Source organism: Actinomadura hibisca NBRC 15177 (genome assembly GCF_001552635.1).
Lineage (GTDB): Bacteria > Actinomycetota > Actinomycetes > Streptosporangiales > Streptosporangiaceae > Spirillospora > Spirillospora hibisca.
In genome coordinates, this window is sequence record NZ_BCRO01000087.1 from 1 (window position 1) to 55,276 (window position 55,276).

Annotated in this window: 54 protein-coding genes; 35 read left to right on the forward strand and 19 right to left on the reverse strand. The window is 72.8% G+C overall.

The annotated features are described in order from the left end of the window. A partial coding sequence (locus AH6_RS45520; protein WP_373861841.1) for a hypothetical protein occupies positions 1-191 on the reverse strand: 191 nt, incomplete at its 3' end. Positions 192-288: 97 nt separating this feature from the next. On the opposite strand from AH6_RS45520, the gene AH6_RS33345 reads away from it, so the two are divergent. Next, positions 289-813 (forward strand): RBBP9/YdeN family alpha/beta hydrolase, encoded by a 525-nt coding sequence (locus tag AH6_RS33345; protein ID WP_067488187.1) that lies wholly within the window; start codon positions 289-291, stop codon positions 811-813. Here AH6_RS33345 and AH6_RS33350 read toward each other — a convergent pair. Beyond that, positions 749-1,360 carry a hypothetical protein gene (locus AH6_RS33350; protein WP_067488189.1) on the reverse strand — a complete coding sequence of 204 codons (612 nt, stop codon included), beginning with the start codon at positions 1,358-1,360 and terminating at the stop codon, positions 749-751. The two genes, AH6_RS33345 and AH6_RS33350, sit on opposite strands and share 65 nt — an antisense overlap. 158 nt (positions 1,361-1,518) lie before the next feature. Between AH6_RS33350 and AH6_RS33355 the strand changes: the two genes are divergently transcribed. Both AH6_RS33355 and AH6_RS33360 read left to right on the forward strand, forming a co-directional pair. Further along, positions 1,519-2,706, forward strand: coding sequence for a sensor histidine kinase (locus AH6_RS33355; RefSeq protein WP_067488191.1), 1,188 nt, complete (start codon positions 1,519-1,521; stop codon positions 2,704-2,706). After that, the gene (locus tag AH6_RS33360) at positions 2,703-3,353 is read left to right on the forward strand and encodes a response regulator (RefSeq protein ID WP_067488194.1); all 651 of its coding nucleotides are present in this window, start codon (positions 2,703-2,705) and stop codon (positions 3,351-3,353) included. Before AH6_RS33355 ends, AH6_RS33360 begins: the two co-directional genes overlap by 4 nt. A gap of 84 nt (positions 3,354-3,437) precedes the next feature. On the opposite strand, the gene AH6_RS33365 is transcribed toward AH6_RS33360, so the two are convergent. Then, a complete protein-coding gene (locus tag AH6_RS33365) occupies positions 3,438-3,830 on the reverse strand; it encodes an ABC transporter permease (RefSeq protein WP_067488273.1) in 393 nt (130 codons plus the stop codon). Between the two features lie 112 nt (positions 3,831-3,942). On the opposite strand from AH6_RS33365, the gene AH6_RS33370 reads away from it, so the two are divergent. The 3 genes from AH6_RS33370 to AH6_RS33380 are packed head-to-tail and all read left to right on the forward strand — an operon-like array spanning position 3,943 to position 5,986. Next, a complete protein-coding gene (locus AH6_RS33370) occupies positions 3,943-4,581 on the forward strand; it encodes an AIM24 family protein (RefSeq protein WP_245679576.1) in 639 nt (212 codons plus the stop codon). After that, entirely contained in the window at positions 4,581-5,231 is a 651-nt protein-coding gene (locus tag AH6_RS33375; protein WP_067488196.1) for an AIM24 family protein, read from the forward strand. Before AH6_RS33370 ends, AH6_RS33375 begins: the two co-directional genes overlap by 1 nt. 2 nt (positions 5,232-5,233) lie before the next feature. Continuing rightward, positions 5,234-5,986: an AIM24 family protein gene (locus tag AH6_RS33380; RefSeq protein ID WP_067488198.1), complete on the forward strand. Its 753-nt coding sequence runs from the start codon at positions 5,234-5,236 to the stop codon at positions 5,984-5,986. A gap of 96 nt (positions 5,987-6,082) precedes the next feature. Here the strand turns inward: AH6_RS33380 and AH6_RS33385 are convergent, their stop codons facing one another. Then, positions 6,083-6,856 carry a VOC family protein gene (locus tag AH6_RS33385; RefSeq protein ID WP_067488200.1) on the reverse strand — a complete coding sequence of 258 codons (774 nt, stop codon included), beginning with the start codon at positions 6,854-6,856 and terminating at the stop codon, positions 6,083-6,085. Between the two features lie 319 nt (positions 6,857-7,175). Here AH6_RS33385 and AH6_RS33390 point away from each other — a divergent pair, with 319 nt between their 5' ends. The 3 genes from AH6_RS33390 to AH6_RS33400 all read left to right on the forward strand — a co-directional run bounded on the left by AH6_RS33390 (position 7,176) and on the right by AH6_RS33400 (position 10,097). Beyond that, complete coding sequence (locus AH6_RS33390; RefSeq protein WP_067488202.1) at positions 7,176-8,774, forward strand: ABC-F family ATP-binding cassette domain-containing protein; 1,599 nt, start codon at positions 7,176-7,178, stop codon at positions 8,772-8,774. Between the two features lie 116 nt (positions 8,775-8,890). Then, positions 8,891-9,103, forward strand: coding sequence for a helix-turn-helix domain-containing protein (locus AH6_RS33395; protein WP_012852589.1), 213 nt, complete (start codon positions 8,891-8,893; stop codon positions 9,101-9,103). Positions 9,104-9,275: 172 nt separating this feature from the next. Then, positions 9,276-10,097, forward strand: coding sequence for an enoyl-CoA hydratase/isomerase family protein (locus AH6_RS33400; RefSeq protein WP_067488204.1), 822 nt, complete (start codon positions 9,276-9,278; stop codon positions 10,095-10,097). Positions 10,098-10,179: 82 nt separating this feature from the next. On the opposite strand, the gene AH6_RS33405 is transcribed toward AH6_RS33400, so the two are convergent. Beyond that, positions 10,180-12,105, reverse strand: coding sequence for a Xaa-Pro dipeptidyl-peptidase (locus tag AH6_RS33405; protein ID WP_067488206.1), 1,926 nt, complete (start codon positions 12,103-12,105; stop codon positions 10,180-10,182). Between the two features lie 240 nt (positions 12,106-12,345). On the opposite strand from AH6_RS33405, the gene AH6_RS33410 reads away from it, so the two are divergent. Continuing rightward, positions 12,346-14,301, forward strand: a complete 1,956-nt coding sequence (locus AH6_RS33410) for an ABC transporter ATP-binding protein (protein WP_067488277.1) — start codon at positions 12,346-12,348, stop codon at positions 14,299-14,301. Positions 14,302-14,514: 213 nt separating this feature from the next. After that, complete coding sequence (locus tag AH6_RS33415) at positions 14,515-14,703, forward strand: hypothetical protein (protein WP_067488208.1); 189 nt, start codon at positions 14,515-14,517, stop codon at positions 14,701-14,703. Here the strand turns inward: AH6_RS33415 and AH6_RS33420 are convergent. Continuing rightward, on the reverse strand, positions 14,678-15,646 hold the full coding sequence (locus AH6_RS33420) for a sulfotransferase family protein (RefSeq protein WP_067488210.1): 969 nt from the start codon (positions 15,644-15,646) through the stop codon (positions 14,678-14,680). The two genes, AH6_RS33415 and AH6_RS33420, sit on opposite strands and share 26 nt — an antisense overlap. 109 nt (positions 15,647-15,755) lie before the next feature. Between AH6_RS33420 and AH6_RS33425 the strand changes: the two genes are divergently transcribed. The 3 genes from AH6_RS33425 (at position 15,756) to AH6_RS33435 (ending at position 18,593) form a co-directional block, all read left to right on the forward strand. Then, positions 15,756-16,517 carry an SIR2 family NAD-dependent protein deacylase gene (locus tag AH6_RS33425; protein WP_067488212.1) on the forward strand — a complete coding sequence of 254 codons (762 nt, stop codon included), beginning with the start codon at positions 15,756-15,758 and terminating at the stop codon, positions 16,515-16,517. 127 nt (positions 16,518-16,644) lie between these two features. Next, positions 16,645-17,706: a S66 peptidase family protein gene (locus tag AH6_RS33430; protein WP_067488214.1), complete on the forward strand. Its 1,062-nt coding sequence runs from the start codon at positions 16,645-16,647 to the stop codon at positions 17,704-17,706. Continuing rightward, positions 17,703-18,593, forward strand: coding sequence for a hypothetical protein (locus tag AH6_RS33435; RefSeq protein ID WP_067488216.1), 891 nt, complete (start codon positions 17,703-17,705; stop codon positions 18,591-18,593). The genes AH6_RS33430 and AH6_RS33435 overlap by 4 nt, the downstream gene beginning before the upstream one ends. A gap of 105 nt (positions 18,594-18,698) precedes the next feature. Here AH6_RS33435 and yczE read toward each other — a convergent pair whose 3' ends face one another. Next, a complete protein-coding gene (gene yczE / locus AH6_RS33440; RefSeq protein ID WP_067488217.1) occupies positions 18,699-19,352 on the reverse strand; it encodes a membrane protein YczE in 654 nt (217 codons plus the stop codon). 111 nt (positions 19,353-19,463) lie between these two features. On the opposite strand from yczE, the gene yczR reads away from it, so the two are divergent. Then, positions 19,464-20,942, forward strand: a complete 1,479-nt coding sequence (gene yczR, locus AH6_RS33445) for a MocR-like transcription factor YczR (protein WP_067488219.1) — start codon at positions 19,464-19,466, stop codon at positions 20,940-20,942. 41 nt (positions 20,943-20,983) lie between these two features. Here yczR and AH6_RS33450 read toward each other — a convergent pair whose 3' ends face one another. Beyond that, positions 20,984-21,418 (reverse strand): CBS domain-containing protein, encoded by a 435-nt coding sequence (locus AH6_RS33450; RefSeq protein ID WP_067488221.1) that lies wholly within the window; start codon positions 21,416-21,418, stop codon positions 20,984-20,986. 185 nt (positions 21,419-21,603) lie between these two features. Here AH6_RS33450 and AH6_RS33455 point away from each other — a divergent pair, with 185 nt between their 5' ends. The 6 genes from AH6_RS33455 to AH6_RS33480 all read left to right on the forward strand — a co-directional run bounded on the left by AH6_RS33455 (position 21,604) and on the right by AH6_RS33480 (position 28,871). Continuing rightward, positions 21,604-23,061 carry an MFS transporter gene (locus AH6_RS33455; RefSeq protein WP_083983738.1) on the forward strand — a complete coding sequence of 486 codons (1,458 nt, stop codon included), beginning with the start codon at positions 21,604-21,606 and terminating at the stop codon, positions 23,059-23,061. A 137-nt stretch (positions 23,062-23,198) separates the two neighbouring features. Further along, positions 23,199-24,608 (forward strand): NAD(P)/FAD-dependent oxidoreductase, encoded by a 1,410-nt coding sequence (locus tag AH6_RS33460; protein WP_157431886.1) that lies wholly within the window; start codon positions 23,199-23,201, stop codon positions 24,606-24,608. Positions 24,609-24,637: 29 nt separating this feature from the next. Further along, on the forward strand, positions 24,638-25,912 hold the full coding sequence (locus AH6_RS33465; protein ID WP_067488223.1) for an ABC transporter substrate-binding protein: 1,275 nt from the start codon (positions 24,638-24,640) through the stop codon (positions 25,910-25,912). Continuing rightward, entirely contained in the window at positions 25,909-26,811 is a 903-nt protein-coding gene (locus tag AH6_RS33470; protein WP_067488226.1) for a carbohydrate ABC transporter permease, read from the forward strand. Before AH6_RS33465 ends, AH6_RS33470 begins: the two co-directional genes overlap by 4 nt. After that, complete coding sequence (locus AH6_RS33475) at positions 26,811-27,641, forward strand: carbohydrate ABC transporter permease (protein WP_067488228.1); 831 nt, start codon at positions 26,811-26,813, stop codon at positions 27,639-27,641. The genes AH6_RS33470 and AH6_RS33475 overlap by 1 nt, the downstream gene beginning before the upstream one ends. 33 nt (positions 27,642-27,674) lie before the next feature. After that, positions 27,675-28,871 carry an ABC transporter ATP-binding protein gene (locus AH6_RS33480; RefSeq protein WP_067488230.1) on the forward strand — a complete coding sequence of 399 codons (1,197 nt, stop codon included), beginning with the start codon at positions 27,675-27,677 and terminating at the stop codon, positions 28,869-28,871. A 61-nt stretch (positions 28,872-28,932) separates the two neighbouring features. Here the strand turns inward: AH6_RS33480 and AH6_RS33485 are convergent, their stop codons facing one another. The 4 genes from AH6_RS33485 to fdhD form a co-directional block, all read right to left on the reverse strand. Continuing rightward, positions 28,933-30,708, reverse strand: coding sequence for an SDR family oxidoreductase (locus tag AH6_RS33485; protein ID WP_067488231.1), 1,776 nt, complete (start codon positions 30,706-30,708; stop codon positions 28,933-28,935). Beyond that, positions 30,705-31,550, reverse strand: a complete 846-nt coding sequence (locus AH6_RS33490) for a M24 family metallopeptidase (protein ID WP_373861844.1) — start codon at positions 31,548-31,550, stop codon at positions 30,705-30,707. Before AH6_RS33490 ends, AH6_RS33485 begins: the two co-directional genes overlap by 4 nt. A gap of 243 nt (positions 31,551-31,793) precedes the next feature. Further along, positions 31,794-32,729 carry a metal-dependent hydrolase gene (locus AH6_RS33495; protein ID WP_083983740.1) on the reverse strand — a complete coding sequence of 312 codons (936 nt, stop codon included), beginning with the start codon at positions 32,727-32,729 and terminating at the stop codon, positions 31,794-31,796. A gap of 159 nt (positions 32,730-32,888) precedes the next feature. Then, entirely contained in the window at positions 32,889-33,701 is an 813-nt protein-coding gene (gene fdhD / locus AH6_RS33500; RefSeq protein ID WP_067488236.1) for a formate dehydrogenase accessory sulfurtransferase FdhD, read from the reverse strand. Between the two features lie 206 nt (positions 33,702-33,907). On the opposite strand from fdhD, the gene AH6_RS33505 reads away from it, so the two are divergent. Then, a complete protein-coding gene (locus AH6_RS33505) occupies positions 33,908-34,183 on the forward strand; it encodes a DUF4333 domain-containing protein (RefSeq protein WP_067488238.1) in 276 nt (91 codons plus the stop codon). Positions 34,184-34,214: 31 nt separating this feature from the next. Here AH6_RS33505 and AH6_RS33510 read toward each other — a convergent pair whose 3' ends face one another. Next, a complete protein-coding gene (locus tag AH6_RS33510) occupies positions 34,215-34,841 on the reverse strand; it encodes a trimeric intracellular cation channel family protein (protein ID WP_067488240.1) in 627 nt (208 codons plus the stop codon). A 43-nt stretch (positions 34,842-34,884) separates the two neighbouring features. Further along, positions 34,885-35,079, reverse strand: coding sequence for a DUF3099 domain-containing protein (locus AH6_RS33515; RefSeq protein ID WP_245679577.1), 195 nt, complete (start codon positions 35,077-35,079; stop codon positions 34,885-34,887). Between the two features lie 83 nt (positions 35,080-35,162). Here AH6_RS33515 and AH6_RS33520 point away from each other — a divergent pair, with 83 nt between their 5' ends. Next, positions 35,163-35,921 (forward strand): SDR family oxidoreductase, encoded by a 759-nt coding sequence (locus tag AH6_RS33520; protein ID WP_067488242.1) that lies wholly within the window; start codon positions 35,163-35,165, stop codon positions 35,919-35,921. Between the two features lie 44 nt (positions 35,922-35,965). Here the strand turns inward: AH6_RS33520 and AH6_RS33525 are convergent, their stop codons facing one another. Further along, entirely contained in the window at positions 35,966-37,822 is a 1,857-nt protein-coding gene (locus tag AH6_RS33525; protein WP_067488244.1) for an AMP-dependent synthetase/ligase, read from the reverse strand. Between the two features lie 113 nt (positions 37,823-37,935). On the opposite strand from AH6_RS33525, the gene selD reads away from it, so the two are divergent. The 3 genes from selD to AH6_RS33540 all read left to right on the forward strand — a co-directional run bounded on the left by selD (position 37,936) and on the right by AH6_RS33540 (position 41,003). Continuing rightward, on the forward strand, positions 37,936-38,940 hold the full coding sequence (gene selD, locus AH6_RS33530) for a selenide, water dikinase SelD (protein WP_218005995.1): 1,005 nt from the start codon (positions 37,936-37,938) through the stop codon (positions 38,938-38,940). A gap of 157 nt (positions 38,941-39,097) precedes the next feature. Further along, on the forward strand, positions 39,098-40,591 hold the full coding sequence (locus AH6_RS33535; protein WP_067488249.1) for a peptide MFS transporter: 1,494 nt from the start codon (positions 39,098-39,100) through the stop codon (positions 40,589-40,591). Positions 40,592-40,730: 139 nt separating this feature from the next. After that, positions 40,731-41,003 (forward strand): GlsB/YeaQ/YmgE family stress response membrane protein, encoded by a 273-nt coding sequence (locus AH6_RS33540; protein ID WP_067488251.1) that lies wholly within the window; start codon positions 40,731-40,733, stop codon positions 41,001-41,003. A 118-nt stretch (positions 41,004-41,121) separates the two neighbouring features. Here the strand turns inward: AH6_RS33540 and AH6_RS33545 are convergent, their stop codons facing one another. Beyond that, positions 41,122-43,008, reverse strand: a complete 1,887-nt coding sequence (locus AH6_RS33545) for a propionyl-CoA synthetase (protein ID WP_067488253.1) — start codon at positions 43,006-43,008, stop codon at positions 41,122-41,124. Between the two features lie 146 nt (positions 43,009-43,154). Continuing rightward, positions 43,155-44,585: an MFS transporter gene (locus AH6_RS33550; RefSeq protein WP_067488255.1), complete on the reverse strand. Its 1,431-nt coding sequence runs from the start codon at positions 44,583-44,585 to the stop codon at positions 43,155-43,157. A gap of 93 nt (positions 44,586-44,678) precedes the next feature. Between AH6_RS33550 and AH6_RS33555 the strand changes: the two genes are divergently transcribed. The 3 genes from AH6_RS33555 to selB are packed head-to-tail and all read left to right on the forward strand — an operon-like array spanning position 44,679 to position 48,369. Then, on the forward strand, positions 44,679-45,242 hold the full coding sequence (locus AH6_RS33555; protein ID WP_067488257.1) for a MarR family winged helix-turn-helix transcriptional regulator: 564 nt from the start codon (positions 44,679-44,681) through the stop codon (positions 45,240-45,242). A gap of 47 nt (positions 45,243-45,289) precedes the next feature. After that, positions 45,290-46,594 (forward strand): L-seryl-tRNA(Sec) selenium transferase, encoded by a 1,305-nt coding sequence (selA, locus tag AH6_RS33560; RefSeq protein WP_245679578.1) that lies wholly within the window; start codon positions 45,290-45,292, stop codon positions 46,592-46,594. Next, the gene (selB, locus tag AH6_RS33565; protein ID WP_067488259.1) at positions 46,594-48,369 is read left to right on the forward strand and encodes a selenocysteine-specific translation elongation factor; all 1,776 of its coding nucleotides are present in this window, start codon (positions 46,594-46,596) and stop codon (positions 48,367-48,369) included. The genes selA and selB overlap by 1 nt, the downstream gene beginning before the upstream one ends. Here selB and AH6_RS33570 read toward each other — a convergent pair. Continuing rightward, the gene (locus tag AH6_RS33570; protein ID WP_067488261.1) at positions 48,362-49,147 is read right to left on the reverse strand and encodes a hypothetical protein; all 786 of its coding nucleotides are present in this window, start codon (positions 49,145-49,147) and stop codon (positions 48,362-48,364) included. The genes selB and AH6_RS33570 overlap by 8 nt on opposite strands. Before the next feature lie 455 nt (positions 49,148-49,602). On the opposite strand from AH6_RS33570, the gene AH6_RS33575 reads away from it, so the two are divergent. From AH6_RS33575 to AH6_RS33585, 3 genes are all read left to right on the forward strand, one after another. Further along, positions 49,603-50,796, forward strand: coding sequence for an RtcB family protein (locus AH6_RS33575; RefSeq protein WP_067488287.1), 1,194 nt, complete (start codon positions 49,603-49,605; stop codon positions 50,794-50,796). Between the two features lie 7 nt (positions 50,797-50,803). After that, positions 50,804-51,808: a TfoX/Sxy family DNA transformation protein gene (locus AH6_RS33580; protein ID WP_157431887.1), complete on the forward strand. Its 1,005-nt coding sequence runs from the start codon at positions 50,804-50,806 to the stop codon at positions 51,806-51,808. A 134-nt stretch (positions 51,809-51,942) separates the two neighbouring features. After that, a complete protein-coding gene (locus tag AH6_RS33585; RefSeq protein WP_067488265.1) occupies positions 51,943-52,863 on the forward strand; it encodes a hypothetical protein in 921 nt (306 codons plus the stop codon). Here AH6_RS33585 and AH6_RS33590 read toward each other — a convergent pair. After that, positions 52,841-53,647 (reverse strand): alpha/beta hydrolase, encoded by an 807-nt coding sequence (locus tag AH6_RS33590; protein WP_067488267.1) that lies wholly within the window; start codon positions 53,645-53,647, stop codon positions 52,841-52,843. The two genes, AH6_RS33585 and AH6_RS33590, sit on opposite strands and share 23 nt — an antisense overlap. 162 nt (positions 53,648-53,809) lie before the next feature. Between AH6_RS33590 and moaA the strand changes: the two genes are divergently transcribed. From moaA to AH6_RS43040, 3 genes are all read left to right on the forward strand, one after another. Continuing rightward, positions 53,810-54,814, forward strand: coding sequence for a GTP 3',8-cyclase MoaA (gene moaA, locus AH6_RS33595; RefSeq protein WP_067488269.1), 1,005 nt, complete (start codon positions 53,810-53,812; stop codon positions 54,812-54,814). A 30-nt stretch (positions 54,815-54,844) separates the two neighbouring features. Then, positions 54,845-55,156 (forward strand): DUF3467 domain-containing protein, encoded by a 312-nt coding sequence (locus AH6_RS33600; protein WP_067488271.1) that lies wholly within the window; start codon positions 54,845-54,847, stop codon positions 55,154-55,156. Beyond that, positions 55,146-55,276 (forward strand): NTP transferase domain-containing protein (locus tag AH6_RS43040; RefSeq protein WP_157431888.1); only part of this gene is annotated, 131 nt, incomplete at its 3' end. The genes AH6_RS33600 and AH6_RS43040, both read left to right, overlap by 11 nt.

The following is a 55,276-nucleotide window of genomic DNA, read 5'->3' on the forward strand; positions in this document are numbered from 1 at the left end:
CTGTGATGGTTCGGGCGCGGGGCTGGGGTTGTTGGGCGCGCGCAGCGCGGGGCTGGGGTTGTTGGGCGCGTGAAGGGCGTGGAGCTGGGGTCGCTGGTCATGTGCGGGGCGCGGGCTGAGGTCAGCGGTCGCGTGTAGGGCGCGGGGTTGATGTTCTTGATCAGGAGCAGGAGCAGGAGCAGGGACTCCACTCTTCACTCTTCACTCTTCGCGCCCCCGCACGTATGAGTCCCTGAGTGAGCTTCCCCCTATAGTCCTGCGGGTTTGTGGCGTTTTAGGATCATGGGCGTGACGCATGTGCTGACAATCCCCGGTTACCAGAGTTCCGGCCCCGCCCACTGGCAGACCCTCTGGGAGCAGTCCGATTCCGCTCGCTTCACCCGTGTCGAGCAGCGCGACTGGGACTTCCCTGAAGTAGGGGAGTGGGTCGCTGCTCTGGACGACGCCATCGCCGATCAGGCGGAGCCCGTCGTGCTCGTCGCGCACAGCTTGGGGTGCATCACCGTCGTTCGCTGGGCCGTCGAGCGTGGTGTCGGCGTTCGTGCTGCTCTTCTCGTCGCTCCTGCTGATGTCGAGCGGTTGCCTGATCTGCCGCTTGGGTCGTTCGCGCCGATTCCCCGTGTTCGGCTGCCCTTTCCCTCCGCCGTCGTCGCCAGCCAGGACGACCCCTACATGGGCTTCGATCGTGCCAAGGAGTTCGCTGCTGCCTGGGGCTCCGATCTTGTCGACGCGGGGGCGGCAGGGCACGTCAACTCCGATAGCGGCCTTGGGGAGTGGGCCGAAGGGCGTCGTCTGCTCCAGGGGCTTGGCTAGGCACGGCCTCGCCTTCCTTCGGCTTGTTCGGCCACAACGTGTGGGTGATCGGCCACAACGACCAGATCGCCAGGACCACCGACAGGCGGACGATCCAGCCCAGTAGTTGTTGCGTGCGGTCCGCGTCGTCCACCATCATGATCATCCCGTACAGCACGCCGCAGCCGATCGCCCACGCGATCAGGGCCTTGCCGAACTCATGCCACTCGTAGCGGGTGCGCGCCCGGCCGTACTTGGGCTTCGGGGTCGGCGGCGGTCCGCCCGCGTAGCGGTGTGCGAATCTCTGGTCGGCCCACTTCACCCACGAGTGCCCGAACGCCACCGAGTAGCCCAGGTAGGCCGCCGCCAGGCCGTGCGTGAAGTCGGCCGTCGCGCCGTTGCGCAGGTCGATGACCGTGACGGTGATCAGCAGGACGTCCAGCAGCGGCACGCACAGCAGCAGCGCCCCGCCCAGCCGCTTCCTGCGCAGCGGGTACCGCACGGCCAGGCCGCCGAACAGCAGCACCCAGAAGCCGATCTCGCAGGCGGCGATGACCGCTAGCAGCATGGCGTCCCCTCCTCGGAATCCCTCTCCCACCAGCGTCTCGACGGGGTGGGGCCGGCGCATCGCCCGTCCTGTCGAGATCCCGGGTCCTCCGAACGATGTACGCGGTCCTGGCTGGCCGGTGGAAGCGGGCACCCGGCCCGAGATGCTGAGATGGTCGGGTGCGCCTCACCCTTCGCCGGTTCACCACCCGCCGGGACGTCCTGTACACCGCGGCCGCCTTCGTCGGCGGCCTGCTCATGCTGGCGGTGCACGGCTACACCACCTGGGACCGGTCCTTCGCCCCGCCGGTCGCCTGGCGGGTGCTGCCGCTGGCGGGACTGTGCGTGGGCATGTTGTTCCGCCGGACCGCCCCGGTCACCGGGCTGGTGATCTCCAGCGTCGCCAACCTCGCCGACGTGCTGATGGGGCCCAGCCTCGGCAGCGCGGTGGTCTACACCGACGCCCTGTACGCCGCCTCGGTCTACGGGCCGCGCCGGCTGACGCCCTGGCTGCTGCGGCTGGCCGTCGGCGCGAGCCTGCTGGCGGCGGTCGTGCTGGGGGTGCTCAGCGGCGACGTCCGGCTGGCGGTCGTGATCGGCGCGGTCGCCGGGACCACCTGGGTGTCGCCGGTGCTGACCGGCATGATCGTGGTGGAGCACGGCGACAAGGCCCGCGCCGAGCACCAGCGCGCCGAGCAGATGGCGCGGCTCGCCGAGCTGGACCGGCGCACCGCCGTCAACGCCGAGCGCGCCCGCATGGCCCGCGAGCTGCACGACGTCATCGCCAACCACCTCAGCGCCGTCGCGCTGCACTCCTCGGCGGTGCTCAAGGTCCCCGACCTGGACCGGGCCGGGATCGAGCGGGCGATGGAGGTGATCCGGGAGAACAGCGTGCAGGGCCTCGCCGAGATGCGCCGCATGATCGGCCTGCTGCGCGAGGGCGACGACGCCGCGCCCGACGCCGCCGCCTCGCCCCGGCTCGCGGGACTGGACCGGCTGGTCGCGCACACCGCCCGCTCCGACCTCAGCGCCGCGCTGCGGGTGGAGGGCAGCGCGCCCGAACTGCCGGCCGCCGTGGAGCTGGCGGCGTTCCGGATCGTGCAGGAGTCGCTGACCAACGCGCTCAAGCACGCCGGGCCCGGCCGCGCCGAGGTGCTGCTGGAGTATCGTCCCGACCGCGTCGTGGTCACCGTGGACAGCCCGCTCGGCCGCGACGGCCCCCGGCTGCCCGGCTCGGGCGCCGGGCTGATCGGGATGCGCGAGCGCGCCTCGGTGCTGGCCGGGGACTTCGCGGCGGGGCCGGCCGGCGACCGCTGGCGGGTGCACGCCGAGCTGCCGGTCGAACCGGACGGGAGGGGACGGACGTGATCAGGGTCCTGGTGGCCGACGACCAGGCCGCGGTGCGGGCGGGGCTGGTGCTCATCCTGGGCGCCGCGCCGGGCGTCGAGGTGGTCGCCGAGGCCGCCGACGGCGAGCGGGCCGTGGCGCTGGCCCGCGAGCTGCGGCCCGACGTGGTGCTGATGGACGTCCGGATGCCCCGGCTGGACGGCGTCTCGGCCACCCGCGAGCTGGCCGGGGTCGCCGACGTGCTGGTGCTGACCACCTTCGACGTGGACGAGTACGTCTTCGGCGCGCTGCGCGCCGGGGCCGCCGGGTTCCTGCTCAAGGACGTGGACGCCGACCGGCTGGTGGAGGCGGTGCGCACCGTGGCGGCCGGCGAGGGCGTCATCGCGCCGCAGGTGACGCGCCGCCTGATCAGCGAGTTCGCCGCCCGGCCCGCCGCCGTGCCCGCCGTCCCGGACGGGCTGGCCGAGCTGACGCCGCGCGAGCGCGAGGTGTTCGCCTGCCTGGGCGAGGGCCTGTCGAACGTGCAGATCGCGCACCGCCTCGACATGGCCGAGACCACCACCAAGACCCACGTCAGCCGCATCCTGGCCAAGCTGGGCCTGCGCAGCCGCGTCCAGGCCGCCATCCTCGCCCAGGAGACGGCGGGAGGGGGATGGGGAGGCCGGTAGGGAGGCAGCCAAGAAGGTGGCCGGGGAGAGGGCGGGGCGGCTGCTAGAAAGCGGCCCTGGAACGGCCCGGAGCGCGCCGCCCCGTCAGAGGCCCCGGCCGCCGAACAGCGCCGACAACGTGTACACCACCCCCGCCAGCGCCGCGGGCCACACGTACGGCGTGATGTCCGCGCCGCGCAGCGCCTGCACGACCACCGCCCCCACCACCGCGACCGTCAGCACGTCCCCGGTCACCGCCGCCGACCGCAGGTGCGCGCGGGCCCGGTAGCCGCCGGAGCCCTCCCCGTAGGGCATCGCGGGCTCGTTGCGCCGGTAGCCGAGCAGGCACGCGTATCCGGCCAGCACCCCCGCCGCGACCAGCCCCGTCGTGGTCCGGCCGTCGGCGACCAGCACCGCCCCGACGGCCGCGGCGGCGGCCAGCACCAGCCCGGGGACGATCCAGCGACGGAGACCTCGGCGTTCGGGAGCGATCCACATGTCCGACATCTTCTCCGATGGGGGGCGGGAGCGGACAAGCAGGCGCGCCGAAGGGCGGCGCGCGCCGCCATCTCCGGGCCATGACCCGAAAGGACCGGTATGTTGTGGCCTCGTGGCACGATTTCGATTGAACGGCTCCAAGATGCTGGCCGTCGATCTGGCCGGCGAGACGATCCGGGCCCTCAACGGGTCCATGGTCGCCTACGACGGCCAGATGGCGTTCAAACGCCAGGGCATGACCGGCGGCGAGGGACTGCGCGGCGCGCTCAAGCGCCGCATCGCCGGCGAGGGCATGACGCTGATGGAGGTCACCGGGCAGGGCACGGTGTTCCTCGCCAGCGAGGCCACCGAGGTCACCCTGGTCCAGCTCAACGGCGACACGTTGTTCGTGGAGTCGGAGAGCCTGCTGGCGCTGGACGGCGACCTGAAGACCGGCGTGCACTTCGTGGGCCTGCGCGGCATGGGCACCGGGCAGGGCCTGGCGACCACCAAGGTCGAGGGGCACGGTGTCGCCGCGATCCTGTCGCACGGCCCGGCCATCGGCCTGGAGGTCACCCCGCAGACGCCGCTGTGCGTCGACCCGCACGCCTACGTCGGGCACCTCGGGCAGCTCCAGCAGGACGTGGTCACCGACGTCAACTGGCGCACGGTGCTCGGCCAGGGGTCGGGGGAGAGCGTGCAGTTCCGGTACCAGGGGCACGGCCTGGTCTACGTCCAGCCGGCCGAGCGCGAGGGGATTCTGGAGATCTGATGCCGGGCTACCAGTCGATCAACTCCAAGATGCTCCAGGTCCCGGTCGCCCCGGGCCAGGAGGTCTACAGCAGGCGCGGCGCGATGCTCGCCTACACCGGGTCGGTGTCGTTCGCGCCGTCCGCGACCGCCGGGCAGGGCATCGGCGGCACGCTGGGGCGCGCCGTGGCGGGCGAGCGCACCGTGATGATGCACGTCACCGGGCACGGCACCGCGATGTTCGGGCACGCCGGGCTGCACGTGGAGGTGGTGCACCTGAGCGGCGACACCCTCTACGTCGAGGCCGACCGGCTGCTGGTGCACGACGCCTCGCTCCAGGTCGGGACCATGTTCATGGGCGAGCAGGGCGGCGTGCGCGGGGTCATCCGCGGCGCGGTCAGCGGCCAGGGCCTGTTCACCACCACCCTCAGCGGGCACGGCTCGTGCGCGTTGTTGTCGCACGGCGGCGTGATGGAGCTGCCGATCAGCCCGCAGCGGCCGGTGCACGTGGACCCGCAGGCCTACGTGGCCCACCGGGGCGAGGTGCAGAACAAGCTCACCACCGCCATGGGGCTGCGCGACATGGTCGGGCGCGGCGCGGGCGAGGGCTTCCAGCTCCAGCTCAGCGGTTCCGGCGTCGTCTACGTCCAGGCCAGCGAGAGGAAGATCTGACCGTGCGCACCCCGACGTTCAACGCGACGACGCTTCCGTCCAACGACAACGTCAACGCCTACTCCTTCAGCGTGGACCTCAACGGCCAGTGGTTCGCGCAGAAGGGCAAGATGATCGCCTACTACGGGCAGATCAGGTTCGAGGCGCTGTCGGCGGGCCCGCTGGACGCGCTGGTGGCGGCCAACTTCCACTCCCCGCTGTACGCCCACGACTGGATCGTCGCGCAGGGGCAGGGCAAGCTGGTGCTGGCCGACCGGGGCTTCGACGTCAACTCCTTCGACCTGGACCAGGGCAACCTGACCATCCGGGCCGGGAACCTGCTGGCGTTCGAGCCGGGCCTGGAGCTCAAGCAGTCGATCATCCCGGGGTTCCTCACCCTGATCGGCACCGGCCGGTTCGTGGCGGCCTCCAACGGCCCGGTGCACTTCGTCGAGCCGCCCATCCGGGTGGACCCGCAGGCCCTGCTGGGCTGGGCCGACTGCCCCTCGCCGTGCCACCACTACGACCACTCCTACATGCGCGGCGCGCTCGGCATGGCCCGCATGATCACCGGGCTGGGCGGCAGTTCGGGCGAGGAGCACCAGTTCGACTTCACCGGCCAGGGCACGGTGCTGATGCAGTCCTCGGAGGCCGTGATGAACGAGGACGTGCTGCTGCGCGACCTGGAGGGCCAGATCGGCATGGTCGGCGTCGGCGGCCTCCAGCGGCTCCAGCAGACCATCACGCAGCGGCTGACGGCCGAGCGGCAGGGCTGAGACGGTAGGGCTGAGGCCAGAGGTCAAGGCGGCTCGGGGCGGCGGGCGGGCGGCGGTCACGGCGCCCGCCGCCCCGAGCCGGGTCCAGGGGCCGGGTCAGGCCTCGTCGGGCTGCGCGCTCCTCATCACCAGGAACGGCACCCCGAACGGGTCGGCCACCTTGGCGAGCCGCCCGTAGGGCGTGTCCTGCGCCTCCTCCAGCACCGTGCCGCCGCCCTCGCGCACCCGCCGCAGGGCCGCGTCGGCGTCCTCGACCTCGAAGTAGGTCAGCCAGGTGGAGCGCTCGACGGAGGCGTCCTGCTGGATACCGCCGATCATGCGCCCGTCGGGCCGGGCGAGCACGTGGAAGGAGGGCAGGTCGGGCACCTCCTGCGCGTCGTGCTCGAAGACCGCCCGGTAGAACCGGCGGGCCGCCTCGCCCTCGGTGGTGAACAGCTCGCTCCACACCAGCGTGCCCGGCTCGTTGACGATCTGCGAGCCGATGTGGACGTTGCCCTGCCACAGGCCGAACTGCGCGCCCACAGAGTCCCTGACGACCGCCATGCGGCCCTGCTCCATGACGTCGAACGGGCCCACCAGGACGGCGCCGCCCGCGTCGGTGGCCCGCTTGGCGGTGCCGTCGCAGTCGCCGGTGGCGAAGTAGACCTGCCACCAGAACTCGCGCGCCCCGGCCTCGGTGTCGGGCACCATCGCCGCGACCGGAACACCGTCGAGCAGGCAGGTGTTGTAGTGCATGGTCTCAGCGCCCTCGTCGCGGAACTCCCAGCCGAACAGCCCGCCGTAGAAGGTCTTGGCGCGGTCGATGTCGGGGACGCCGAGATCGAGCCAGCAGGGCGTCCCGTCGGGGGCGTTGGCCGTCATGCGGGTCATGCGCTCACTCCTTCGTGCTCGCCTGCGTGCGGGGAAGCGGTGGCGCCATCGTCGCGCGCGGGCCGGTGCTCGCACACCTGTTCGGACAGAATGGGCATGGGAACGGGCCTGGCCGGGACCGGCCGAGCCGAGGGCCGCGGTCACGTACACTGATCAGATGGTTTCGTCCAGAGACTGACAGGTCTTCGGGCGCGTCCCGCCGGGGGCCGGACGCCCGTCCCGCCGCCCCCATGGCCTCGCCCCGCCGCCGCTCGGCCGCGCGGGGCCCCTTTGTGTCGCCTGTCCGCCGTCGTGCCGTTCCCCAGGGAGCCCCGTCACTGTGATCATCGCCAACGACATCGAGCTGCGCGCCGGGTCCCGGCTGCTCATCGAGGGCGCCAAGTTCCGGGTCAACCCCGGCGACCGCGTCGGCTTCGTGGGCCGCAACGGCGCCGGCAAGACCACCCTCACCAAGGTGCTGGCGGGGGAGGCGCAGCCCGCGCAGGGCAGCGTCACCAGCTCCGGCACCGTCGGGTACCTGCCGCAGGACCCGCGCGGGGTCGACCTGGAGGAGCTGGCGCGCGACCGCATCCTGTCGGCCCGGGGCCTGGACGAGGTCGTGCGCAAGCTGCGCGCCGCCGAGGAGCGCATGGCCAACGCCACCGGCGCCGAGCGCGACAAGGCGGTGCGCAAGTACGGCCGCCTGGAGGAGCGCCTGCACGTGCTGGGCGGCTACGCGGCCGAGTCCGAGGCCGCCTCGATCGCCTCCAGCCTGGGCCTGCCCGACCGGGTGCTGGGCCAGCCGCTGGGCACCCTGTCGGGCGGCCAGCGGCGGCGCGTGGAGCTGGCCCGCATCCTGTTCTCCGACGCCGACACGCTGCTGCTGGACGAGCCCACCAACCACCTGGACGCCGACTCGATCGTCTGGCTGCGCGACTACCTGAAGTCGCACCAGGGCGGCCTGGTGGTCATCAGCCACGACGTGGAGCTGCTGGACGAGGTCGTCAACCGCGTCTTCCACCTCGACGCCAACCGCGCGGTGATCGACATCTACAACGTCGGCTGGAAGAAGTACCTGGAGCAGCGCGAGACCGACGAGCGCCGCCGCCGCCGCGAGAGCGCCAACGCGCACCGGCAGGCCGCCACCCTGCTGTCGCAGGCCGACAAGATGCGCGCCAAGGCCACCAAGGCCAAGGCCGCCCAGCAGATGGACCGGCGCGCCCGGCAGCTGCTGGCGGGCGTGGAGGGCGAGCGGCAGGCCGACAAGGTGGCCAAGATCCGCTTCCCGGACCCCGCGCCGTGCGGCAAGACGCCCCTCACCGCGGCCGGTTTGTCGAAATCGTACGGATCCTTGGAGATCTTCACCGATGTCGACCTGGCCATCGACCGGGGCAGCCGGGTCGTCATCCTGGGCCTGAACGGCGCGGGCAAGACGACCCTGCTGCGCATCCTGGCGGGCGTCGACAAGCCCGACACCGGCTCGGTGGTGCCCGGCCACGGGCTGCGGATCGGCTACTACGCCCAGGAGCACGAGACCCTGGAGGTCGAGCGCTCGGTGCTGGCGAACATGCAGTCGGCCGCGCCCGACCTGCCGCCGGTCGAGGTCCGCAAGATCCTCGGCTCGTTCCTGTTCTCCGGCGACGACGTGGACAAGCCCGCCGGGGTGCTGTCGGGCGGCGAGAAGACCCGGCTGGCGCTGGCGATGCTGGTGGTCTCCAGCGCCAACGTGCTGCTGCTGGACGAGCCCACCAACAACCTCGACCCGGCCAGCCGCGAGGAGATCCTGGCGGCGCTGCGCACCTTCGCCGGCGCCATCGTCATGGTGACCCACGACGAGGGCGCGGTGGAGGCGCTCCGGCCGGAAAGAGTGATTTTGCTGCCCGATGGTGTGGAAGACGTCTGGAGTGACGAGTTTGCCGATCTGGTGGCACTTGCGTGACCTGCGGATCGGCTTCCACAGATCTTTTCTGGCCGAGTGGGTAGCCGAACGCGCGGGAATGACTGATCATGGCGGGGGATAACGCAGCGGTCACCACATCACTACGGGAGGTACTCGTGGCCGAGACCCTCAAGAAGGGCACCCGCGTGACCGGTGCCGAGCGCGACAAGCTGGCGGCGGAACTCAAGAAGAGGTACGACTCCGGCGAGAGCATCCGCGCCCTGGCAGCCGCCACCGGCCGCTCGTATGGGTTCATCCACCGGATTCTCACCGAATCCGGCGTCAACCTGCGCGGTCGCGGCGGCGCGACGCGCGGCAAGAAGTCCTGACCGGACGCCGACCCCCGGATGAGCACACCGCCTGACCCGCCGTCGCGACCGACCGAGTAGGGTTCGGTCGCGGCGGCGGGCGGGCGGCGGGGAGCGCTCCCGCACCGCCGTGCCGGCCATCGAGAGCGGCGCCGACCACCGGCGCCGAGCACAGCGGAAGTAAGGAGCGTTCATGGCGGACGCGGAAATCACGCAGGCGCGGCCGGAACCGGCCAGCGCGCCCACGGCCGACGAGCTGGCGGCGGCGGGACTGCGGCTGGAGGTCGACGGCGCGGTCGCGACGGTCACGCTGGACCGGCCCGAGCGCCGCAACGCCATGACCTTCACCACCTGGCGCACGCTGGCCCGCGTCGGCGCCACCCTGCCCGAGCAGATCCGCGTCGTGGTGCTGCGCGGCGAGGGTCCGTCGTTCTCCGCCGGGATCGACCTCGGCATGTTCTCGGGCGGCGGCGAGGGCTTCTCCGACGGCGCCGACGCCGAGGCCACCGACGCCTTCATCGCCGACCTCCAGCGGGGCTACACCTGGCTGCGCGACCCGCGCTTCGTCACCGTCGCGGCGGTGCAGGGGCACGTGATCGGCGGCGGCTTCCAGCTCGCGCTGGCCTGTGACATCCGGATCGCCGCCGACGACGCCCGGTTCTGCATGAAGGAGCCCGCGCTCGGCCTGGTCCCGGACCTCACCGGCACCAAGCCGCTGGTGGAGATCGTCGGCGTGAACCGGGCGCTGGAGCTCTGCCTGACCGCCCGCACCGTGGGGGCCGAGGAGGCCGCCCGGCTCGGCATCGCCGAGACCGTGGTGCCGCGCGAGGGCCTGGACGCGGCGGTCGGCGAGCTGGTCGCCGCGCTGCTGGCCGTCAACCCCGGCGCGGCCGTGGCGACCAAGCGGCTGCTGTGGGAGGCCAGCGAGAACACCCTGGAGCAGCAGTGCGCGGCCGAGCGCCGCGAGCAGATCGGGCGGCTGCGCGAGATGTTCGGCGGCCAGAAGCAGAGCTGATCGTCCACGGCGTCCGACGCCGTGTCCGACGGGGAACGGCCCGGACCGCGTGGCGGTCCGGGCCGTTTCGCGCTGTCCGGAGTTACCTGCCGACTTCCTGGAGGGCCTCACGGCCGCCACGCGCCAGCGGCAGCAGCACCCGGCTGGTGCCGGGGGCCACCGTCACCTTGGTGCCCGCCGGGTACCGCAGCGTGAAGTCGTAGTCGGTGGACAGGACGATCACGCCGAGCCGGTGGCCGGGCTTGACCACGTAGTCGGTCGGCTCGAAGTCCCAGGCGAAGTCGTAGCTCTTCCCGGGCTCGATCGGCTCGGTGCGGCTCGGGCTGTGCCGGTTGCGCGCGTCCAGCCACCCCCGCGTGATGATCTTGTAGGGGGCGGTCGCGGTCTCGTGCACCTGCCGGGTGGTGCAGCCCTCGTCGCCCGGCACGCTCTCGCCGAAGCACACCTTGTCGGTGGTGGTGACGCGGCGGCCGGTGGGCCGGGTGTCGGTGCCGTAGTCCACCAGCAGCGCCGTCAGGTACGGCGAGCGGCCGTCCAGCGACGCCCGGAGCGCGGCGCTCGGCGTGCCGTCGATCCGGACCGGGGACTTCAGCGGGGCGGTGAGGTAGGCCAGCCGGTTCGGGTCGGCCTGGTCCTCGTTCACGAGCAGCTGCTCGGCGGTGCGGGTGCGTCCGGCGTCGGTGAACGCCTGGGCGTCGCCGGTGCGCGGTCGCAGGCCCAGCAGGCCGGGCTGGCCGTCCGGACCGGCGTTCAGGCTGACCGGGACGGTGCGGGTGCCGGGCACCGGCCAGTCCGTGGCGGTCTCCCACTGGCCGGGGGCGCGCTCGACGTCCACGCGCGGCTCGCGGTCGATGCCGTTGTGGATGTTGTACAGGTACCGGTCGAACCAGCGGCCGGTCTGCCGCAGCCACTCCTCGACGCGCCAGCGGAAGGGGGTGGCGTGGTTGGCCTGGTGCAGCCACAACTTGTGCGGCACGCCCGCCGTCTTGAGGGCGTTCCACCACTGGACGGAGTTCTTGACCTTGACGTTCCAGTCGTTGAGGCCGTGCACCACCATGACGGCCGCGCGCACGTTGCGGGCGTCCTTGACGTAGTCGCGCTGGGCCCAGACGCGGCTGTAGTCGCCGGTCTCGCGGTCCTGGGTGGCGGCGATGTCGTCGATGACCTTCTGGCAGACCTCGGGGTTGGTGCGCGTCAGCACGGCCTTGGCGAGCACGTCCAGGTCCTCGCCCTGGTACTCGTAGGGCGCGAGGACGCCGCCGTTGGCGCGGTAGTAGTCGTACCAGCTGGAGATGCCCGCGATCGGGATGATCGCCTTGAGGCCCGGCACGCCGGTGGCCGCCGCCATGTTGGGCAGCGTGCCGTTGTAGGACTGGCCGATCATGCCGACGTTGCCGGTGGACCAGCCCGCCTTCACCGGCGCCCCGTCCGGGGTCCAGCCCTTGGCGCGGCCGTTCAGCCAGTCCACCGCGGCCTTGGCCCCGGCCTGCTCGCTGCGGTCGCCGGAGGTCGGGCAGCCGGTGGAGCCGCCGGTGCCGATGCTGTCGAGCTGGGCGACGGCGTAGCCGCGCGGGACGTAGTAGTTGTCCAGGTAGCCGGGGAAGATCTCGGCCAGGTTCCGCTGGGTGGTCGAGCGGCCCTTGGCCTGCGGGCCGTCGATGTCGACCGGGTGGTTGGGCACGTCGTTGATCCCGGCCCAGTAGGGGCTGGCCTCGACGATCGTGGGCACTCTCAGGCCCTGATCGGTCTCCTTGGGCCGGATGATGCGCATCCGCACGCGGTCGCGCACGCCGTCGCGGTCGCTGTCGGCGGTGGTCTCGATGTCGACGGACTGGGTGACGGCGTCGGCGCGGGAGAAGACCGGGCGGGTCGCGCCGTCCCTCACCTCGATCGTGGGGGGTTCCGCCCTGGACGGGGCGGTCGCGCCCGCCGGGAGGGCGGTGGCGGCGAGCAGCGCGGTCGTGAGGGTGATCACGCCGGTGCCGCCGCGCAGGAGGCGTCGGGTCACGTGGGGCTCCTGGGGGGACGAGCCGGAGTTTGCCGATCATATGTACTGCCAGATCGCGGCGAAGTCCATACGGCGGCCGGGATGCGGACAGCTGCCCGGCGGCCCGGGGGAGCGGCCGTTAAGCCGTGAGCGGAGCGGGGAAGCGGGGCGTTCGCCGGGTCGTTGCAGCGGGTGGACCCTACGATGCTTACTTGATTACATCCCTTGTTCCCTGGTGATCCCGGAGGTGCCGCGGTGACGATGCCGGGCAACGGGTGGCAGGTCATGACCTCGTTCCGGCGGGACGGGTCGGTGCTCCAGCAGAAGCTGAAGCCCGGCACCGTGCGTCGGATCGCCGGCTACGCCCGCCCCTACGTGCGCGAGCTGGTGTTGTTCCTGGCGCTGAACTCGCTGGCCGCGGTGATCGTGGTCGCCAACCCGCTGCTGCTCAAGGCGATCATCGACCGCGGCATCGTGCCCGGCCGCTCGCAGGTCGTGGTCGCGCTCGCCCTCGCGGTGGCCGGGCTGGCGCTGGTGGAGGCGGTGCTGAGCCTCGCCCAGCGCTGGTACTCCGCGCGCATCGGCGAAGGGCTGATCTACGACCTGCGCACCCAGGTGTTCGGGCACGTGCAGCGCCAGCCGGTCGCCTTCTTCATGCGCGCCCAGACCGGCTCGCTGGTCAGCCGGCTCAACGGCGACGTGATCGGCGCGCAGCGCGCCCTGACCACCACGCTGTCCTCGGTGGTGTCCAACGTGATCAGCCTGGTCCTGGTGCTGGTGACCATGCTGGTGCTGTCCTGGCAGGTCACGCTGGTCGCGCTCCTGCTGCTGCCGGTGTTCATCCTGCCCGCCAAGTGGGTGGGCCGCCGCCTGTCGGCCATCAGCCGCGAGCAGATGGAGCTGGACGCGGAGATGAGCTCGCTGATGACCGAGCGCTTCAACGTCGCGGGCGCGATGCTCGCCAAGCTGTACGGCCGTCCCGCCGAGGAGGAGGAGAACTTCTCCCAGCGCGCCGCCCGGGTCCGCGACATCGGCGTGGTCGCGGCGATGTACGGCCGGGTCTTCTTCACCGCCCTCACCCTGGTCGCGGCCCTGGCCACCGCCATGGTCTACGGCGTGGGCGGCGTGCTGGCCGTGGACGGCGCCTTCCAGCTCGGCACGCTGGTGGCGCTGGCCACCCTGCTGACCCGCATGTACGGGCCGCTCACCGCGCTGTCCAACGTGCACGTGGACGTGATGACCGCCCTGGTCAGCTTCGACCGGGTGTTCGAGGTGCTGGACCTCAAGCCCCTGATCGACGACCGGGAGGGCGCCCGGCCGCTGGCCGTGGGCCCTGCTCCCGTCTCGCTTTCCAAGAACGGCGGCCGCACCGCCCCGTCCGTGGAGTTCGACCACGTGTCGTTCCGCTACCCGGGCGCCGACGAGGTGTCCCTGGCGTCGCTGGAGTCGATCGCCCGCACCGACGCCTCCCCGGGCCGCGAGGTGCTGCACGAGGTGGGCTTCACCGCCGAGCCCGGCCAGCTCGTGGCGCTCGTCGGCCCGTCGGGGGCGGGCAAGTCCACGATCACCCACCTGGTGTCGCGGCTGTACGACGTGTCGGGCGGCGCGGTCCGCGTCGGCGGCCACGACGTGCGCGACCTCACCCTGGACTCGCTGCGCGCCGAGGTCGGGGTGGTCAGCCAGGACGCCCACCTGTTCCACGACTCGATCCGCGCCAACCTCGCCTACGCCCGGCCCGGCGCCACCGACGGGGAGATCCACGCCGCGCTGGCGGCCGCGCAGATCGGCGGCCTGGTGGCGGCCATGCCCGACGGGCTGGACACCGTCGTGGGCGACCGCGGCTACCGGCTGTCGGGCGGCGAGAAGCAGCGCCTGGCCCTCGCCCGGCTGCTGCTGAAGGCCCCGTCGGTGGTGGTGCTGGACGAGGCCACCGCGCACCTGGACTCGGAGTCGGAGGCGGCGGTGCAGCGGGCGCTGGCCACCGCGCTGGCCGGGCGCACCTCGCTGGTGATCGCGCACCGGCTGTCCACCGTCCGCGAGGCCGACCAGATCCTGGTGGTCGAGGACGGCCGGATCGCCGAGCGCGGGCGGCACGAGGAGCTGCTGCTGGCCGGCGGCCTGTACGCCGAGCTGTACCGGACCCAGTTCGCCCGCCAGGACGACGATGAGGGCCGCGGAGAGGGCCATCGGGAGGGCGCGCCGATCACGGTGGAGTGAAATCCCTTCATCGTCCCAAAGGCCCCGCGTGTTTCACCGTGAACACGTGACCCTGGCCACAGAATGCGGTTTCCTTGTCTTCCTCTCCGCGTGCCGGGAACGAAAACTGATGGCCACCCGGCGGCGTCACAGTCAGATGAGCGGCGTTCCGCACCCGCCGGCCTTCCGCCAGGTGCATCCGCCGGACACATCCGCCAGAGAAAGGGGAACAGCGTGCTCTCGACGATGATCCACCCCGAACGGCTGGTCAAGAGCGGGACCGGCCGCTACACCGTCCTGCTGGTCGGCCTGGGCGCGACGGGCGTCGCCCTGGGCTGGCTCGGCCCGCAGACCCGGCAGGCGCCGCAGCGGCTGTCCCAGGGCCTGTCGCAGGCGCTCAGCCGGCCTTCGGGTCGTCGCTGAGCCGGTAGCCGAGCCGGCGCAGCTCGGTGCCGGCGATCTTCTCGACCTGGGTGAGCTGGCGCGGCGACAGCCGCTCGCGCCACACGCCCGCGCGGGGTTCGGCCGCCTCCCGGTCCCGGGGGCGGACCAGCCCCGCCAGGGTGCCCTTGGACAGCGGCGCCCCCAGATAGGCCGACACGTCGTCGGCCACGCGGCTCGGCCGCTTGATCAGATCCTCGTAGCGCACCGTGTGGAGCTGCTCGTCGGGCGTCTGCGCCCGCAGCCGCGCGGCCAGCCGGATCGCGCCCCGCCAGCGCAGCGCGCACTTGACGGCCGGGGCCGCGCGCCGCCACCGGGCGCGCTCGTCCAGGTCCTCCACGCCGAGGAACGGGTTGGGGAACACCGTCTCCAGGTTGGCGAGGCCCGGCTTGAACCAGGCGAGGCAGCGCTCGTCGTCCAGCATCTCGGCCACCACGTCCCGGCCGTCGCGGATCACCTGGAGCAGCTGGGCGTCGGGGAAGGCGTCCAGCAGCACGTCGGCGCTGTAGAGCAGGTCGGGGGAGGCGTCGGCGAACCGGTGCACGCCCCGGGACTCCACGCACGGGCCCGACGGGTCGCCGACCCGGTCGTTGGGCACCCCGGCCCGGCCGGGCATCCCGGCCAGCTCCCGGCACTCCATCGGGCACTCGGCGCAGCTGCGCGCCGAGATCTGCCAGGACTCGGCGTAGGCGTCGCGCAACACCCGCGCCGCGCCCACCACCCGCTCGGTGGCGATCGACGGCCGCCGCGCGAACGCGTAGGTGACGCGCAGCACGCTGGGACGGCCCGCGGTCAGGTGGAAGCCCGCGGACCGCTTGACCGCGCGCGCCAGCAGGTCCGCACCGGAGTGGGGGGCGCCCAGGATGAACACGGGGCGGCGGACCTTGGTGCCGTGGATCACCAGGATGTGCGGCGTTGACCTCATACGACTTCCCAGTTTCTCACCTCGGCGGGCCCGGCGCGCCTGCGACGCTCCGCCGGCCCGGGACCGATATTCGGAACAGAATGGGACGTTCCCGGCCTAGCCTGGAAGGATGCACGCTCCGCAGACGCTCGCCGAATGGTTGCCCGGGGTCCGGGCGATCACCGTGCTGTCCGGCGCGGGGATCAGCACCGACAGCGGCATCCCGGACTTCCGCGGCCCCCAGGGCGTGTGGACCCGGGACCCCGAGGCCGCCCGGCTGTCCACGATCGGTGCCTACCTCGCCGATCCCGACGTCCGCCGCCGCGCCTGGCGGTCCCGCCGCGACCACCCCGCCTGGGACGCCGAGCCCAACGCCGGGCACGCCGCGCTGGTCGAGCTGGAGCGGGCCGGGCGGCTGCGCGCCCTGGTCACCCAGAACATCGACGGCCTGCACCAGCGCGCCGGGTCGGCCGGGGTGCTGGAGATCCACGGCACCATGCGCGAGGCCGAGTGCCTGGCCTGCGGGCTGCGCACCCCCATGCCGGAGGTGCTGGCGCGGGTGGACGCGGGCGAGGACGACCCGCTGTGCCCCGAGTGCGGCGGCATCCAGAAGTCGGCGACGATCTCGTTCGGGCAGCCGCTCAGACAGGAGGTGCTGGAGGCGGCGGTCGAGGCCGCCCGCTCCTGCGAGCTGTTCCTGGCCGTCGGCACCTCGCTGACCGTCCAGCCCGCCGCCGGGCTGTGCCTGGAGGCGGTGGAGGCCGGCGCCCGGCTGGTGATCATCAACGCTCAGCCCACGCCCTACGACGACGTCGCCGACGCGGTGCTGCGCGGCCCGATCGGCGTCGCGCTGCCCCGGCTGGCGGGCCTGGTCCTGGGACGCGGCCGGTGACCGGGCCGGTGGGGGGACCGGAGGCCCGGGTGATGATCTGTTTGCGGCTCGTGACCGGCCGCCCCTTCCGTCCGTCGACTTCTCCTGTCAAGCTCTACACGGTGCACCGCGAGGAGGGATCGGGTTGATGACCGGGGGCGCCCGGCCGGGACCGGCGGGGGACGGAGCGCTGCCCTACCCCCGGCTGCGTCGCGGCGACCGGGTGGTGGTGGCCGCGCCGAGCGGCCCGGTCGACGCCGCGCGGCTGGCCGCCGGATGCGCGGCGCTGCGCGGGCTGGGCCTGGAGGTCGAACTCGCCCCGCACGTCACCGACCGCGTCGCCCTCGACGGCTCCGGCGCGCGTCCCGGCTGGCAGGGCCTGGCGGGCACCGACGCCGACCGCGCCGCCGACCTGACCGCCGCCTGGTGCGACCCCGGCGTCCGCGCCGTGTTGTGCGCGCGGGGCGGTTACGGCGCCACCCGCCTTCTCGACCACCTGGATTGGAACGTGCTCGCGGCGGCCGGACCCGGCACCCTGCTGCACGGTTCCAGCGACATCACCGCCCTGCACGCGGCCTTCGGCGCGCGCCTCGGCGTCACCACCTCCTTCGGCCCGATGATCGCCACCGAGCTCACCGCCGCCGGGGACGACGACGCCCCGACCGCCGCCTCGTTCGCGGCCGCGCTGTTCGGCCCGTCCGCGCCGCCGGTCACCGGCACCGGCGCGCTGCGGCCCGGCCGGGCGCCCGCCGTCGCCGAGGGGCCGCTCACCGGCGGCACCCTGACCCTGCTCACCGCCCTGCTCGGCACCCCGTACGCGCCGCCGCCCGCCGCGGGCCGGGTGGTGTTCCTGGAGGACGTCGCCGAGGCCCCCTACCGGATCGACCGCATGCTCACCCAGCTCCGCCAGTCGGGCTGGCTGGACGGCGCGGCCGGGATCGTGCTGGGCACCTGGACCGGCTGCGGCGACCCCGCCGAGCTGGCGGCGGTGTTCGCCGGCCGGCTCGGCCCGCTGGAGGCCCCCGTCCTGACGGGCGTGCCGGCCGGGCACGGCCCCCGCCAGCTCACCCTCGAACTCGGCGCCCGGGTCAGGCTGGACGCGCGAGCCCGTACCCTGACGCAGGTCCCCACCCCCGACCACCCCACCGACCGCGTCCCGGCCTCCACCCTGGCCGCCGCCGCGGACCCCCGCCCGGGAGGCGCCCGATGAGCACCGGCCGGCACGCCCGCCCCGACCCGACCGCCGACGGCACCCTGGACTCGCTGCTGGTCCTGGTCGCCGAGAGCCTCGGCTACGCCTGCACCCGCGTGCCCGGCGACGTGGTGCTGCTGGAGGGCGCCAACCGCCTGCACGTCAGCATGCGCAACCTGCGGCAGCTCGCCCGGCTGGTGCCGCGCGACGACTGGCCCGCGCTCGTCTCCGACCACGTCACCACGATCGTCACCGCCATCGAGGAGCCGCTGGACCTCGGCGACTTCGACCTGGTCCAGCACCTGCTGCGCACCCGCATCTACCCGGCCGAGGCCGACAACGGCGTGCTGGTGGCCCGGCCGTTCGCGCCCGGCCTGATCGAGGTGGTGGTGGTCGACACGCCCACCACCGTCCGCACCGTCACGCTGGAGGAGATGGACCGCTGGCCGGTCTCCGGCGACGCGCTGTTCATGCTGGGCCGCGCCAACGTGCGCGGCGACGGCGTCCTGGACCACGACGAGCAGGACCTCGGCGGCGTGCGGGTCTCGGTGTTGTCGGGCTGGACGTTCTACGCGGTCACGCACCTGACCTGGCTGGAGGAGTATCTGCCGATCGGGCCGTACGGGGCGCTGGTGATCGCCCCCAACCGCAGCCTGATCGTCGCGCACGCGCTGGAGCCCGCCGCCGACGCGCGCTCGCGCTACCGGCAGGCGGTCGCGGCCGCCGCCGAACTCCAGGCGCACGCCCACCAGGGCTACGAGGAGGGCCCCGGCTCGCTCAGCCCGCACCTGTACTGGTGGCGCGGCGGGGAGTTGTCGCTGCTGGAGATCCGCTACGACGGCGACCACCTGGTGCTGCCCGGCGAGTTCGTGTCGGTGCTGACCGCCATGGCGGCCGAGCGCTGACGCCCGTTCCCGCGCCCGTCCCCGCCCGGACGGGGGCGACGGCGTGCTGCCCGCCGCCGCCCGGGCGATCACGGACGAGATCATGCAGCGCCGCGCGGCGGCGTCCTAGCAGGTCGGCGCGGGCTCCGGGACGGGCTCCGGCGCGGCATCCGGCGTGACGGCGGGGCTGGAGGCGACCGGCATCTTGATCGCCAGCATCGGGATGAACACGTGCGCCAGCGGGCCGATCGCGACCGCGTACAGCAGGGTGCCGATGCCGACGGTGCCGCCCAGCAGCCAGCCGATCGCCAGCACCGAAACCTCGATGCCGGTGCGCACCACCCGGATGGAGTGGCCGCGCGCCGCCAGCCCCGTCATCAGGCCGTCGCGCGGGCCCGCGCCGTACCCGGCGCCGATGTAGCAGCCGGTCGCGAAGCCGCCGACCAGGATCGCCGTCACCAGGTAGGTCCAGCGCACCGCCAGGTGGCCCGGCTCGGGCAGCAACCACAGGAACAGGTCGGCGAACAGGCCCACGACCAGCACGTTGCTGATCGTGCCGAGCCCCGGCTTCTGCCGCAGCGGGATCCACAGCAGCATGACCAGCGCCCCGGCGATGATGATCCACGCGCCGATCGACAACCCGAACCGCCGCGACAACCCCTCGTGGAACACGTCCCACGGGTCGTTGCCGAGCGTGGAGGCCACCTGGAGGGCGATGCCCAGCCCGTACAGGGCCAATCCCACGTAGAGCTGCACCAGGCGGCGTGCCGTCAAGGCCATTTCCTCGTCTCCCTACCAACTGCGACGACAGCCCGTCTCGGCTGGTCGTGACGACCAGTCTGGCGGCCAGTGGCCTGGTCAAAGAAGAGCCAATATGGAAAAGTGGTCTGCATGAGCACGCGTTACGTCAGCGGTCCCCAGCTCGCCCGGCTGCTGGGCGAGGTCCCGCACGAGCGGCCGTTCTACGCCGCGCTGGCCCGCGCGGTGCGCGGCCTGGTCCAGGACGGGCGGCTGGCCCTGCGCACCCGGCTGCCCGCCGAGCGCGACCTCGCCGCCGCCCTCGGCGTCAGCCGCACCACCGTCACCGCCGCCTACGACGCGCTGCGCGCCGAGGGCTACGTCGAGAGCCGCCAGGGCGCGGGGAGCTGGACCAAGCTGCCGCCGGTGCGCATGTCGGCGCCGCCGCCCGGCGAGGCGGGCGGGCCGGTCAACCGGGCCGCCGGCCGGTACGGCATGGCGCACGCGCCGGAGGGCGTGGACTTCATCGACCTCGGCTGCGCGACGCCGGGCGCGCCCGCCGTCTTCGACGAGGCCGTCGCCGCCGGGGTGGCCGAGCTGCCCCGCTACAGCGGCGGCCCCGGCTACGAGCCCGCCGGGCTGCCCTCGCTGCGCGAGGTGGTGGCCGACGGGTACGCGGCGCGCGGCGTGCCGACCCGCCCCGACCAGATCGTGATCACCACCGGCGCGCAGCACGCCTTCACCATCCTCACCCAGATCCTGCTGGAGACCGGCGACGCCGCCCTGGTGGAGCGGCCGACCTACCCGCACGCGCTCGGCGCGCTGCGGCGGCGCGGCGCCCGGCTGGTGCCGGTCGGCGTCAACGAGGGCTGGGACGTGGAGCTGATCGCGCAGACCATGCGGCAGGCCGCGGTGCGCATGGGCTACCTGGTGCCCGACTTCCAGAACCCGACCGGCCTGCTGATGCCCGACGCCGACCGGGCCGCGCTGGTGGAGGCCGCGCGGCGCGCCGACGCGTTCCTGGTGACCGACGAGACCTTCGCCGACCTCGCGCTGGACCCGGCCGCGCCCCGGACGCCGCCGCTGGCGGCCTACGACGGCGGCGGCCGGGTGATCAGCGTCGGCTCGGCGTCCAAGCTGCTGTGGGGCGGGTTGCGGATCGGCTGGATCCGCACCACCGCGCCGCTGGCCCGCCGCATCACCCTGGCCCGCGAGAGCCTGGACATGGCGAGCCCCGTGCTCGACCAGCTCATCGTGCGCGAGCTGCTGCTGCGCGTGGACGAGGTGCGGGCCGAGCGCGCGGCGGCGCTGCGCGCGAGCCGGGACGCGCTCGCCGCGGCGCTGCGGGAGCGGTTGCCGGAGTGGGAGTTCGGGCTGCCGGAGGGCGGCATGTCGTTGTGGGCGAGGCTCGGCGCGCCGGTGGCGACGCAGCTCGCCGAGACCGCCGAGCGGCACGGGGTGCGGGTCGTGCCGGGACCGGCGTTCGGGGCCGACGGCGTGCTGGAGGACTTCGTGCGGCTGCCGTACGTGCTGCCGCCCGACGTCCTGCGCGCCGCCGTCGAGCGCCTGGCCGCCGCCCACCGGGACGTGCAGGCCGCGCCGATGGCGCGGCCGCTGCCCGCCTACGTGTGACCGGTACGGAGGGGCTGGATCGGGGGGCCGGATCTGAGGGACTAGGGGGCGCGCTGGATGTAGTCGACCAGGTGCTCGCGCTCGCTCTCCAGCGCGTCGATGGCGCTCTTGACGACGTCGCCGATGCTGACGATGCCGATCAGCCGGTCCTCGTCCACCACCGGCAGGTGCCGGACGCGGTGCTCGGTCATGGTGCGGCGCAATCCGTCGACCTGCGCGTCCGGGCCGCAGGTCCGCACCCGCTCGGTCATGATCTCGGCGACCGGGCGGTCCAGCAGGCCGGGCCCGGCGCGGTGCAGGTGCCGCACCACGTCGCGTTCGGAGGCGATCCCGGCGATGGCGGTGCCGTCGGGGGACACCACCACCGCGCCGATGTTGTGCTCGGCGAGGACGGCCAGCAGGGCGCCGACGGTGTCGTCGGGCCGCACGGTCGCCACCGCCGTGCCTTTTCTCCGCAGGATGTCGCTGATGCGCATGGGCTCACACTCCGCCGCCGACGCGGCCCCGCCGGGCGGAGGGGGCGTCCGGCTCGTCGCAGGGGCTGTTGCCGCATACGGTCGCATGTTCCGCCCGCCGGGAAAAGCCCGGACCGGTGACCCTTTGTCACCAGTACTGTCACCGGTCCCGGCATAAAACCCGTAGATCGGGAATCTAGGGCGGCATGGCGAGCACCTCCCCCCGGACCATCGAGACCGACATCCCGGCCAGGCTGGACCGTCTCCCGTGGTCGCGCTGGCACTGGACGGTCCTGCTGGGGCTCGGCGCGGTCTGGATCCTGGACGGCCTGGAGGTCACGGTCGTCGGCGTGATCGGCCCCCGGCTGACCGACGAGTCCGGCGGGCTCGGCCTCACCGACTCCCAGGTCGGCCTCGCGGCGGGCATTTATGTCATCGGCGCGTGCGTGGGCGCGCTCTTCTTCGGCCACCTCACCGACCGGTTCGGCCGCAAGAAGTTGTTCCTGCTGACGCTGGCGCTGTACCTGGCGGCGACGGTGGCGACCGCGTTCTCGTTCAACCCGCTGTGGTTCTACGCCTGCCGGTTCCTGACCGGCGCGGGCATCGGCGGCGAGTACGCCGCGATCAACTCCGCGATCGACGAGCTGATCCCGGCGCGGGTGCGCGGCACGGTGGACGTGCTGGTCAACGGCTCGTTCTGGGTCGGCACCGCGCTCGCCGCCGCCCTGTCGATCCCGATCCTGAACGGCGACCTGCTCCCCGAGGACCTCGGCTGGCGCGCGCTGTTCGCGCTCGGCGGGCTGCTGGGCCTGGGCGTGCTGTTCGTGCGCCGCACGGTGCCGGAGAGCCCGCGGTGGCTGTTCATCCACGGCCGCGAGGACGAGGCCGAGCGGATCGTGTCCGGCATCGAGGACCGCGTCCGCGCGGAGACCGGCGAGGAACTGGAGCGTCCCGACCGCACCCTCCGCATCCACCAGCGCCGCGCCATCGGCTTCGGCGAGATCGCCCACACCGCCGTCAAGCTGTACCCGCGCCGCACCGTCCTGGGGTTGTCGCTGTTCGTCGGGCAGGCGTTCCTCTACAACGCGGTCTACTTCACCTACGCGCTGGTGCTGGACAGGTTCTTCAAGGTCTCCGACACCCACGTCGGCTACTACCTGATCCCGATCGGCGTCGGGAACTTCCTGGGCGCGTTCCTGCTGGGCCGGCTGTTCGACGTGGTCGGCCGCCGCACGATGATCGCGACGTCCTACATCGGCTCGGGCGTGCTGCTGGTCGGCACCGGGTTCCTGTTCCGCGCCGAGGTGCTGAACGCCTGGACGCTCACCGCCTGCTGGTGCGCGGTGTTCTTCCTCGCCTCGGCCGGGGCCAGCGCCGCCTACCTCACCGTCAGCGAGATCTTCCCGATGGAGACCCGCGCGATGGCCATCGCCGCCTTCTACGCGGTGGGCACCGGCCTCGGCGGCGTGATCGGCCCGGTGCTGTTCGGCCGCCTGGTGGAGAGCGGCAAGGCGGGCGCGGTGGCCGGGGGCTACTTCCTGGGCGCGGGCCTGATGGTCGCCGCCGGGGTGGTGGAGCTGCTGATCGGCGTGGAGGCGGCCAAGCGGTCCCTGGAGGACGTGGCCGAGCCGCTGTCGGCGCGCTCCGAGCACGCCACGACCTGACGTCCGGCCGGCTCCCGGCCGCCTCCGGCCCTCCTTTCGGCGCACCCCGGTCACGGGCCGCTCCCCGGCGTTCACGTAATGTAGTTGATCACGTGCAATGCGTCGCCATGGGAGCGCCGTCCGGAAGGAGCAAGCCCGTGCCCGTACCCCGCATCGTCATCGTCGGAGCCGGTTTCGCAGGCTATGGCGTGGCCCGCCGGCTGGAGCGCAAGCTCCGGCCCGGCCAGGCCCAGATCAAGCTCATCTCCCCGGCCGGCTACTCGCTCTACCAGCCGCTGCTGCCGGAGGTGGCCGCCGGCGTGCTGGACCCGCGCTCGATCGCCGGGCCGCTGCACCGGCTGCTGCGCCGCACCCAGCTGGTGCCCGGCACCGCCTGCGGCGTGGACCTGGACGCCCGCGTCTGCGAGGTGGAGCTGATCGACGGCAAGCGGGTCCCGGTGCACTACGACCGGCTGGTCCTGGCGCCCGGCAGCGTCACCCGCACCTTCGCCATCCCGGGGCTGAAGGAGCACGGCCACGGCATGAAGAACCTGGCCGAGGCCGTCTACCTGCGCGACCACGTCATCGCCCAGCTGGAGCTGGCCGCCGTCGCGCACGACCCGGCCGAGCGCGCCGCGCGCCTGGGCTTCCTGGTGGTCGGCGGCGGCTACTCGGGCGTGGAGACCGCCGCGAACCTGCAACTGCTGACCGCCAAGGCGATGGGGCGCTTCCCCCGCCTGGACCCCGACCTGCTCAACTGGACGCTGGTGGACATGGCCCCGCAGCTGCTGCCCGAGCTGGGCGAGCGGCTGGGCGAGGTCGCGCTGGACAAGCTGCGCCGCCGCGGCGTGGACATCCGGCTGCGCACCAGCGTCTCGCGGATCAACCCCGACTCGGTCGAGCTGACCGACGGCCGCACGCTGCCGACCCGCACCGTGGTGTGGACGGCGGGCGTCGTCCCGAGCCCGGTCATCGCGACGCTGGACCTGCCCACCGAGCGCGGCCGCCTGGTCGTCGGCGCCGACCTCGGCCTGTCCGGCCGCCCCGAGGTGTTCGCGCTCGGCGACGCCGCCGCGGTGCCCGACCTGGTGGCCGGCGACGGCGCCCTCTGCCCGCCCACCGCCCAGCACGCCACCCGGCAGGCCCGCGTCGCCGCGCACAACGTCGTCGCCTCGCTGCGCGGCACCGCGTTGCGCCGCTACCGCCACCACGATCTCGGCATGGTGGTGGACCTCGGCAGCGACGAGGCGGTCGCCCGTCCGCTCGGGGTCAACCTGAGCGGCGTCACCGCGCAGGTGGTGACGCGCGCCTACCACCTGCTCACGGTGCCGGGGATGCGCGCGAAGGCCCGGGTGGCGGGGGACTGGTCGTTGCACGCGCTGGCCGGCGACGACCTCATCCGGCTGGGCTTCCTGGACACCCGCACCGGCAGCCAGGCCGACCTGGAGCACTCGGCCGACACCGAGCCGGTGGACCGTTCGCCGCACAGCGCGGTCAGCGATCCCTCGGCCGTCGGTAAGGATTCGAAAACCAAGAGTGACAAGTCCGTGACGTCGGGTAAGAGCTGACCGAGGAAGATCATCGGAAGGAGACCGGGATGAGCGCACGGTCCCGCCGCCCGAGCCGCCGCCCCTGGCGCCGTCCCGGCGCGGCCCTGGCCGCCGCCGCGCTGGCGGCCGGGCTGGCGACCGCCTGCGGTTCCGGCGAGGCGTCCGACGTGGTCAACCTCTACAACGCGCCGCAGGAGAACATGGCGCAGATCGTCAAGCGCTGCAACGACCGGGCCAAGGGGCGCTACCGCATCGCGCTGAACACGCTGCCGCGCGGCGCCGACGACCAGCGCGAGCAGCTCGTGCGGCGGCTCGCCGCCGGTGACTCCGGCCTGGACGTGCTCGGCCTGGACGTCACCTGGACCGCCGAGCTGGCCGAGGCCGGGTGGATCCGCGAGTGGACGGGCGGCCACGCCGCGGAGGCCAGGCGCGGCACGCTCCCGGCCCCGCTGGACACCGCCGTGTGGGACGGCAAGCTGTACGCCGCGCCCTACAACACCAACGTCCAGCTCCTGTGGTACCGCTCGGACCTGCTGCCCGAGCCGCCCACCACCTGGAAGCAGATGATGGACGCCTCCGCGCGCCTGGCGGCCGCCGGGAAGCCCGCCTACGGCGAGGTGACCGGCGCCCAGTACGAGGGCGTGGTGGTGTGGTTCAACAGCATGGTGGCCTCCGAGGGCGGCAGCATCCTCAGCAAGGACGGCAAGCGCGTCGACCTCGGCCCGCCCGCGCAGAAGGCGCTCCAGGTCATGCGGGACTACGCCCGCTCCAAGGCCGCCGACCCGTCGTTGTCCAACACCAAGGAGGACGACGCGCGGCTGGCGGTGGAGAGCGGCCGCGCCGCCTACGAGATCAACTGGCCGTTCGTGTACGCGTCGATGGCCAGCAACAAGCCCGACATGCTCCCGAACTTCAAGTGGGCGCCCTACCCCGGCGTCAACGGCGCCGGACGCGCGCCGCTGGGCGGCGCCAACTTCGCCGTCAGCGCCTACTCCAAGAAGCCCGAGATCTCCTACGACGCCGCGCTGTGCCTGCGCGACCCGGAGAGCCAGCGCATCGCCGCCGTCAAGGACGGCCTGCCGCCCACCATCGAGTCGGTCTACAACGCCGAGGGCATGGCGAAGGCGTACCCGATGCGCGACGCGATCCGGGAGGCGCTGAAGACGGCCGTCGCGCGCCCCAAGACCCCGACCTACCAGAACGTCTCCACCGTCACCGCGGTGACGCTGTCGCCGCCCGCGTCGATCAACCCGCCCAGCACGCTGTCCACGCTGCGCGAACAGATCACCGACGCGCTGGACAGCAAGGGAGTGCTCCCGTGAGCAAGGCGAAGGCGGCCGCGGTCAGCGAGGGCCGCCGGGCCGAACGGCGGCTCGGCTGGTGGTTGTGCGCCCCGGCCGCGCTGGTGATGCTGCTGGTCACCGGCTGGCCGATCGTCTATTCGGTGCTGCTGTCGTTGCAGCGCTACGACCTGCGCTTTCCCGCCGACAAGGCGTGGATCGGGCTGACCAACTACGGCACGGTGCTGACCAGCGGGTTCTGGTGGCAGGCGTTCGGCGTCACGCTGCTGATCACGGTGGCGAGCGTGCTGCTGGAGCTGGTGCTCGGCATGGCGATCGCGGTGGTGATGTACCGCACGATCATGGGCCGGGGCCTGATCCGCACCGTGGTGCTGATCCCGTACGGCATCGTCACCGTCGCGGCGGCCTACGGCTGGAAGTACGCCTGGACGCCCGGCACCGGCTGGCTGGCCGGGATGTTGCCCGACGGCACCGCGCCGCTCACCCAGCACTGGCCCGCGATCGGCATCATCATCCTGGCCGAGGTGTGGAAGACCACCCCGTTCATGGCGCTGCTGCTGATGGCGGGGCTCGCGCTGGTGCCCGAGGACGCGCTGAAGGCCGCCTCGATGGACGGCGCGAGCGCCTGGCAGCGCTTCCGGATGATCACGTTGCCGCTGATGAAGCCGGCGATCCTGGCGGCGCTGCTGTTCCGCAGCCTGGACGCCTTCCGCATCTTCGACAACATCTACGTGCTCACCAACGGCGCGCAGAACACCTCCTCGGTGTCGGTGATCGCCTACCACAACCTGATCGGCGGGCTGAACCTCGGCATCGGCTCCACCATGTCGGTGCTGATCTTCATCGCCGTCGCGATCATCGCGTTCGTGTTCGTCAAGGTGCTCGGCACCTCCACGCCCGGCTCAGGAGGGAGGCGCTGATGGCCGTCACGGGCGCGCAGAAGGGCCGCTGGGGCCTGATCAACCTGCTGGTGCTGCTGTACGCGCTGGTGCCGGTGGTGTGGATCGCCTCGTTGTCGTTCAAGACCCCGGCCAGCATCACCGACGGGAGCTTCGTCCCGCACCAGTGGACGCTGGACAACTACAAGGGCATCTTCCGCAACGACGACTTCACCCGCGGCCTGGTCAACTCGATCGGCATCGGCCTGATCTCGACGCTGATCGCCATCGTGATCGGCACCATGGCCGCCTACGCCATCGCGCGGCTGGACTTCCCCGGCAAGTCGCTGATGCTGGGGGTGTCGCTGCTGATCGCGATGTTCCCGCAGATCTCGCTGGTCACCCCGCTGTTCCAGATCGAGCGCAGCATCGGGCTGTTCAACACCTGGCCGGGCCTGATCCTGCCCTACATCACCTTCGCGCTGCCGCTGACCATCTACACCCTGTCCACCTTCTTCAAGGAGATCCCGTGGGACCTGGAGAAGGCGGCCAAGATGGACGGCGCCACCGCCTTCCAGGCGTTCCGGATGGTGATCGTGCCGCTGGCCACGCCGGGCGTGGTGACCACCGCGATCCTGGCGTTCATCGTGTGCTGGAACGACTTCCTGTTCTCGATCTCGCTGACCTCCTCCAGCGCGGCCCGCACCGCCCCGGCCACCATCTCCTTCTTCACCGGCAGCTCGCAGTTCGAGGACCCGACCGGGTCGATCGCCGCGGCCGCCGTCGTCATCACGATCCCCATCGTGATCTTCGTGTTGCTGTTCCAGCGCCGGATCGTCTCCGGCCTGACCTCCGGTGCGGTGAAGGGATGAGCGCAGGGATGAGCGCAGGGATGAGGCCCGAGCATGGCTGAGATCGTTCTGGACGGGGTGGGCAAACGGTTCCCCGACGGCACCGTCGCGGTGCACGACATGGACCTCACGATCGCCGACGGCGAGTTCATCATCCTGGTCGGGCCGTCGGGCTGCGGGAAGTCCACCACCCTCAACATGATCGCGGGGCTGGAGGACATCACCACCGGCGAGCTGCGCATCGACGGCGAGCGCGTGAACGAGCGCGCGCCCCGCGACCGCGACATCGCGATGGTGTTCCAGTCCTACGCCCTCTACCCGCACATGACGGTGCGCGAGAACATCGGCTTCCCGCTGCGCCTCGCCAAGGTGGACAAGGCCGAGGCGGACAAGAAGGTCGCCGAGGTGTCCCAGCTCCTCGACCTGGACGAGCTGCTGGACCGCCGCCCGGCCAACCTGTCGGGCGGGCAGCGGCAGCGGGTCGCGATGGGCCGCGCCATCGTGCGCGACCCCAAGGCGTTCCTGATGGACGAGCCGCTGTCGAACCTGGACGCCAAGCTCCGCGTGCAGATGCGCACGATGATCTCGCGGCTCCAGAACCGGCTCGGCACCACCACCGTCTACGTCACCCACGACCAGACCGAGGCGATGACCCTCGGCGACCGCATCGTGCTGATGCGCAAGGGCGTGGTGCAGCAGGTCGGCTCGCCCGAGGACCTGTACGAGCACCCGCACAACCTGTTCGTGGCGGGATTCATCGGCTCGCCGTCGATGAACTTCCTGCCCGCCCGCGTCACCGGCGACGGCCTGGACACCGTCATCGGCGCGATCCCGCTGCTGGACCGGATGCGCGTCGCGCTGTCCGAGCACGGCGACCCGACCGAGGTGATCCTCGGCATCCGGCCCGAGGCGTTCGCCGACGCGCAGCTCGTGCGCGACCGCGGCGTCCAGGACCAGGACCGCTACTGCACCTTCGGCGGGCACGTGGACGTGCTGGAGTCGCTGGGCGCGGAGAAGTTCGCCTACATCTCGCTGGACGAGGCGGGCGCCATCCAGTCCGAGCACCTGGCCGAGGCGTTCCAGGGCAACCTGGCCTCCTCCAAGGAGGTGCAGCTCGTCGCCCGGCTGGACGCGCAGTCGCGGGTCCGGGAGGGCGAGGACATGGACCTGGACTTCGACCCGGCCGACATCCACCTATTCGAGCCCGACAGCGGCCTGAACATCACCGAGAACGTCGCGCGGACGCCCTAGGCGGACCTCACGACGGGCAAGACGTCCGGCCGGCGCGACCCCGCCGGCCGGACGTCCCGCGTCAGCCCACGTCGAAGCGCGCCAGCAGCCGCATCACGCGCGGCGACAGCCGCGCGGTCAGGTAGCTCAGGTGCGCCTCGGGCGTGACGGGCACGACGGCCTTGTCCTTCTGGACGGCCGCGACGATCTGCTTGGCGACGCCCTCGGGGCCGAAGTTGCGCAACGCGTACGCGCGCGAGGCGCGGTGCTGGTGCTGGCGCTGCTCGTCGTCGGACAGCCCCACGAACCGCGAGGTCCGGGTGATGTTGGTGTTGACGATCCCCGGGCAGATCGCGCTGACCCCGATGCCCTTGCCCCGCAGCTCGGCGCGCAGGCATTCGGACAACATCAGCACCGCCGCCTTGCTGGTGGCGTAGGCGGGCAGCGTGCGCTGCGGCGTGAAGGCCGCCGCCGACGCGGTGTTGACGATGTGGCCGCCCTGCCCGCGCTCCACCATCTGCGCGGCGAACAGCCGCGACCCGTGGATCACGCCCCACAGGTTGACGTCCAGCACCCTGCGCCAGTCCTCGACCGAGTGGCCGAGGAACGGCCCGGCCATGCCGATGCCCGCGTTGTTGACCACCACGTCCGGCACGCCCAGGTCGTGCAGCACCGCCTTGGCGAAGTCCTCCATCGCGGCGGCGTCGGACACGTCCACCTGGAAGGCGTGCGCGGCCGGGCCGAGCAGCCCGGCCAGCTCGGCGGTGCGCTGCGCCGACGGCAGGTCCAGGTCGGCGGCGACGACCTCCGCGCCGCGCTCGGCGAACGCCAGCGCGGTCGCGCGGCCGATGCCGCTGCCCGCGCCGGTGACCACCACCAGCGAGCCCTCGAACGGCCGCCGCTCCGGGGCCACGCGGGCGCGCCGCAGCGCGCGCGACTCGGCGGCGGTGAGCGGGCCGCCGGTGACGCCGGTGATGTGCTCGCCGATCCAGCGCGCGATCACCTCGGGGTGGCTGCGCACCACCCAGTGCCCGGCCGCGATGGGCCGCAGCGACAACGTCGGCACCCGGTCACCGAGCCCGGCCACCAGGTGCGGGGACACGAACAGGTCCTTGGTCGGCACGATGACCTGCGTGGGCACGTCGGTGCGCCGGTCGCGGGGCTTGCGCATCCGCTGGAGCATGTTGGCCCGGTACAGCCCGACCCCGGCCGCGCCGTCGCGCGGCATCGTGCGCGCGGGGTGCCCCTCGCGCGGCCGCACGCCCTCGCCCAGCTCCAGCGCCCGGGTGAACGGCGCGGTCAGCCCGGCGCGCCACATGACCTCCGGCAGCAGCGGGGTCTGGAAGAAGTAGATGTACCAGGAGCGCAGGCCCTGCCCGACCGAGTGCTTGACGTTGCGCGGGGTGGGCCGCCGCAGGTTCTCCCGGGTGAGCCGCGCGACGTGGTCCAGGCACGGCCCCGAGATCGAGGTGAACGAGGCGAACCGCTCGCCCATCGTGCAGGCCGCCTCCCACGACTGGATCGAGCCCCAGTCGTGCCCGACCAGGTGCACCTTGCGCTCGGGCGCGGTGGCGTCCAGGACGGCGCGCATGTCGGCCATCAGGTAGTCGAAGGTGTAGCGCTTGCGTCCGAACGGCCGCGAGGACGCGCCCGCGCCGCGCACGTCGTAGCGCACCACGTGGTAGCGCCCGGCCAGCTCGGCGGCGACCTCGTCCCACACCGCGTGGGTGTCGGGGTAGCCGTGCATCAGCAGCACGGTGGGGCGCGCCGGGTCGCCCTGCTCGTAGACGGCGAGGTCCACGCCGTCGCCCCGGACCCGCCGCGTGCGCACCGCGGCGGAGATGTTCTGGTCGGTCATGCCATCGCCTTTCGGGCTGCCCAGCGGTGCACGTGGGGCAGGTCGTCGTCGAGCCAGTACGCGTCGTCCTCGGTCACCACGAGAAGTTCCTCGAACTTCACGCCGACGCCGCGGAAGCCGATGTGCGGTTCCACCGCCCACAGGCCGGGCGTCGGCGGGTGCTGGGACTGCTTCGCGCCGTTCCACAGCGGGGAACGGCCCGCCAGCCGCTCCTTGACCAGCTCGCGGCCGATCGTCTGGAGGAACCGCACGCCGAACGGGAAACCCACGCCCTTGGGCAACATCCCACCGATGATCCCGACCTGGTGGCCGATGACGCGCCCGGGGTACTTGCGGTGCCGGTTGTCGTAGCCCTGCCGCTCGATGAGCGCGTCGACCTCGGCGTAGATGTCGGCGAACGTGCGCCGCTCGCGCACCAGCTCCAGGATCAGCGTGCGGTAGGCGGCGAGGTCGGTGTCGAGCTGCTCCCAGACCCGGTTCTCACCGAGCACGCCCCCGTACCCGATGTCGGCGGAGTAGCCCTTCTTCACCGGCGCCATGTCGAGGATGTAGGGCATGCCCTCCGCCAGGCGCGCCGCGGAGGGCAGGAACTGGGTGGGCACCTTGAAGCCGCGGAAGGCGGTGCGGTCGCCGAACCAGGCGAAGGGGGTGTGCAGCCAGTCGTCCACGCCGTGGGCGCGCAACCAGCGCCGCATGCGCCGGCACGCCTCGCGCTCGGTCACGCCGGGTTCCAGCGTGGCCGCCACCTCGTCGGCGCACTGGTAGCACAGGCGCTGTATCTCCCGGAATCGCTCAAGCTCCGCGCGGTCGTCGGTGCGGGCGAGCGCCACTTTATTGGACACATCGTTAATTAACCGCCTCGACTGAACTTCGGTCAAGTCGGCCCCGAGGTGACCCTCACCACCCGCACCGCCGCAGCGGACGATCTTCTGTTATGGGACGGCCACCAGGCGAGTGCCCGACCTGGCCCGGCGAAGCGAAGCCGAAGGCGAGTGGAGCCGGGCCAGATCGCGAAGCGATTGGCACTCGCAGAGACCTGGTCAGGGGGCGAGCCGCTAGGCGAGCGCCCTGGGCCACGGCTCCAATTAATAAGGGTCGTAACCTGCGGCTTGGGCCGCCGGGGACTGCATCAGGTACTCCAGCGCGCGCGGTGTCGAGCACACCTGCGACGGGTGGTGCGACGGGCGCAGGTACACCGGCGCCTCGCCCAGCAGCAGCCGGAAGATGCCCGGCACGTGCCCCTTGCGCACCGAGCGCCGGTAGGAGCGGTACACCCGGGGGAGGCTGACCTTGCCCTTGATGGTCGGGTCCTGGTTGAGCAGGTACAACGAGCCGCCGATCAGCGCCCAGTACAGGAAGAACAACGACAGCACCCAGGCCAGCACGCGGGTGGGGTAGCGGCCGCCGACCGCCTTGTAGACGTCGAACACCACCGACCGGTGCTCGACCTCCTCGGCCCCGTGCCAGCGCAGCAGGTCCAGCATGGTCGGGTCCACCCCGGCCTTGTCGAGCCGGTCGTTGTCCATGATCCACTGGCCGAGCACCGCGGTGTAGTGCTCGATGGCGGCCACCGCCGCCAGCTCCAGCCGCAACCGCCGCCGCCACCTGCGCGGCGAGCGCTCCTTCAGCGCCGCCATCTGCGCGGGCCGGTCGGCGTTGCCCCGGCCCGCCGGGCCGGTGATCCGGGAGACGTCGATGCCGTTGGCCTCCAGGATCTGGTCCAGCACGCCCTGGTGCGAGCGCGCGTGCACCATCTCCTGGCCGATGAAGCCCCGGATCTCCTCCAGCAGCTTGGCGTCCTTGATGTAGGGCCGGGCGTCCTTGACGCACTGGATGAACCACTTCTCGCCCTCGGGCAGGACGATGTGGAAGGAGTTGATGATGTGCGTGGCGACGGGGTCGCCGGGCACCCAGTGCAGCGGCGTCTCCGACCAGTCGAACGAGACCCGCCGCGTCCGGATGGGAGGGTGCCGCTCGTCGATGTCGAACGTCGGGTCGTCGGGCGTCAGGGGCCTGGTCATTCCCTCTCCTTCGCTTCCGCGCGCCGCGTATCGAAGCAGGGTACAGACGTTGCTTACCGAGCAGTAGCTACCGAAGGCGACGCATGTGACACGGTTTTTGTCTTGTGTCGCAGGCCACAACGGGACCCCGGGACCTCATCACCGCGTGACAAGAAGAGATCAGATCGTGATGCGGTGCGCGCCGGTGTAGACGTTCATCGACGCGCCGCGCAGGAAGCCCACCAGCGTCATCCCGGCGTCGGCCGCCAGGTCCACCGCCAGCGACGACGGCGCCGACACCGCCGCCAGCACCGGGACGCCCGCCTGCATGGCCTTCTGGGTCAGCTCGAACGAGGCCCGCCCGCTGACCATCAGCACGTGCCCGGCCAGCGGCAGCAGCCCCTGGCGCAGCGCGTGCCCGACGACCTTGTCGACCGCGTTGTGCCGCCCGACGTCCTCGCGCAGCGCCAGCAGCTCGCCCGCGCCGTCGAACAGGCCCGCCGCGTGCAGGCCGCCGGTGCGGTCGAACACCCGCTGCGCGGCGCGCAGCCGCTCGGGCAGGCTCGCCAGCAGCTCCGGCGTCAGCTCCAGCGGGTCGGCGGCGACCTCGTAGGGACGGTCGTCGCGCAGCGCCTCGATGCTGGACTTGCCGCACACCCCACACGCGCTCGTGGTGGTGAACGCCCGCGTCAGCTCCGCGCCCGGCGGCGCGACGCCCGGGGCGAGCACCGCCTCCAGCACGTTCTGCTCGGCGGTGTCGGCGCAGTAGCGCATCGCGGCCAGGTCGCCGGGCCCGGCGATGATCCCCTCGGCGGCCAGGAACCCCGCCACCAGGTCGAAGTCGTCGCCGGGGGTGCGCATCGTGATGGTCAGCGGGCGACCGCCGACCCGGATCTCCAGCGGCTCCTCGACCGCCAGGGTGTCGGGCCGCCGGGTGCGCGCGCCCTCGGTGCTGAGCCGCAGGACGGGCCTGCGCACGGTGATCCGACCCATGCCGTGACCGTACCCCGCGAAGGGCGGACCAGTGCACGCGCCGTCCCGGCGCGCGGTCTCCCGGCGGACGGGACGGCGCACCCTGGCGGCCGGGGCGGCCCGGGACGCAACATCGGAACGTGCCGAAGACGGCGCACCAGGCGCTTCCGGGGGAAACGGAGCGCACCACATCACAGCGCACCACATCACGGGGAGCACCACTCATCATGCGCAAGCTCATCGCCCTGCCCCTCCTGGCCGCCGGCGTCGCCCTGACCGGGACGGCCTGCCAGTTCGGGCAGCAGACCGTCAAGGCCGGCGAGGTCGAGAGCCAGATCAGCCGGAAGCTCGGGGTCGCCGCGTCCTGCCCCGGCGACCTCGACAGCAAGGTCGGCGCCGTCCTGCGGTGCGACACCGTCGGCGGCGCCGAGCGGCGGACCGTCACCGTGACCGTCACCTCGGTGGAGGACGAGCAGGTCCGCTTCACCATGCGGGTGGCCTGACACGCGCCCCGTCCGGCCCGCCGGGGGCAGGTCAGTCGGGGACGCCGCGCGGTCGCGGGGTGCGCCAGCCGTAGCGCATCGCCGCGACCCGCAGCGCGAACGCCAGCACCGCCGCCCCGGCGGTGACGGTCGCGCCGTGCAGGTCCAGGCTGTGCGCGGCGGCGACCACCACCGCGCCCAGCATCGCCGGGAGCGCGTACAGCTGCCGGTCGTAGAGCACGCCGGGGATCTGCCCGCTCATCATGTCGCGCAGGATGCCGCCGCCGACGGCGGTGATCACGCCCAGCAGCACCGCGTGCAGCGGCGACAGGCCGTGCTCCAGGGCCTTGAGCGTGCCGGTCACGCAGAACAGGCCGAGCCCGGCGGCGTCGAAGAACATCACCGCGGGCAGCAGCCGGGTGACCTGCGGATGCCAGAAGAACACCAGCACGCACGCCGCCAGCGGCGTCAGCACGTAGCCCAGGCTGGTGAAGGCGGCCGGCGGGACCGCGCCGATGACCAGGTCCCGCAGGATCCCGCCGCCCAGCGCGGTGATCTCGGCCAGCACCACCACGCCGACCACGTCCAGCCGCTGGCGGACCGCGGCCAGCGCCCCCGACACCGCGAACACGAAGATGCCGGTCAGGTCGAGCAGGCCGGGGATGGTCAGGTCCCTCATGGGGACGATCTTCTCGCACCCGGCCGGGCGCCGTTCGGGCAGGTCACCGGCGGCGGTCGGCGTCCCAGTTGGCCACCACCGCCGCGAACGGCGGAATGATCATCGCCACGACCGCCATGACCATCGCGGCCGGGACCGAGAAGCGCGCCACCACCGCCCACGACAACACGAACAGCGTCAGGCAGACGCCCATCATGACGGCGTAGGCCCGCTTGCGACTCCGGATGCCTCCCCGCACCCTTCCCACGGTACGCCCCGGCCGCGCCCGGTTCGCGGGCGGCTCGGTACGGTCGGATTCCCCGGACCGGAAGGACACCGACCATGGAACTGTTCAGCTTGGCGGGCAAGAACGCGCTGGTCACCGGCGGCACGCGCGGCATCGGCCTGATGATCGCGCGCGGCCTGCTCCAGGCGGGCGCTGCGCGGGTCCACATCAGCTCGCGCAAGCCGGAGGCGTGTGAGAAGGCGGCGGCGGAGCTGGCCGAGTTCGGCGAGGTCGTGCCGATCCCCGCCGACATCAGCACCGAGGCCGAGTGCCTGCGGCTGGCCGAGGCCGTCGGCGACGGCCCGCTGCACATCCTGGTCAACAACGCGGGCGCGACCTGGGGCGCGCCGCTGGCGGAGTTCCCCGCCTCGGCCTGGGACAAGGTCGTGGACCTCAACCTCAAGGCCCCCTTCTACCTGACCCGCGCGCTGCTGCCCCGGCTGCGCGAGGCCGCCACGCCCGACGACCCGGCGCGCGTGATCAACATCGGCTCGGTGGACGGCATCATGACGCCGGGGGAGCGCTACTCCTACACCGCCAGCAAGGCCGGGATCCACCAGCTCACCCGCGTGCTGGCCAAGGAGCTGGGGCCGGAGGGCGTCACCGTCAACGCGATCGCGCCCGGCCCGTTCGAGTCCAAGATGATGGCGGCCACGCTCGACGCGTTCGGCGAGGTCATCGCGGGCACCGTGCCGTTGCGGCGCATCGGGCGGCCCGACGACATGGCGGGCACGGCCGTGTTCCTGGCCAGCCGCGCGGGCTCCTACGTCAACGGCGCGGTCATCCCGGTGGACGGGGGACTGACGACCCTGTGAACCGGGACGGCCGCGCCGTCGCGACGCCGGATGCGGCGTAGAGGTCAGGCCGAGTACAGCCCGCTGATGGCGTCGGCGTACTTGCCGTGCACCACGCGCCGCTTCAGCTTGAGCGTGGGCGTCAGCTCCTCGCTCTCGGCGGTCCACTCGGCGGGCAGCAGCCGCCACCGCTTGACCTGCTGGACGCGGGCGAGCCGCGCGTTGGCGTCGGCGACGGCCTTGCCGACCTCCTCCAGCACCAGCGGGTGTTCGGCGAGGGCGGCGAGGTCGGTGGCGTCCAGGCCGTGCGCGGCGGCCCACACCGGGGCGACCTCGCCGTCCAGGGTGATCAGCGCGACCACGTAGGGCCGCCGGTCGCCGAAGGCCAGCGCCTGGCCGATCAGCGGGTGCTCCTTGAGATGGTTCTCGATCATGGAGGGGGCGATGTTCTCGCCGCCCGCGGTGATGATGATCTCCTTCTTGCGGTCCACCACGGTCAGGAAGCCGTCGGCGTCCAGCGCGCCGATGTCGCCGGTGTGCACCCAGCCGTCCTCATCCAGCAGCTCGGCGGTGGCCTCGGGCCGGTTGAGGTAGCCGGGCGTGCAGGTCGCGCCGCGCACCAGGATCTCGCCGTCCCCGGCCAGCCGGAGTTCCACCCCGGCGAACGCGCGGCCGACGGTGCCGAGCTTGAAGGCGTCGGGCAGGTTGGCGGTGATCGCGCCGGTGGTCTCGGTCATGCCGTACGCGTCGAAGATCTTCAGGCCGAGCCCGGCGAAGAACCGCGCGACCTCCTCGGGCAGCGGCGCGGCGGCGCTGGACGCCTGGGTGACGCGGTCGAGGCCGAGCAGCGCGCGCAGCGGGCGCAGCACCGCCGCGTCCCACTGCGCGAACGCGGCGGCGACCTCCTCCGGCACGCCGGGGTTGCCGTACTCCTGGGCGGCGACGTAGGCGCGCCCGGCGTCCAGGGCCTGGGCGACGGCGGCCTTCTTCCGCTCGTCCGGCTCGCCCGCCAGCGCCGCCTGCACGCCCGCCATGATCTTCTCCCAGACGCGCGGCACGCCGAAGAACGCGTGCGGGCGCACCTCGCGCAGCGCGGTGGTGAGCTGGGCGGGGTCGGGGCAGAAGTGGATGTGGGCGGCCCGGCAGATCGGCAGGTAGTAACTGAGCACCCGGTCGGCGATGTGCGCGAACGGCAGGTAGGAGATCCCGGCGTTGTGGCCGGGCAGGTCGGAGCTGCGCTCCACCATCGTGGCCTCGTGCAGCGCCATGGCGTGGGTGATCCGCACGCCCTTGGGGTTGCCGGTGGTGCCGGAGGTGTAGAGCAGGGTGACGGTGTCGTCTGGGGTGAGCGCCCGCCAGCGCCGCTCGACCGCGCCGGGGTCGGCGGCCAGCCGCTCGCGGCCCAGCTCCAGGAACTCCGCCCAGCTCAGGAAGCGGTCCCCGGCCGGGCGGGCGGCCTCGTCCAGCACGATGACGGTGCGCAGCGCGGGCAGCCGGTCCAGCACCGGCAGCCAGCGGTCGAGCTGGTCGCGGCCGTCCAGCACCGCGACCTTGGCGGCGCAGTCGCCCGCCACGAACGCGATCTGGTCGGCGGCCAGGGTGGCGTAGACGGTGGTGGGGACGCCTCCGGCGTGCACCGCGCCGAGGTCGGCCAGCAGGTGCTCGCTGTGGTTGGGCATCATCAGCGCGACCACGTCGCCCGCCTCCAGGCCGAGCGCGGCGAACCCGGCCGCCGCCTCCAGCGCGCGGTCGCGGAACCCCTGCCAGGTGAGCGTGCGCCAGCCGTCGCCGTCCCGGTCGGAGTAGGCGGGCAGGTCGCCGTGCGCCGCCGCGGTGTCGGCCAGCCGGGTGCAGATCGTCTGCCCCGCGACGGCCCTGTCCAGCTCGGCCCGTTCCGCCGCCGGGTTCCCGCTCTCGACCATGTCGCGCCCTCCACGAATGTCAGTAAGCACTTGCTGAGTGAATCGCATCATGCGGGGCCGGGTCCGGACAAGTTTTCGATCATGAGATGCGGACGGTGGGGTACATTCCCGGCGTGATCCCCCCTCTGGCGCCGGTGCGCCTCACCCAGTACGCCCACGGCGGCGGTTGCGCCTGCAAGATCCCGCCCGACGAGCTGGAGCGCATGGTGGCCGGGCTCACCGGTTCCCTCGCCCCCGGCGGACCGCTGCTGGTGGGCGACGGGGACGGCGACGACGCGGCGGTGCTGCGGATCGACGGCGGCCGGGCGGTGGTGTCCACCGCCGACTTCTTCACCCCCGTGGTGGACGACCCCTACGACTGGGGCCGCGTCGCCGCCGCCAACGCCCTGTCGGACGTGTACGCGGTCGGCGGCGTCCCGGTGCTCGCCCTCAACCTGCTCGGCTGGCCCCGCGACGCGCTGCCCGGCGAGCTGGCCCGCGAGGTGCTGCGCGGCGGCCGCGACGTCGCCGCCCTGGCCGGGTGCCCGATCGCGGGCGGGCACAGCGTCGACGACCCCGAGCCCAAGTACGGCCTGGCGGTCACCGGCCTCGCCGACCCCGCGCGGCTGCTGCGCCTGGACGCCGGGCGGCCCGGCCTGCCGCTGTCGCTGACCAAGCCGCTGGGCGTCGGCGTGCTCAACGCCCGCCACAAGGCCACCGGCGAGGTGTTCCCCGAGGCCCTGGCCACCATGACCGCGCTGAACGCCGAGGCGTCCCGGCAGGCCCTGGAGCGCGGCGCGGCCTGCGCCACCGACGTGACCGGGTTCGGGCTGCTCGGCCACCTGTACAAGCTGGCGCGGGCCAGCGGCGTCACCGCCGTGGTGCACGCGTCGGCCGTCCCCTACCTGGCCGGGGCCCGGCAGGCGGTGCGCGACGGCTTCGTGCCGGGCGGCTCCCGCCGGAACCTGGCGTGGGTGTCCCCGCACACCGGCTTCGGCCGCCTGGCCGAGGAGGAGCGGCTGCTGCTGGCCGACGCCCAGACCTCCGGGGGCCTGCTGGTGGCGGGGGAGGTGCCCGGCGCGCCGGTGATCGGCGAGTTGGTCGCGCGGGGGCCGAACGTGCTGGAGGTGCGGCCCTGAGCCGTCCGGCGGCGTCCCGACCCGTCCTCTGAGCTGCGCGTCCGTCGCCGTGCGCAGGTCAAGGCCGGGGATAGCCTTCCCGGCCGCCCGTTCACCCGGTGATCACGCGGGGTAGGCCACCGCTGCCGGCTGCGGACGATTCGGGGGGACTGACCGCATGGCGACGTCGTCCGGTGCGCCTGCCGCGCGCACCTTCTTCGGCCATCCCTGGGGGCTGGCCACGCTGTTCTTCACCGAGATGTGGGAACGCTTCAGCTTCTACGGGCTGCGCGCGATCCTGGTGCTGTTCCTCATCGCCCCGCCCGCCGACTCCGGGCTCGGCATGGCCGAGGGCACCGCCAAGGCGCTGCTCGGCGTGTACATGGCGATGGTGTACTTCGTCGCCCTGCCCGGCGGCTGGATCGCCGACCGCGTCCTCGGGGCGCGCCGCGCGGTGCTGGCCGGCGGCGTGGTCATCATGCTGGGGCACCTGTCGATGGCGATCCCCGGCGGCGCGGGCTTCGTCTACCTGGGCCTGCTGCTGATCATCGTGGGGACCGGGCTGCTCAAGCCGAACATCTCCACGATGGTCGGCAAGCTCTACCAGGGGCAGCCGGACGCGCGCCGCGACTCGGCCTTCTCGATCTTCTACATGGGCATCAACATCGGGTCGCTGGCGCCGTTCGTGGTCGGCTACCTGGGCGAGGAGATCAACTGGCATCTGGGGTTCGGGGCCGCCGCCGTCGGCATGGCGCTCGGGCTGGTCCAGTACCTGCTGGGCGCGCGGCACCTGGCGGGCGTGGGCGACCGGCCCGGCGACCCGCTCACCCCGGCCGAGCGCGGCCGCGTGTTGCGGATCGCGGGCACGGTCGCGGCCGTGGCCGCCGCCGTGCTGCTGATCTTCGCGGCGCTGGGGCGGCTCACCGTGGACGGCGTCACGGTGGCGCTGACGGTGCTGGCGATCGTGGTCCCGGCGGCCTACTTCGCCTTCATGTTCCGCAGTCCCGAGGTGTCGGCGGAGGAGCGGGTGCGGCTGCGCGCCTACGTGTGGTTGTTCCTGGCCGCCGCGCTGTTCTGGATGATCTTCGACCAGGCGGCCGGGCCGCTCAACATCTTCGCGCAGCGCAGCGTCGACCTGAACGTGTTCGGCTGGCAGATGCCCGCGAGCTGGACGCAGAACATCAACCCCATCCTGATCATCTGCTTCGCGGCGGTGTTCGCCTGGTTGTGGGTGCGGCTCGGCGACCGGGTCTCCACCCCGCAGAAGTTCGCGTTCGCGCTGGTGATGTGCGGCCTGTCGTTCGTGGTCATGTCGGTGGCCTCCAACGCGGCGGCCGGGGGCGCGCGGGTGTCGCTGCTGTGGCTGATCGCGGTCTACCTGCTCCAGACGCTGGGCGAGCTGTCGTTGTCGCCGGTGGGCCTGTCGGTCACCACCCGGCTGGCCCCGCGCGCGTACGCGAGCCAGATGATGGGCGTGTGGTTCCTGGCCACCGCCGCCGGGGACGCGGTCGGCGGCCAGGTCGCCCGGCTCCAGGAGCCCTGGGGCGACGTGCGGTACTTCCTGCTGCTCGGGGCCTGCACGATGGCGGGCGGGGTGGTGATGTTCCTGTTCACCCGGTCGTTGCGGCGGCTGATGGGGGAGGAGCGCCGGGCCGTCCCCAGCGCGGTGTGAGCAGCATGGCGGCCGACGCTGTGAACACGTTGTCCGGGCATGTTCGCGCAGGTCGTGTCAATGATCGACACGGTGGGTATGGGAGCGGTGACGGCCTCGCGGGCACGCGGGGCCGACCGAGCGGACCGAGGGAGCGGACATGACCATCGGGGGGATCTTCACCGCCCTCATCTTCGGCGCCATCATCGGCGCCCTGGGGCGGTTGATCGTGCCGGGCAAGCAGAACATGCCGATCTGGCTGACCATCGTGGTGGGCATCGTGGCGGCCTTCATCGGCACCTGGCTGGCCAACCTGTTCGGCCTGAAGACCAGCGGGTGGAACTTCTGGGAGACGATCTTCCAGGTCGCCCTGGCGGTCATCGGCGTGTACCTGGTGACCGCCTTCTGGCCAAAGCGGACCGGCAGCCACTAGGGCCGGAGATGCACAGCCGGAAGTGCCCGGCGGACCGCGCCCGGCCGCCGTCTCCCTCGCCACGGGGGAGCGGCGGCCGGGCGTTCGCCGTCGTCCGGCCGTTCCGGCCCGGAAGGGGTCAGGCGTCGGGGGAGCGCAGCACCGGCCGCAGCTCGTCCAGCACCGCCGGGTCCTCGATGGTGGAGGGGGCCGCCACCTCGCGGCCGTCGGCGATGCCGCGCATCGCGCCGCGCAGGATCTTGCCCGAGCGCGTCTTGGGCAGCGCCCGCACCACCGTGACCTCCTTCAGCGCCGCGACCGGCCCGATCTGCCGCCGCACCATCGCCACCAGCTCGGCGCGCAGCGTCTCCGGGTCGGTGTCGGCGCCGCTCTTGAGCACCACCAGGCCGCGCGGCACCTGCCCCTTCAACGCGTCGTGCACCCCGATGACGGCGCACTCGGCGACCGCCGGGTGCGCGGCGATGACCTCCTCCATCGTGCCGGTGGACAGCCGGTGCCCGGCGACGTTGATGACGTCGTCGGTGCGGCCCATCACCCACACGTAGCCGTCCTCGTCGATCCGGCCGCCGTCGCCGGTCAGGTAGTGGCCGGGGTGCCGGGTCAGGTAGGACTCCACGAAGCGCTCGTCGTCCTGCCACAGGGTGGGCAGCGTGCCGGGCGGCAGCGGCAGCCGGATCGCGATGTCGCCGTCGGTTCCGGGGGCGGCGGGGGAGCCGTCGGGGTTCAGCACCCGCACGTCGTAACCGGGCACCGGCACCGAGGGCGAGCCGGGCTTGACCGGCAGCGGCTCCAGGCCGCGCGGGTTCGCCACGATGGGCCAGCCGGTCTCGGTCTGCCACCAGTGGTCGATGACGGGCCGGTCCAGGATGCGCGCGGCCCACGCGTAGGTGTCGGGGTCCAGGCGCTCCCCGGCCAGGAACAGGGTGTCCAGCGCCGACAGGTCGTACCGGGCGAGCAGGCGGCCGTCCGGGTCCTCCTTCTTGATGGCCCGGATCGCGGTGGGCGCGGCGAACAGCGCCTTCACCCGGTGCTGGGCGGCCACCCGCCAGAACGCGCCCGCGTCGGGGGTGCCGACGGGCTTGCCCTCGTACAGCACGGTGGTGCAGCCGGTCAGCAGCGGCGCGTACACGATGTAGGAGTGCCCGACGACCCAGCCGACGTCGGACGCCGCCCAGAACACGTCGCCGGGGCCGACGCCGTAGACGTTCTCCATCGACCAGCGCAGCGCGACCGCGTGCCCGCCGTTGTCGCGCACCACACCCTTGGGGCGGCCGGTGGTGCCGGAGGTGTAGAGGATGTACAGCGGGTCGGTGGCGGCGACCGGCACGCACTCGGCGGGCTCGGCGGCGGCGACGGCCTCGTCCCACTCCACGTCGCGCGGGCGCACGAGGTCGGCGTGCAGCTGCGGGCGCTGCCGGATCACGCACCGCTCCACCTTGTGGGCGGCCAGCTCCAGCGCCTCGTCCAGCAGCGGCTTGTAGGCGACGACGCGGCCGCCCTCGATCCCGCAGGACGCCGACACCACGGCCTTGGGACGGGCGTCGTCGATGCGGGCGGCCAGCTCCTTGGCGGCGAACCCGCCGAACACCACCGAGTGCACCGCGCCCAGCCGGGCGCAGGCCAGCATCGCCACCACCGCCTCGGGCACCATCGGCAGGTAGACGACGACGCGGTCGCCGCGGTCCACGCCGAGGTCGCGCAGCGCCCCGGCGAACCGCGCCACCAGGTCGGTCAGCTCGCGGTAGGTGTAGGTCGCGACGGTGCCGGTGACGGGGCTGTCGTAGATCAGGGCGGGCTGGTCGCCGCGCCCCTCCTCCACGTGCCGGTCCAGCGCGTTGTCGCAGGTGTTCAGCTCGCCGCCGGTGAACCAGCGGTAGAACGGCGGGGCGCCGTCGTCCAGCACCCGGTCGGGCGGCACGAGCCAGCGGATGTCGCGTGCGGCCAGCCCCCAGAACCGCGTGGGGTCGGCGATGCTGCGTTCGTACGCGGCCGCGTAGGCGCCCATGTCGTCCTCCGGGTGCAGGTCCCACCGCCCCGCCTCGGGTTAGGGGGCGCACCCCTATACGGCCTGCCGGGGGAGGGGTTCGTCAAGGCCCCGCGCCGTACTGGTGGCGCGGGACCGGCGATCGTGCGGCCCCTCCCCGCGCGCCGTCAGCGGTGCGGGTGGCGCAGGCCGTGCCCCACCGCGACCGCGGCCGCCAGCACCGCGCCGCCCGCCACGATCCAGAAGCACAGCTCGTAGGCGTGCAGCGTCGGCACGCGGGTCCCGGCGATGGTGTGCCCGGTGAGGATGGCGGCGGTGACGGCCCCGGCGATCGAGCCGCCGGTGGTGCGCACCAGCGAGTTGATGCCGCTGGCGATGCCGCTCTGGTCCATCGGCACGTGCTGGACGGCGAGGGTGCCGAGCGCGGCGTAGGCGATGCCGAAGCCGACGCCCTGGATGCCGCTGAAGATGAGCATCTCGTAGCCGTGCTCGTTGAACAGCGCCAGCCACACGTAGCTGAGCGCGGCGAACACCGACCCGGTGGCCAGCGTGAACGCCGGGCCGAGCCGCGCGGCCAGCCGCCCGGCCATCGCCGAGAAGAACAACATCGTCACGGTGCTGGGCAGCATGTACAGGCCGACGTCCAGCACCGAGCCGCTCAGCCCGTACCCGAGCTTGTCCTTGGGCGTCTGCACGAAGTTGGAGATCAGGGTGAACGCGGCGAACATCGAGAAGCCCAGCAGGATCGAGGCGAGGTTCGCCGACAACGACTGCGGCCCCACCAGCAGCCGCAGCCGCACCAGCGGCTCGCGGACCTTCGCCTCCACCAGCACCCACACCGCGCACACGGCCGCGGCGGCGGCGAACAGCCCGAGCACGCCGCCCGAGGCCCAGCCCCACCGGTTGCCCTGGCTGATGCCGAGCAGCAGGCACACCAGCCACGCCGCCAGCAGCAGCGCCCCGGCGACGTCGGGACGGCCGCCCGAGCGCGCGCCGACGTCCGGCGCGCTGAACCACACCAGCACCATCCCGGCCGCCGCGAGGCCCACGGTGATCCAGAACACCGGGTGGTGGCTGGTGGTGCGGTCGGCGATCAGGCCCGTCACCAGCATGCCGATGGTGCCGCCGACGCCCATGGTGGCGCTGACGATGCCGATGGCGGTCATGACGCGCTCGCGCGGGAAGGTGTCGCGGATCATGCCGATGGCCAGCGGGACCAGCGCGGCCGAGGTGCCCTGCAGCGCGCGCCCGGCCACCAGCACCGGCAACGAGCCCGACAGCGCGCAGATCACCGAGCCGGCCAGCAGCAGGCCCATCGCGACCAGGATCATCTTCTTCTTGCCGTACATGTCGCCGAACCGCGACAGCAGCGGGGTGGCGACCGCGCCGGCCAGCAGCGAGGCGGTGAACACCCAGGTCACCGAGGTGACCGAGACGTCGAACAGGACCATCAGCCGGGGCAGCAGCGGGATCACCAGGGTCTGCTGGACCGACACCACCATCCCGGCGGTGGCCAGGGCCAGCAGGGTGAGGCCGGGGTGCGGCGGCCGGTCGTCCCGGCCGGTCCGCGCGGGCGCCGCGGTGGCGGCTTCGGTCATGGGGGTCCTCCAGGGGGGAGCGCGCCGGGGTGCGGCGACCCGAGGAGCCTACTACTTACTTAACGAAAGTAATTTGGCTGTAAGATCGATCACATGCCAGCACCCGAGATCGACCCGGACGTCGTCGAGATCGAGCGGGCCCTCACCCGGGTCGCCCACCTGCTCACCCGTTCCAAGCGGCACGGCCGCACCGTCGCCGCCGCGGGCGTGCCGGTGGACCGCGCCGCCGTCCCGCTGCTGCGGCTGCTGGCCGAGCACGGCGGCCCGATGCGGCCGAGCGAGCTGGCCGCCCAGCTCGCCGTGGAACCCCCGCACGTCACGCGCCAGGTGCAGCGCCTGGAGCGGAGCGGCTACGTCGAGCGGGTGCCCGACCCCGACGACGGCCGCGCCCAGCGGGTGCGGCTGACCGACGCCGGGGCCGCCGCCGTCGAGTGCGTGCGCGCGGTGGGACGGCGCTGGATGACCGGCGCGCTGGCCGACTGGCCGGCCGAGGACCGGCGGCTGCTGGCCGGGCTGGTGCACCGCATGGTGGACGACTTCGCCGCCTACTCGGCCTCCGACTGCGACCACTACGGCATCGCCGGGCCGCCCGGCGGGCCCGTGGCCGACCCTGCCGCCGACCGTCCCGCGGCCGAGATCGACGATCTCACAGTGTGAACCGGTTCCGCTTTCGCGAGCGCCCCCGCCGTCCATAGGGTTGCCCGGTGGACCCCATTCGGCCCGATCCCCGGCGACTCGTCCCCCGCACCGACGCCGTGCTGGCCGACCCTCAGATCGCGGCGGCCGTCGCGCGGCTCGGCCGCCCGCTGGTCAAGGCCGCCGTCGCCGCCGCCCAGCAGCGCGCCCGCGACGGCGCGATCCCGCCCGCCGAGGTCGCCCGCGACGCCCTCGCCGCGCTGCCCGACCACGCCGCCTCGTTGCGGCCGGTCGTCAACGCCACCGGCGTCCTGCTGCACACCAACCTCGGCCGCGCGCCCCTGTCGGACGCCGCCCGCCGCGCCGTGGAAGCCGCCGCCGGATGCGCCGACGTCGAGTACGACCTGGCCACCGGGCGGCGCGGACCGCGCGGCGCGGGCGCGCTGGCCGCGCTGCTGGCGGCGTGCCCGGCCGCCGAGGACGCCCAGGCCGTCAACAACAACGCCGCCGCGCTGGTGCTGGCCGCCACCGCCCTGGCCGCCGGGCGCGAGATCGTCGTGGGGCGCGGCGAGCTGGTGGAGATCGGCGACGGGTTCCGGCTGCCGGACCTGCTGGCCGCCACCGGCGCGCGGCTGCGCGAGGTCGGCACCACCAACCGCACCACCGCCGCCGACTACGCCGCCGCCCTCGGCCCCGCCACCGGCTTCGTGCTGAAGGTCCACCCCTCCAACTTCCGGATCGAGGGCTTCACCGCCGAGGCCACCGTCGCCGAACTGGCCGCGCTCGGCGCGCCCGTCGTCGTGGACATCGGCTCGGGCCTGCTGCGCCCCGACCCCCTGCTGCCCGGCGAGCCCGACGTGGCCACGGCGCTGGCCGACGGCGCGTCCCTGGTCACCGCGAGCGGCGACAAGCTCCTGGGCGGCCCCCAGGCCGGGCTGCTGCTCGGCGACCGCGCCCTGCTCGGCACGCTGCGCCGCCACCCCCTCTACCGGGCGCTGCGCCTGGACAAGATGGCCCTGGCCGCGCTGGAGGCGACGCTGCGCGGCCCGCTGCCGCCGGTCACCCGGATGTTGCACGCCGACGTCCAGGACCTGCGCGACCGTGCCGCCGCCCTCGCCACCGGCCTCACCGGCCACGGCGTGGACGCCCGTCCGGTGGACTGCGCGGCGACCGTCGGCGGAGGCGGCGCGCCCGGCGTCGAACTGCCCAGCGCCGCCGTCGCGCTGCCCGCCGACCTCGCCGCCCCGCTGCGCGCCCGCCGCGTCGTCGGCCGCGTCGAGAACGGCCGCCTGCTGCTGGACCTGCGCTCGGTGGACCCCGCCGATGACACCGCCCTCCGCACCGCCGTGCTCGCCGCCCTGGAAGGGAACTGATGCAGGTCGTCGCCACCGCGGGCCACGTCGACCACGGCAAGTCCACGCTCGTGCGCGCCCTCACCGGCATGGAACCCGACCGGCTGGCCGAGGAGCGCCGCCGGGGCCGGACCCTGGACCTGGGCTTCGCCTGGACCGACCTGCCCTCCGGCGAGCGCCTGGCGTTCGTGGACGTCCCCGGGCACGAACGCTTCGTCACCACGATGCTCGCCGGGGTGGGCCCGGTGCCCGCGGTGCTGCTGGCCGTCGCCGCCGACGAGGGCTGGATGCCGCAGACCGAGGAGCACCTGGCCGCCCTGGACGCGCTCGGCGTCCGGCACGGCGTGCTGGTCGTCACCCGCGCCGACGTCGCCGACCCGCGCCTGGCGGTGCGGCAGGCCCGCGAACGCCTCGCCACCACCGCGCTGCGCAACGCCGAGACCGTCACCGTCAGCGCCCTGACCGGCGCGGGGATGGACGAGCTGACCGCCGCCCTGGACCGGCTGGCGGCCCGCCTGCCCGTCCCCGACCCGGCCGCGCCGGTGCGGCTGTGGATCGACCGCGCCTTCACCGTCCCGGGCAGCGGCACCGTCGTCACGGGCACCCTCGCGGCGGGCAGTATCGCCGTGGACGACGAACTGGTGCTGACACCGTCCGGAGCACGCGTCCGCATCCGCGCCATCGAGTCCACCAAACGGCCCCGCGACGCGGTGAGCGGCATCGCCCGCGTCGCCCTGAACCTGCGCGGCGTGGACCGCGACGCCGTGGCGCGCGGCATGGCGCTCGTCACCCCCAACGCATGGTCCCCCACGACCTGCGTGGACGTGCGCACCCGCTTCGGCGAGGCGTCCGGCCGCCTGTCCCGCCAGATGATCCTGCACCTGGGCTCGGCCGCCGTCCCGGTCCGCCTGCGCCCCCTCGGCCCCGACACCGCGCGCCTCACCCTCAACACCCGGCTGCCGCTGCACGTGGGCGACAACGCCCTGCTGCGCGATCCGGGCCGCCGCGCCGTGGCCGGGATCAACGTGCTGGACGTGCGCCCGCCGACCCTGGTGCGACGCGGCGCGGGAGCCGCCCGCGCCCGCGAACTGGCGACCTGGCCCGACCGCCCCGACGGCGCGGTACTGCTGCGCCGCCACGGCGTACTGCGCCGCGACGACCTGAAGGTGATGGGCTGCGCGGTACCGCCCACGGCCATCGACCTGGGCGAATGGGCGGCCGACCCGGACCACTGGGCCATCCTGCACACCCGCCTGCGCCAAGAAGTAACCCAGAACGCCACGGACCGCCCCCTGGCCCCCGGCCTGCCCCTGGAAACCGCCCGCCTGAAGCTGGCCCTCCCCGCCCGCCACCTGGTGACGGCCCTGGTGCGCCCCCCACTGCGCGTGGAAGGCGGCCGCGTCCACGGCCCCGACACAGGCCCACCCCCGCAGGTACGCGAGGCGGTAGCGCGCCTACGAGCCGAACTGGACCCGTCCCCCTTCCAGGCCCCCACAACAGAACGCCTGACCGCCCTGGGCCTGACGGGCCCCGTCCTGGCCGCCGCCGCAAAAGCGGGCGCAGTCCTGCACCTCCCCGACAACGTGGTGCTACTGCCAGGCGCAGACAAGGAAGCCCTGCGCATCCTGGACAAACTGCCGCACCCGTTCACGGCAAGCCAGGCACGCCAGGCCCTGAACACAACGCGCCGCGTGACGATAGCCCTGCTGGAACACCTGGACGCCCAGGGCCTGACCCAAAGAGTCCCCGACGGCCGCCACACCCCAACCCCCGACGACGGCGACGCGCCTAACTGAGCGGTGTGCGGCCTCCCCTGCCCTCTTGGGCTTGGCGCAGGCGCCAACGACGAAGCTGCACGCTTTGCTCGGTACGCCCGAGGAGACGGGCCCCCTCCTTGATCGTCGAGTTCAGGGCCACGGCGTCCTCTTCCGGCGTCCAGCGTTTCCTCGTCGTCCGGCGGCGCATCCCTTCCGGCCGGGTCCACTGCGCCACCTCCCGTGCCCGTGCCCGCTTTCGCTCAAGCGCGAGGCAGCCTTCGTAATAGAGCCAGCGCGTGAACTCGACCGCTGGCTCCGAAGTCAGAAGCGGGTTGTAGATCCCATCCCGCTTGTTCGGGTTGACGGTCCGCTGTACGCCCGTGACTTCGTGGACCTTGTCGCAGAAGTATGCGTTCAGGGCGGGGCTCAAGGTGGTGAAGCTGATGAAGGGATACCCCCGCGCGGTGAAGCCGACGGAGCCGTCCGCATCAACCAGCCCCCGCACATAGTCCGGCTCGCTGACGGGAATGTCAGGAGGGCGGACGGTGGCGGCCTTTCTCCCGCTCGGCAAGCCCAACGCCTCAAGTGCGTGACGCGCAGCACCAGTGTGCAGGGACCAGATAGCCGTAGCGTGCTCCTCGGCGAAGTTGGTCCGTCTGGAACGGAACCTGATGGAGCTCTTGTACGGCACGATTCTTTGGAACTGCTGGAGGATGTCCAGATCTACGGCGGACAGCTCTACAGTGATTCTTCCCTTGTTCTTACCTCCTTTCCAGTAGGAGCCATCCGTCTGAAGGAAGGCGAAGAGATAGGCCATCTCAGGGCGTTCGAGATCGAACGTCTGAGCCGCCTCCAGTAGTTCTTTCGTACTAGGAAGGCGTTGATCCGGGGGCGGCCTCTGATCCTTTGGGGTGACTCTGAGCCACTTCGTGTAGTGCGCGGAACAGAGTCCGCGCCTCCTTGCGGGCTGCATGCAGTGGTGGGTGAAGCATTCGTTCACAGTCAATCCCCTCCGTCCGGATGACGAACACGTGACGCGCCTCAATCGAACTGAGAGAAGTGTGACCCATCAAGCTGATCGAAATCTCGGCAATGGCGAATGTCGAGGCGGCGGACGAGGACTCGAAGAAGTGGGGCCGGAGCCGTCCGGTCCGCCGGAGGCCGGGTCTGCGCAGGTGGGCGGGGTAGGAAAACAAGTTGAGGCGGAGTGGCCCGGTCTGGCTACATGGAACGCGGTTCGGATCACTGTCGAGTTTCGGAGAGGAGCAGATGATGCCGTACCAGACGCTCAAGGGCGGTCGCGTTCCGATCCGGATGTGGACCGACCCGAGCACCGTCGAGGACGTCGCGCTGGAGCAGTTGCAGAATGTGTCCCGCCTACCGTGGGTGGAGGGCCTGGCGGTCATGCCGGACGTGCACTACGGCAAGGGCGCGACCGTGGGCTCGGTCATCGCGATGCGCGACGCCGTCTCCCCGGCCGCCGTCGGCGTGGACATTGGCTGCGGGATGACCGCCGTCAAGTCCACCCTCACCCTTGAGGACATGCCCGACGACCTCGGCCTGCTGCGGTCACGGCTGGAGCGGGCGATTCCGGTCGGCCGCCACTCCCACAAGGAGCCGGTGGACCCGTCGGCGCTGCCCGGCCTGAAGGAACGCGGCTGGTACGACTTCTGGAAGCGGTTCGAGGAGCTGCATCCCGCCGTGCGCGGCAGGCTCGGCAGGGCCCGCGCGCAGCTCGGCTCCCTGGGATCCGGCAACCACTTTTGCGAACTTTGTGTAGATGAGTCCGGTTCGGTGTGGCTTGTACTGCACTCCGGGTCGCGGAACATCGGCAAGGAGCTCGCCGAGCACCACGTCGAAGCCGCGCGGAAGTTGCCGCACAACCAGGACCTGCCGGACCCCGACCTCGCGGTGTTCCTGGCCGGGACCGTCAAGATGGACGAGTACCGGCACGACCTGTTCTGGGCGCAGGAGTACGCGCGCCGGAACCGGGCCGTGATGATCGCGCTCGCGCAGCAGGTGGTCACGAAGTACTTCGGCGCGAAGCGTTGCAAGTGGGGCGAGACCATCTCCTGCCACCACAACTACGTGGCGGAGGAGACCTACGACGGTGTGGAGCTGCTGGTCACCCGCAAGGGCGCGATCCGCGCCGGGGCGGGCGATCTCGGGATCATCCCCGGGTCGATGGCCACCGGCACCTACATCGTGCGCGGGCTCGGCAACAAGGCGGCCTACGACTCGGCCTCGCACGGCGCGGGGCGGAAGATGAGCCGTAACCAGGCGCGCAAGGTGTTCACGGTGGACGACCTGATCGAGCAGACCAAGGGCGTCGAGTGCCGTAAGGACGGGGGCGTCCTCGATGAGATCCCCGGGGCTTACAAGGACCTGGAGTCGGTGATGGCGGCGCAGTCGGACCTGGTGGAGGTCGTGGCGCACCTGCGGCAGTTGATCTGCGTGAAGGGCTGAGGTCGTCGTGCGTCGGCAGCGTCCCTCGGTGGCCCGGTCGGCGGGCGACGGCATGAAGCTGCACCGGCGGGTGTTGCGGCTCGACGGGCGGGACCACACCGTCATCGGGTTGCGGCCCGGCACCCGCGTGCGGTTCAGCACCAACCGGTTCCACGACACCTGGCACGTGTTGTCGGACGGGCACGGCGCGCGGGTGCTGGCGCGCCTGCTGTGGGGGCTGTCCTACCAGGCGCGGCCCGGCACGCTGTTGGTCATCGACCGGGAGTTCGTCGGGCCGACGCCGTTCGACGCGGACCCCGGTGATCCGATCGTGCTGGTGCCGGCGTGGTGCACGCCGTTCACCGGCCGGGTCGCCGGGGCGTTGAAGGCCCGGCTGCCGTTGCGGAGTGCGCCGGACGGCACGGTCCGCTGGCGCACGCACGGGTTGGAAGCCGCCATGGCGACTTCCAGGGAGGATTGGTGGCGGCCCGAGCGGGGTGTCGTGGAGCGGTCGCACGGCCTGATCGTGCTGCGTCCGCACAGTGCGGCCGACATGCGTGACTGGGCCGTCCAGGCGGCCCGGTTGAACGCCAACAACCGGTACGGCACGGACCACGAGTACCTGGGGCCCGGCTCGTGTTGGGCCGATGGCGAGATCCAGATCTTCCGCGACTTCCACCGGGACGTGTCGGTGGCCCGTCGCGCGCGGGCCGACGTGCTGGCCCGGCCCGGCGTCCCGGACGACGAGTTGCTCCCGCTGATCTGGGCGCAGCACAGTGCGATCGGCCGGGGCCGGTCCAGGAGGGTCGGCAACTGCCGTGGCATCGGCCCCCGCGAAGCCGACCTGCTCGCGTCCGTGGGCGTGCACACCCTGGATGATCTGGCCAAGGCCGGACCCGTCGCCGTCTACCGGTGGCTGGGCGGCCCGAGGCAGACTGGACCCGAACTCCTGTGGGCGCTGGAGAAGGCCCTCACCGGCCGCGACGTCCCTGACTCCCGCAAAGCCGAACTCCTCACCGAAGCAGGTCGTTGAACCCCCTTCGTACTGTCTTTCACTGCGTCCCCTGCGGCATTGTCCTCAGCAATCCGGTCCGCCGCGTCCGGCTGCCCGAGCCGGGCACCACGCCTGGCCACTGGAACGATCTGGAACCCACCAGCCCGGCCCTGATGGAACCCGGCGAATACGCCGAGCGGCACGGCTGGCGTGAGGTGTACGTGATGTCGCCCGGCGACGTCTACAACACGCGGTTCCTCCTGGTGCAGACCGACTACGGCTGCCTCGGTGCCGCGCCCGGCGAGCCGAACATGGCCTGCGCGTCCTGTGGCTTGGAACTGGGGTTCCGCACCCAGGACTGCAATTGCTGGTCGACGACCGAGTTGCTGATGGAGGCGGTCCGGGCCGAGGAGTCGCCCGCCGCCGAGGAGTGGCCGGACGACGAGCCGGACCTGCGAGGTGCGACGCCCATCGACAGCCGCGGCGACCTCGATTGGCTCTGGTACGGGCGGCTCGCCGTCGCCTGCGCCGCCGTGCTGGTCCGCTGCGACGCCGAGCCGATCTACTTCGGTACGGCCGCCGAGCCCCTGCTTGATCTGCTCGACGGCGCGTTGAGCCGTACCGCGTTCGCCTCGCTCGCCCATCCGGCGCGGGACCTTGAGCACCACGACGGTCCGGCCCTGGCATGCGCTCCGGTCGGCCGCCCGCTCGACCGCTGGATCACCGCGCACCCGGCGCCCATCCGCCTGCTGGGCCTGGTCCCGCAGGACCGCTCCTGGCAGGCCCCCGCCGCGTCGTCGCACGTACGGTTCGAGCCGGTGCCGGTCGAGCACCACGTCTGGGACCACCTGGTCGACCGGCCCCGGTCGCTGGCGGCCACCCGCTGGGGCAAGCGAGGTCTGGCCGAGCAGATGCACCGGGAAGAGCCCGAGCACCGGCCCTCGCGCGCCGACACCCTCGGCCATGGCGTCTGGCACGGCCGCTACGACCTGTGGCGTTGGCTGGACGGCCTCGCCCCGGCGGAGGGGTCGTGGCTGCGGGAGTTGTCGGTCGCGCTGTTGCCCTGGGGCGCTAGGGCAGCACCCGGTCGATGAAGGCCGTCACGTCCGCCAGCACCTCGTCCCGGTTGATCTCGTTGAAGATCTCGTGGCGCGCCTCGGGGTAGACCTTCTCGGTCAGGTCCGCGCCCCGGATCGCCTCGATCCCGGCGCGCGTCCCCTCCAGCGGCACCAGCCGGTCGTCGGCCCCGTGCGCCCAGAACGTCGGCAGGTCGCCCAGCGGTCCGTGCTCGGCGATCCGCCGCATCGCGGTGTCCAGGGCCTCCAGCGTGGGGCGCTTGAACGGGCCGTGCCAGATCAGCGGGTCCTCGGCGTACGCCTTGCCCACGCCCGGGTCCCGCGACAACGTCTCGGTGTCGATGGGGATGTCGGGGATCTCGTCCATGCCCAGCAGCACCGACAGCGCGTCCCAGCGTCCCAGCACCGGCCCCGACAGCACCAGCGCCGCCAACACGCCCGGGTACAGCTGCGCGTACCGGGCCGCGATCAGGCCGCCCATCGAGTGGCCGACCAGCACCACCGGCAGGTCCGGCAGGTCGGTCACCGCCGACTCCACCACCGTGTGCAGGTCGGCGACCACCTCGTCCACGTCCTCGATCAGGACCCGTTCCCCGGCCGAGCGGCCGTGCCCCATGTGGTCGGGGCCGCACACCGTCGCGCCGTGCCGCACCAGCGTCTCGGCGACGTGCTGGTAGCGGCCCAGGTGCTCGCCGTAGCCGTGCGACAACACCGCCACGTACCGGGGCCGCCCGGCGGCCCAGACCCGCGCGGTGACCGCCCCTCGCACGCCCGCGAACTCCCACTCCCGCGCCGTCGTCATGCCCGTCCTCCGCTCGCTTTTGGACGATCCGCCAGAAATCCGGCCGATGATCGCGCGGATACCGTCTCCCGCGATGGCGCGGATCGTCAACCGCCGCAATAGGCTGGAACGACCGATGGCGGCGATCGAGCCGAAAAGACCAAGGTGACAGGAAGGACGCCCGTGCTGCTGGACACCTTCGGCCGCGTCGCGACGGACCTGCGGGTCTCCCTGACCGACCGCTGCAACCTCCGCTGCTCCTACTGCATGCCGCCCGAGGGGCTGGAGTGGCTGCCCAAGCCCGAGCTGCTCACCGACGAGGAGGTGGCGCGGCTGGTGCGGATCGGCGTCACCCAGCTCGGGATCACCGAGGTCCGCTACACCGGCGGCGAGCCGCTGCTGCGCCGCGGCATCGCCGGGATCGTCGCGGCCACCACCGCGCTGGAGCCGCGCCCGCAGGTGTCGCTGACCACCAACGGCATCGGCCTGGAGCGGCTCGCCGGGCCGCTGGCCGAGGCGGGCCTCGACCGCGTCAACGTCTCGCTGGACACCCTGGACCGTGCCACCTTCAAGCGGCTGGCGCACCGCGACCGGCTGGACGACGTGCTGAAGGGCATGGCCGCCGCGCAGGCCGCCGGGCTCACCCCGGTCAAGGTCAACGCGGTGCTGATGCGCGGGATCAACGACCACGAGGCCGCGCCGCTGCTGCGCTTCTGCCTGGAGCGCGGCTACCTGCTGCGCTTCATCGAGCAGATGCCGCTGGACGCCCAGCACGGCTGGACCCGCGAGAACATGATCACCGCCGACGAGATCCTCGACCTGCTGGGCGCGGAGTTCGCGCTGGCCCCCGACGAGCTGGCGGACCGCGGCAGCGCCCCGGCCGAGAGCTTCGCCGTCGCCGGGCACGAGCGCGACGGCCGCCCCGCGACCGTCGGCGTGATCGGCTCGGTGACCCGCCCGTTCTGCGGGGCCTGCGACCGGGTGCGCCTGACCGCCGACGGCCAGATCCGCAACTGCCTGTTCGCCACCGACGAGTCCAACCTGCGCGACGCCATGCGCGCCGGGGCCTCCGACGCCGAGCTGGCCGAGCGGTGGCGCGCGGCGGTGCGCGGCAAGCGCGCCGGGCACGGCATCGACGACCCGTCCTTCCTCCAGCCGGCCCGCCCCATGTCGGCGATCGGCGGCTGAGCCGGGCGCGGCGCGTGCGACGATGGCCGGGTGACGGACCAGCCGCTGGAGCACCGCGTCGAGATCGCCGTACCGCCCGAGCAGGAGGAGGGCACCTTCGCCGCGCTCGCCTCGGTGTGGCGGACGCAGGACGGCTTCGTGATCGACTTCGCCACCGAGGTGCGGCCGCCGGAGCTGTCGGAGGACCCCGACACGGGCGAGCGGTACGTGCACGTCCCCGCCAAGGTCGTCGCGCGGGTGCGCATCCCGCCCGGCCAGGTGTGGGAGCTGATGAAGTCGCTGGAGCACAACCTCAGCGCCTACGAGCGCGACCGCGCCGCCCGGGACCGCGATGTCTCCTGACTTCGACGCCGTCGTGCTCGCGGGCGGCCGGGCCCGCAGGCTCGGCGGCGCCGACAAGCCCGCCGCGCTGGTCGGCGGCCGCCCGCTGATCGCCTGGGCGGCCGACGCGGCGGCGGGCGC

What these genes read in the sequence shown, in the direction of transcription:
- AH6_RS33350 (WP_067488189.1), bottom strand. Translation starts at nt 1,360, where the DNA reads ATGCTGCTAGCGGTCATCGCCGCCTGCGAGATCGGCTTCTGGGTGCTG.
- AH6_RS33365 (WP_067488273.1), bottom strand. Translation starts at nt 3,830, where the DNA reads ATGTGGATCGCTCCCGAACGCCGAGGTCTCCGTCGCTGGATCGTCCCC.
- AH6_RS33375 (WP_067488196.1), top strand. Translation starts at nt 4,581, where the DNA reads ATGCCGGGCTACCAGTCGATCAACTCCAAGATGCTCCAGGTCCCGGTC.
- AH6_RS33385 (WP_067488200.1), bottom strand. Translation starts at nt 6,856, where the DNA reads ATGACCCGCATGACGGCCAACGCCCCCGACGGGACGCCCTGCTGGCTC.
- AH6_RS33400 (WP_067488204.1), top strand. Translation starts at nt 9,276, where the DNA reads ATGGCGGACGCGGAAATCACGCAGGCGCGGCCGGAACCGGCCAGCGCG.
- AH6_RS33410 (WP_067488277.1), top strand. Translation starts at nt 12,346, where the DNA reads ATGCCGGGCAACGGGTGGCAGGTCATGACCTCGTTCCGGCGGGACGGG.
- AH6_RS33420 (WP_067488210.1), bottom strand. Translation starts at nt 15,646, where the DNA reads ATGAGGTCAACGCCGCACATCCTGGTGATCCACGGCACCAAGGTCCGC.
- AH6_RS33425 (WP_067488212.1), top strand. Translation starts at nt 15,756, where the DNA reads ATGCACGCTCCGCAGACGCTCGCCGAATGGTTGCCCGGGGTCCGGGCG.
- AH6_RS33430 (WP_067488214.1), top strand. Translation starts at nt 16,645, where the DNA reads ATGACCGGGGGCGCCCGGCCGGGACCGGCGGGGGACGGAGCGCTGCCC.
- AH6_RS33435 (WP_067488216.1), top strand. Translation starts at nt 17,703, where the DNA reads ATGAGCACCGGCCGGCACGCCCGCCCCGACCCGACCGCCGACGGCACC.
- yczE (WP_067488217.1), bottom strand. Translation starts at nt 19,352, where the DNA reads ATGGCCTTGACGGCACGCCGCCTGGTGCAGCTCTACGTGGGATTGGCC.
- yczR (WP_067488219.1), top strand. Translation starts at nt 19,464, where the DNA reads ATGAGCACGCGTTACGTCAGCGGTCCCCAGCTCGCCCGGCTGCTGGGC.
- AH6_RS33450 (WP_067488221.1), bottom strand. Translation starts at nt 21,418, where the DNA reads ATGCGCATCAGCGACATCCTGCGGAGAAAAGGCACGGCGGTGGCGACC.
- AH6_RS33455 (WP_083983738.1), top strand. Translation starts at nt 21,604, where the DNA reads ATGGCGAGCACCTCCCCCCGGACCATCGAGACCGACATCCCGGCCAGG.
- AH6_RS33465 (WP_067488223.1), top strand. Translation starts at nt 24,638, where the DNA reads ATGAGCGCACGGTCCCGCCGCCCGAGCCGCCGCCCCTGGCGCCGTCCC.
- AH6_RS33475 (WP_067488228.1), top strand. Translation starts at nt 26,811, where the DNA reads ATGGCCGTCACGGGCGCGCAGAAGGGCCGCTGGGGCCTGATCAACCTG.
- AH6_RS33480 (WP_067488230.1), top strand. Translation starts at nt 27,675, where the DNA reads ATGGCTGAGATCGTTCTGGACGGGGTGGGCAAACGGTTCCCCGACGGC.
- AH6_RS33485 (WP_067488231.1), bottom strand. Translation starts at nt 30,708, where the DNA reads ATGACCGACCAGAACATCTCCGCCGCGGTGCGCACGCGGCGGGTCCGG.
- AH6_RS33495 (WP_083983740.1), bottom strand. Translation starts at nt 32,729, where the DNA reads ATGACCAGGCCCCTGACGCCCGACGACCCGACGTTCGACATCGACGAG.
- fdhD (WP_067488236.1), bottom strand. Translation starts at nt 33,701, where the DNA reads ATGGGTCGGATCACCGTGCGCAGGCCCGTCCTGCGGCTCAGCACCGAG.
- AH6_RS33505 (WP_067488238.1), top strand. Translation starts at nt 33,908, where the DNA reads ATGCGCAAGCTCATCGCCCTGCCCCTCCTGGCCGCCGGCGTCGCCCTG.
- AH6_RS33510 (WP_067488240.1), bottom strand. Translation starts at nt 34,841, where the DNA reads ATGAGGGACCTGACCATCCCCGGCCTGCTCGACCTGACCGGCATCTTC.
- AH6_RS33520 (WP_067488242.1), top strand. Translation starts at nt 35,163, where the DNA reads ATGGAACTGTTCAGCTTGGCGGGCAAGAACGCGCTGGTCACCGGCGGC.
- AH6_RS33525 (WP_067488244.1), bottom strand. Translation starts at nt 37,822, where the DNA reads ATGGTCGAGAGCGGGAACCCGGCGGCGGAACGGGCCGAGCTGGACAGG.
- AH6_RS33535 (WP_067488249.1), top strand. Translation starts at nt 39,098, where the DNA reads ATGGCGACGTCGTCCGGTGCGCCTGCCGCGCGCACCTTCTTCGGCCAT.
- AH6_RS33540 (WP_067488251.1), top strand. Translation starts at nt 40,731, where the DNA reads ATGACCATCGGGGGGATCTTCACCGCCCTCATCTTCGGCGCCATCATC.
- AH6_RS33545 (WP_067488253.1), bottom strand. Translation starts at nt 43,008, where the DNA reads ATGGGCGCCTACGCGGCCGCGTACGAACGCAGCATCGCCGACCCCACG.
- AH6_RS33550 (WP_067488255.1), bottom strand. Translation starts at nt 44,585, where the DNA reads ATGACCGAAGCCGCCACCGCGGCGCCCGCGCGGACCGGCCGGGACGAC.
- AH6_RS33555 (WP_067488257.1), top strand. Translation starts at nt 44,679, where the DNA reads ATGCCAGCACCCGAGATCGACCCGGACGTCGTCGAGATCGAGCGGGCC.
- selB (WP_067488259.1), top strand. Translation starts at nt 46,594, where the DNA reads ATGCAGGTCGTCGCCACCGCGGGCCACGTCGACCACGGCAAGTCCACG.
- AH6_RS33570 (WP_067488261.1), bottom strand. Translation starts at nt 49,147, where the DNA reads ATGGCCTATCTCTTCGCCTTCCTTCAGACGGATGGCTCCTACTGGAAA.
- AH6_RS33575 (WP_067488287.1), top strand. Translation starts at nt 49,603, where the DNA reads ATGCCGTACCAGACGCTCAAGGGCGGTCGCGTTCCGATCCGGATGTGG.
- AH6_RS33585 (WP_067488265.1), top strand. Translation starts at nt 51,943, where the DNA reads ATGGAACCCGGCGAATACGCCGAGCGGCACGGCTGGCGTGAGGTGTAC.
- AH6_RS33590 (WP_067488267.1), bottom strand. Translation starts at nt 53,647, where the DNA reads ATGACGACGGCGCGGGAGTGGGAGTTCGCGGGCGTGCGAGGGGCGGTC.